The sequence below is a fragment of the Kitasatospora sp. NPDC051164 genome, assembly GCF_044455625.1.
In the GTDB taxonomy this organism is placed as follows: Bacteria; Actinomycetota; Actinomycetes; order Streptomycetales; family Streptomycetaceae; genus Kitasatospora.
The window spans coordinates 224,373-270,267 of record NZ_JBITFB010000013.1; the positions used below are offsets into that span (position 1 = coordinate 224,373).

Genomic DNA, 45,895 nt, shown 5'->3' on the forward strand with positions numbered 1-45,895 from the left:
TTCTCGCTCTCGCCCCGGTCCAGGGCGCTGTCCTTGATGTGCTCGTACTGGCGTACACGCTTATTGCTCGAACCGGCGGGCATGATTCCTCCTCGACTCGTAGGGGGCGCGCCACAGCGCGTATCCCGAACGTAGGGCTCGACGCGGCGCGCCGCCCGCGCACGTACATCCGGCGTCTCCTCACCGTCGCCGATCGGGTGAGGACCGGCTCTCGCGCTCACACGTCCCCGTCGCGGTGGGGATCACTGCCAGCCGGACCGGGAGGGGCCCGGGACGCACAGGACGAGAGGCGGTGCCCGATGGGGCATGGCGGCAATGTGATCCAGGAGCTGATGGCCGACCACCGCGAGGTGGAGAAGATGTTCGCCCGGATCCAGGCGATGACCGGCGGCGGGCAGCAGCTGCGGGACTTGGTGGACGAGGTCACCATCGAGCTGGTGCGGCACTCGGTCGCCGAGGAGCAGTACCTCTACCCGGCGGTACGCGAATACATCCAGGGCGGGAACAAGCTGGCGGACAAGGAGGTCGCCGACCACGCCCGGGTCGAGAAACTCCTCAAGCAGCTGGAGAAGATGGCGACCGACGATCCGCAGATGAACCCGATGCTCCAGCAGCTCATGAACGAGGTCGCCCTCCACGTCCAGGACGAGGAGAACAACCTGTTCCCCATGCTGCGCACGGCCTGCACGCCCGAGCAACTGGACGACTTGGGTGACAAGATCCGCCGGGCCAAGTCCATGGCACCCACCCGCCCGCACCCCTCGGCGCCGAGCACCCCGCTGGCCAGCAAGCTGCTCGCCCCGGGCGCCGGGCTGGTCGACCGGGCCCGCGACTTCGTCACCGGCCGCGGCAAATCCTGAGCGGAGGTCAGGGTGCCCGGGGCCGGAGCGTTGGCTGCTCCCGCCCCGGGCACCCGCCCGGTCTTGCCAGGCGTGATGCGCGTCATGCCGCCGATCCGAGCGGGCCGCCTACACTGGACGGCCACGAGCGGGGCATCGCGGCCCCGCCCACCAGCAGCTCGCGCACACTGATCTCCCGGATGCAGGCGAGCCCGCCGCAAGGGACCGATCGCCCGTGCCCACCGACCTGACATCCGTCATAGCCGCCTGCTCCCGCTGGCTCCTGACCGCCTACCCCGCGCCCGCCGGCGCACTCAGCCGGGCGCTGGCCGAGGCACAGGCCCGCCAGGCCGCCACCCTCGCCGCCGCGCTGCGCTACCCCACCGACATGGACGTGCAACTGCTCCACCTGCTCGCTCCAGGCGGCTCGGCCCGCCTCGACTGGCTCACCGGCATCGACCCGCACCCCGACGACGCCGACGCCGCTTGGCGGACCTGGGTAGATGAGACCGTCGTCAGCTGGGCCGCATGCCTCCTCGCCGACCCCGCCCTCGCCACCCGCGCCCACCAGGCGCTGACCAAGTCCCGACACCACACCGCCGCCGACGGCCTGCAACGCCTCACCCACCCGGGCGCCCACGACACCGAAGCCGCTGCCCTGCTGCGCCACCCCGACCTGCTCGAGGGCGTCGCCGCGCTCCACCGGTCCCAGCTGCTCGAACTGCTGCAAACCGACGGCGTCCCACAGCCGTAGACCGGGCGGCCCCGGCCGCAGCCTCGGCGCCGGCTGGACGAACACGTCGGCGTTGCGGCTATTGCGGGCCGCGTTCAGAGGAAACCTACGAACCGCGCGCCGTGGGCGCCCGGGCACGGCGGCGCCGGTTTGGCGGACGCCCGGGAGCCCTGGTTGCCGGCGACGCGGGACTGTGCCTTCTTCCCTCCCGAGCGGTGCCGGAGCCGAAGCTGCCAAGGATTCTTCCGGCGAGCTTCCCAGGATTCCGGATGTCCAGAACACGTTCCGTACGGCAAAGCATTCGGCTGGGGTCATTCGCTCGGCCGATCGCGGGATCCGCGCCCCGACGCGGGCATGGCTGCCCGCCTGGTCGGGGAGATCCCGAAATCATGACGTGGCCGGTGCGGACCGTGGCGGGAGGACGAGGGTGAGCGACGAGGACGGCGAGGCGCAGGAGTCGGAGGAGAAGGCGGACCGCAAGTGGACCGAGATGCTCCAAGAAGTGCGCGTCGCCCAGACTGGCGCGCAGATCCTCTTCGGATTCCTGATCAGCGTGGTCTTCACCCCCAGATTCACCCAGATCAGCCCGGCTGACCGCGTCCTGTACCAGGTCACCGTGGTCCTCGGCGCCGTCGCCACCGGCACGCTGATCGCCCCGGTCGCCTTCCACCGCTTCCTGGCCGGCCACCAGATGATGCCCGAACTGGTACGCGCCGGGGCCAAGATGATCACCCTCGGGCTGGTCCTCCTCGGCATCACCGTCGGCGCCGCCCTGCTGCTGCTCCTGCACGTCGCCACCGGATCGCCGGGCGCCGTCGCCATCACGGGCCTGGTCCTGGCCTGGTTCGCGGTCAGCTGGCTCGTGCTGCCCTGGGTTGTCCTGCACCGCTCGCGGAACAAGGCCAGAACCGGGTCGTAGCCGCTCGGGTGCCGTGCGCGGCACGGCACGCGGCGTTCGCCCGTCGAAGTGGGGTCACCCCGGGCGCTTCCTTCGCCGTCACGACCGCGGCCGCGGCGGCCGCCCTCGTCCTCACCCTTTGCACCGCGACCGACCGCCGCTACCGCCGCCGGGACGATCCGCCCCAGGCACCCGATGCCGGGAAGGCCGCGCCGCCGACCGGGCCCGCTCGCGATTGACCCGACCTGTCAGGACTCGTTCAGTGCTCGTTCAGTTGCCCATTCAGTACTCGTTCTTGATGACGAAGTACGAGCCGCGGATCGTGCCGGCGAGCTTCGACTTCTGCCGCGCGAACTTGAACCGCGAGGCCAGTTCCTCCGGGACCTCCATCCCGTCGAACAGCTGCGCGCCCGCGCCGCCCGGCGCAGCGTGCCGACCGCCCGAAACCTCAGCGCGGCACGCCGGCGACCGGGCACCGGGCACGGTGGATCGCCGGCCGGTGACCGGGTCCACGCGGGGACGGCCCGGACCGGGACACCCCACACGGTGGCGGCTCAGCAGGCGGCGACGAGGCTCTCCGGTGAACCGTCACTGCGGCGGATACGGCCGTGGTCGGCTCCCCGTCAGGCCAGGGCGGTGAGCCGGAGCTCGACGTCGACCACGCCGGGTACGGAGCGCACCAGGCGTTCCAGAACGTCGGCCGAGACGGTGTCCGGAAGGCCGCCGGTCAGGGTGATCCTGCCGTTCTCGGAACGGACGGCGGCGTCCACCGCCGCGCTCGGGCCGAGGGTGGCGGTCAGCTCGAATCGGACCCGGTCGGCGAGTTCGCGGTCGTCGCCGAGGTAGACCTTCAGCAGGTCGCCCCTGCTGACGATGCCGACCAGGTAGTCCTCCTCGTCCACGACCGGGAGCCGCTTGAGGTGACCGCGGGCCATCGCCCGGCCTGCCTCGTTGAGCGGGCTGCCGGGGTGCACGGTGACCGCGGGGACGGACATCATCCGCCCGGCCGTCAGGGCCTCGGCGCGCTCGCCGTCCCGGTCCCGGACGGTGAGCAGGTCGGCTTCGGAAACCACCCCGACCACCCGGCCGTCGCCGGTCAGCACGGGGACGGCGCTGACCTGCCAGCGCTGCAGGGTCTCGGCGATCTCGCGGAAGTCCGCGTCACGGCCGACGGCCACCACCGCGTGGGTCATGACGTCGGCGACGGTGCTCGGTGTGCTGGTCATGGCGGCCTCCTACGACGCCGCGCGGTAGGCGCGGGGGTGTTCCAGGTCCCGGTCGGTGTCGTCCTCGGTCCAGACCAGGGTGTGGTGGACGGCGACCACGCCGTCCACAGCGCGGCAGAGCTGCTCGGTGATAGCGATCAGGCTGCGGCGGGGCAGCCGTCCGTTCAGGGTGACCACGCCGTCCTTCACCGCCACCTGGATGTCGCCAGGCGCCAGCCCGAGGGTCTGGCCGAGCACGTCGTGGTTGATCTCGTCCCGGATGGCCGCGTCGTGCCGCAGGAACACCTGCAGCAGGTCGCGACGGCTGACGATGCCGACCAGACGGCCGATCTCGTCGACCACGGGCAGGCGCTTGACCTTGTGCTTGTCCATGGCGCGGGCGGCTTCGGGCACCGACCAGCCGGGGCGGGCGGTGACGGCGGGGGTGGTCATCAGGCCGCCGGCGGTCTCGGCCTCGGCGCGGGCACGGTCCTTGGCATCCAGCCAGCGGCCAGGGAATCGGCCCTCCGGGTCCGGCAGGACGGCCGCCTTGCGGATCAGGTCGGCCTCCGAGACCATGCCGAGCGGTCGGCCCTGGTCGTCGACCACCGGGATCGCGGTGATGTCGTTGCGGTGGAACAGCCCCGCGACTTCCTTGAACGGCGTGTCGGGCCGGGCGGTGACGACCTCGTGGGTCATCACGTCGTTGACGCTGCGGTGCTGCATCGTCCTCACTCCTCCTCGGGTGGTCCCGTCTTCACTGTCCGCTCGCACCACGTGCCCCGCACAGGGCCGGACGGTCCTGCCACAAGGGCCGATCCGGCCCAGGACAGCGCGGCCGGTCGGCAGGACGATGGAGGAACCCTCGCGTCCTGCTGGAGGCGGCCATGACCACGGAGACCCCCACGCCCCGACCGGGCCTGTTGACGTTCCTCGGCGGCGTGGGCACCGTCACCGGCAGCAAGTTCCTGGTCGAGACCGACCACGCCCGGCTGATGATCGACTGCGGCCTGTTCCAGGGCCTGGCCGAGCTCCGCCGCCGCAACCGGCGCCCGCTGCCGCTCGATCCGGCCGACGTACGGGCCGTCGTCCTCACCCACGCCCACCTCGACCACTGCGGCTACCTGCCGCGCCTCGTCCGGGACGGCTTCAGTGGGCCGATCCTGACCACCCCCGACACCGCCCGGATCGCCGAGCTGATCCTGCGTGACAGCGCCCACCTGCAGCAGGAGGAAGCGGACCACGCCAACCAGCACGGCTGGTCCAAGCACCGGCCCGCCCAGCCGCTCTACGACGACAAGGACGTCGGGAACACCCTGCGGATGTTCGACCCCGTCCCGCTGGACACCGACGTCGAAATCACCGCCGGCACCGTGCTCCGGCTGCACCGCGCCGGACACATCCTCGGCTCCGCCTGGGCCCACCTGGTGCTGGAGGACGGCCACACCATCGCCGCCAGCGGCGACCTCGGGCGCCCCGTCCACCCTCTGCTGCGCCCACCCGAACCCTTCACCGGCGCCGACGTCCTGCTGATGGAGTCCACGTACGGCCACCGTCACCACGAGGAGACGGCCGCCCGCGAGTGGTTCGCCGCAGCCCTGGAGCGCACCTTGGCGCGCGGCGGCACCGTCGTCATCCCGTCCTTCGCCGTGGACCGCACCGAGGTCGTGCTGCACCAGCTCACCGAACTGCGCAAGGCCGGCCGCCTTCCCGCCCACGTCCCGGTGTACGTGGACAGCCCGATGGCGCTCGCCACCCTGCAGATCTACCGGGAGGCCTTCGCCGCCGGCTCCGACCAGCTGCGCCCCGACATCCTCGCCGAGGGCCCGACCGCGCTGGACCCCGAACCGTTCACCCTGGTCCACTCGCTCCAGGAGTCGATCGCCCTGGACCACGCGCACGGCCCGGCCGTCATCGTCTCCGCCTCCGGCATGGCCACCGGCGGCCGCGTCGTCCACCACCTCGCCCGCCTGCTGCCCGACGCCCGCAACACCGTCGTCGTGGTCGGCTACGCCGCCGAGGGCACCCGAGCCCGGGACCTGGTCGACGGCGCCCGCACGCTCAAGATGTACGGCACCTACGTCCCGGTACGCGCCGAGGTCGTCAACGTCCCCGCCTTCTCCGCACACGCCGACGCCGCCGAGATCATCGACTGGCTCCGCAACGCACCACCGCCCGGTGCCGTCTACCTCGTCCACGGCGAACCGGAGGGCTCGGAAGCGCTACGCGACCGGATCGACCGCGAACTCGGCTGGACCGCCGTGGTCCCGCGCTCGGGCGAACGGGTGCTGATCCGGTGAGCGGCACCGGCTCGTCACCGGCCCGTTCACTGGCTGATCACCGCGTGCTGCGTCATCGTGGCGGGAGTCGCCCTCGGCCAGGTCATCGCCACCTCTGGTCCGTCCCCGCTGGCTGGGCACGGCGGAGGACGCGGCGGCCACTCGGCATCCGGTGTGCGGTGCGGTCAGCGGTCGGTGTTGTCAAGGTCCCAGGTGAGGTGGCCGGCCAGGGTGGCGAGGCCGTCGATGCGGGCGAGTCGGAGACAGAGGGCGGCGTCGTCGCGGTGGGTGCGGGTGCGGCCGACCAGGGTGACGCGGCGGCGTTCGCAGCGGATGCGAAGTGACGTGGGACGATGCCGCTACCGGGGGTGAGAGCGAGGGGGAGTGCCTCGGAGCGGATGGCCTCGTCCTCGCGGCGCAGGGCGTCGAGCAGGTCATGCGAGGAGAGCAGGCCGGTGAGGCGGCCGTCGGCGTCCAGGACGGGTAGGTGGTGCAGGCCGTGCTCGGCCAGGAGGGCGACGGCGGCGGGTGACGCTGGCCCCCGCTGTGACGGTGACCGCCGGAGTCGGGCGCGCGGGTTCGGCGGCCGGGAAGGTGTCGGCCGGCGCGCCGTCGAGGATGCTGTGCTTCACGGTGTCCACTTCCCCTCGGCGGCCGCCGGGCGCCGCAGCCGGCGCAGGTAGGGGTCGAAGGACGGCCGGCGTTCGAGGCGGACCCGGGCGTCCACGCAGACCGCGCCGTCGGGGCGGAGGATGACGGGGTTGAGGTCGGCCTCGACGACCTCCGGGAAGTCGTCGGCGAGCCGGGAGAGCCGGGCGAGCATGGATCGGATCGCCGTGAGGTCGACGGCGGGCCCGCCACTCCGGCCCAACAGCAGTGGTGCGCTGCGCAGTTCGGTGACCATGGTGGTCAGGTCACGCTCGCTCAGCGGGGCGAGCCTGGCAACCCGGTCGGCCAGGACTTCGGTGGCGGTGCCGCCCAGGCCGAGGAGGACGAGCGGCCCGAAGACTTGGTCCTGCACGACGCCCGCGAGCAGTTCCACCCCGGGCGCGGCCATTGGCTGGACCACCGCTCCGGCCAGCTCCGCGCCGAACCGGTCCGCGAACTCGCGGTAGGCGGCACGTACGTCGGCCTCGGTCGCAAGGCCGGTGCGGACGGCGCCCAGCGCGCTCTTGTGCACCTGGCCGGGCCAGTACGCCTTCAGCGCCACCTTCCCCTCGTACCCGAGGCGCAACAGGTCGGCGGCGGTGACAGCTGCTGTGTGCTCATCGCGGGCCCACACCGTGGTGGTCAGCGGCAGCCCGTAGGCTGCCAGCAGGTCGGCGGTGGACAGCGGGTCCAGCCAGCCGCCCTCGGGGTGGGCGGTGAGGTAGCCGTCCACCAGGCTGCGGGCGGTGCGCCGGTCGCAACCCGGGGCATCCACCGGCACCGGCTGCGGCTCGGCCAACCACCGGGCGCGGTCCCGGGCATGGCCGAGGGCACGGGCCGCGGCGACGGAGTCCGAGTAGACCGGGAGCACGCCGCCGTCGGCGCAGGCCCGGTAGTGGACGGGCACCTGCTGGTCGAGCAGGACGGCGGCGATCGGGACGCGGCGCCGGGCCGGTCCCTCCAGCAGCGCGTGCACCGGGTCGCGGTCAGGGGTGACGCCGAGCGCCGTCGGCACCAGGCACACCAGGATGGCGTCGATGGCCGGCTCGCGCTCCAGCGCCCGGAGGAAATGGGTGAGATCCACCGGGTGCACCGCCGCCGTGGTGTCCACCGGATTACGGACGGAAGCGCCCGGCGGGAGCAACTTCCCGAGGTCCGTCGGGAGTTCCGGCAGTTCCAGTCCGGCCTCCGCGCAGGCATCGGCGGCCAGGATGCCGATACCGCCCGCGTTGGACACGACCGCGACCGCGCCGCGCGGGGCGGGCAGCGGCTGGGCGTGCAACAGGGCGGCGGCCTGGACGAGTTCGTCGATGCTGTGGGTGGCCGTGATGCCGGCCTGCCGGAACAGCGCTTCCCGGGTGACGGTGGGAGTGGCGGCGGCCGCGGTGTGCGAGGCGGCGCCACGACGGCCGGCGATCGAGCGTCCGGCGTCGACGGTGAGCACCGGGATGGTGCGGGTGACGCGGCGGGCGGTGCGGGCGAAGGCGCGCGGGCTGCCGAAGGACTCCAGGTGGAGCAGCGCGAGGTCGGTGCGGCCGTCCGCCTCCCACCACTGGAGCAGGTCGTTGCCGCTGACGTCGTATTTGTCGCCGAGGGACACGAAGCTCGACACCCCGATGCCCAGCCAGGCCAGCCGCTGCAGCAGGGCGATCCCCACGCCGCCGCTCTGCACGGCCACCCCGGCGGTGCCCGGCCGGGGGAAGGCGCCACCGAACTCGGCGTCCAGCCGGACGGCAGGGTCGGTCTGGGCCATGCCGAGGCTGTTCGGGCCGACCATGCGCATGCTGTGCCGGCGGCAGGCGCGCATCAGTCCGCGGGCCTGCTCCGCGTCGAGGCCGGAGGTGAGCACCACCAGTGCCCGCACTCCGGCGGTGCCGCACTCCGCGGCCACCCCGGGGACGGCGCCGGCGGGCACGGCGAGCACCGCGAGGTCGGGCACGGCGGGCAGCGCGCGGACGGACGGGTACACGACCTCGCCGTCGATCTCCCCGGCGTGCGGGTTGACCGCCCAGACCGCGCCCGCGAAGCCACCCCGCCGGATCTTCCCGAGGACGGTCCGCCCGACCGAGCCCACTCGCCGGGACGTCCCGACCACCGCGACCGAGGCCGGGCGCAGCAGCGCCGAGAGGCTCGCGACGTCGGCACGGCGGCCTCGTTCGTCGACGGCCGAGCGATAGCGCTCGTCGCTCTCGTCGAGCAGTACCCGGATCCTGACCTCGCCCTGCTCGTACCGGCGCTCCACGGGCAGGCCGAGGTCGGCGAAGACCCCGTGGACGGCCCGGTTGCCGGACAGCGTGTCGGCTTCGAAGAAGCGGATGCCGGCGGTGCGGGCGGCGTGCAGGAGGTGCTCAAGGAGCAGGGTGGCCACACCCCGGTGGTGCCAGCGGTCGGCCACCGCGAGCGCCAGCTCCGCGGTGGCCGGTGGTTCGTCCAGCAGCTCGCAGTCCGCCTCGCCGACCAGTTCCTCCCCCACCCAGGCGCCGCACGCCAGCAGGCCGGTGCGCGGTGGCCCGGACAGGCGGTCGGCGGCCTGTCCAGGCGCGTTGCGGCTGACGCCGAAGAACCGCATCCGGCGGCTCTCCTCGGACATCCCGGTGGTGTGCAGGTCGAGCACCGCCTGGTGGTCGACCGGCCCGAGTGGCCGGAGTTCGACGGTGGTGCCGTCGGCCAGCAGGGCTTCCGCGGTGACGCCCGTCGGACGGACGGTGGACATGGCGCGCCTCCTGCCTCCTGTCTCCGTTTCCCAGGCTCCGCGCCCGCCCCGATCCGTAGAAGGGCCGACCGACCCCATTCCCGGCCACCAGCGGGTTGTCACCGGTGCGGATCTCGACGGTGCCGAGACCGGCGAGACGACGCAGGGAGTCGGCAGCCCCGCGTCAGCGGCCGTTCGGGCCCGGCTGCGGGGCCACTCCCCCGCCCGGCCCCACGCCTTCCCCGAACTCGTCGACCGGGAGCGGGAGATCCTCCGGCGCCACGGCCGAACAGGACCGGACCAGCGCCGCAGGCCGGGTGGCCGGTGCGTTCGCGGGACGCCCGCAGCTGCGTCAAGGTGTCGTGCGTGGACATCGACCCGCCCGGACGGGGCGGTGATCGAGGTGCCGACGGCCCTGGAAGCTGCCGGACAACCGGTGCCGACCACGGCCTCCTCGCCGAAGGCCTTCCCGGACATGCCGGACCCGTGGACCCTCCGGTTCCAGGGCTTCGACCCGGCGGCAGAAGGGCTGCGAGAGGCTTTGTGCGCGGTCGGCAACACCGACCTGCGCCGGCTCGACCGGATCCTGGAGGCCGAGGGCGACACCGTCAACCGCTACAAGGCCTCCAAGCAGGCCGACGCGCTCATGCTCTGGTACCTGTTCTCCGCCCGCGAGGTCCGTGACCTGCTACGGCACCTCGGCCACCCCGCCGGCCACGAACTGCTGCGCCGTACCACCGACTACTACCTGCGGCGCACCGTCCACGGATCGACGCTCAGCTCGGTGGTGCACGCCTGGATGCTTCACCCGGTCCGACCGCCGAGCCTCCTGGCGGTTCTTCCGCGACGCCCTGGTGGCCGACCTGCGGGACAGCCAGCGCGGCACCACGGCGGAGGGGGTCCACCTGGGCGCCATGGCGGGCGCGGTTGACCTGCTGCAGCGCTGCTACACCGGCCTGGAGGTCCGCGGGGACGCCCTCTGGCTGGACCCGCACCTGCCGTCCGCCCTCGGCCGCTTGGAGCTGGACCTGCGTTATCGGGGCCATTGGGGCCTCGTGATCGCCGTCGACCGCCGTACGGTCACGGTGAGCCTGAGCGAGGACCGCCAGGAGCCGATCCGGATCCGTCTGCGCGGCACCGAGGCGACGATCCGGCCGGGCGAGACCCGTCACTTCCACCTGTAGGCGCCGGCTCACCGGCGCCCGGTCCAGCGCGGCTCCACCTGCTCCCAGGCGGATTCCCAGCTCCGCTCGGCCCGCCGGTCCAGCTGGTGCCGGCGCAGCGCGAACCAGCCCTCCGTACCGGCCCCGAACACGGCGATCGCGCCGAGACCCACCAGGACGGCATCCGTGGCGATGAGTTCGGGCGACCGGGGGGCGCCGATCGGCTGTCCGGAGTCGTTCAGGCCGACCGGGACGGCCGTCCCGAGGGTCGTGCCGTCCGGCACGGGGATGCTGCCGGCCCCGGGCCCGACCGGGTAGATCCACCGGGCCGGGGCGTGCTCCCGCACGCTGCCCGCCCGGGGGTCGTCCGACTGCGCCGGGCCCGTGGTGACGGCGGTGACGACGTGCCGGTGGCGGGCGACCTGAGCCGCGTCGTGCGTTTCCGCGCGGTACACGAGCAGGGCGGCGACGGCCGCCAGGACGAAGGTGGCGAGCACCATCAGCGCCGCCCCGGCCACCATGCGGCTGTACGCCCGGTCGAGTGGACGGCAGAGCGGGTTGTGGTCCCGGCAGGCGGCCCGGCGGACGTGCCCGCGTAGGGACGTGCGCGAGGCGGGTTGCCTGTGCGTGGTGGCTGCGGCAGACATGACGCGCCTCCTCGGTGCCGGGGATGCCTTCGGCTCTCACGGATCAGTCTTCCGAGCCGGCTGACGTTCCCCGAGGGCCTGACGGCCCTGGTCCCGGGTCCTGTGGGGCCATCGGTCGCAGGTCACTCGTCCCCGGCCGGGCTGTCCGCGCAGTCGTCCCAGCTGGCCACGCCCACCACGACCGCACCGGCCAGCCGGGCCTCCCCACGCCCCGGCGCAGGGCCGCCCCGGAGGAGCGCGAGCCCTCCACCCCGACCAGGATCCGATGCCCGTTCGCGTTCCGATTCGCGGCACCGTCCATCATGCCCACCTCCCTGAAGTGCGGTCCTGTACCTCATCCGTATCCCAGCACGCCGTCTCCCGGGCAGCCGCCGCATGGGCCGGGGGGCCCGCCGCCAAGGACCGACCGGCCCCAGCCCTCGACCCGTGTCTGGTGGTGTCATGGAGGTGTACGGACGGCCGGGCCGCGCCCCGGCCCCGCACCGAGCCAGGGAGGGCGGCATGAAAGCCGCCGCGGGAGACCGCATCATCGTCCAGGGCACCCGGCCGGGCTCAGCCCGCAGGGACGGCGAGATCGTCGGCCTGCACCACTCGGACGGCAGCCCGCCCTACGACGTGCGCTGGTCCGACAACGACCAGGTGACCGAGTACTTCCCAGGGCCGGACGCCCGGATCCATCACTACCGGCACGAGGAGGCGCGAGGACCGCTCAACCCGCACCTCTTCGCCGACTGACGGGCCGCGGCCGTGACCGCCACCGTCCACACCGCCGCACGGGGGTTGACCACCGCCGAGGCCGCGCGGCTGCTCGCCGAGCACGGCCGCAACGAGGTCGCGGCCGACCGCCGGGTGCCGCTGTGGGCCCGGTCGGCGTGGCCATGGGCCGACGTGGCACCGAGGTCGCCCGCCAAGCTGCCGACCTGGTCCTCGCCGACGACGAACTCGCCACCGTAGTCGGCGCGGTGGAGGAGGGCCGCCGGGTCTACGACAAACGTCCGCCGTTTCCTCGTGTACGGGCTGTACGGCGGCGCGGCCGAGATCCTGGTGATGCCGGCCGGCCCGCTGTTCGGCCTCGCACTGCCGTTGCGGGCGGGCCAGATCCTCTGGATCAACCTGCTCGCCCACGGCCTCACCGGTGTCGCCATGGCGCGGAGCCGGTTTCCCCCGGCGCGATGACCCGGCCCCCCGCCACACCAGCACATCCTGGGTTCCGGTATGTGGCAGCGGGTGCTACTGCTGGGCTTCGTCGTCGCGGCGGCCGCTCTCGGCGCCGGGCTCTGGGCCCCTGGCGGTGACCGCCCGTGGCAGTCCGTCCTGTTTCCCGCCTTGCTGGCCGCCCAACTCGGCGTCGTCCTGGGCCTGCGCGAACGGCTGCTGACCCGCGCGAACCTCTTCCTCCCGCCGGCCGTCCTCACCTCCGGCGCGCTCGTGGCCGCCGCCCTCTACCTGCCGTTCCTCCGCGACGTGCTCGACACCGTGCCGCTGTCCTGGAGCGACTTCATCGCACCCGCGGCCGCCGGGGTCGTCGGGTTCGCGGCAGCCCGGCTGTGCAGGCAAGGGGCCTGACGCCATGTCGAACGCCCTGGGTCACCGACCTGTACGAGCTGCCGATGGCCCTGTCCTGCCAGCAGGGCAGCTGCGGCGACGTGGCGGCCCCGAGGTCGGCATCGCGGCCCGTCCCACAGTGGAGTCCCGCGATAGGACCGCGACCACCATCAGACCCGTGAACGTGCGCGCCGCGACACAACCGGTTGTCTGGGACGCACTGACCAGTCCCGACGGCGAGGCATCGGCAATCGCTGGTGCAAACGGGGCCGGGTGCCCCTTCGGAGGACAGGGGTGAGCGGGTAGGTTGGCGGGCCGGGCAGGGTGCCCTGAAGGCCGGAAGCGGGTGGGGCATGATTGCCGGGGCGGTTGTGGACTGCGGGCTGTACGAGTTCGGGCGCAGGCTGCCCGAGACGGTGGAGCTGTCGAAGGTCCTGGAGCGGATCGGCGAGGGGCTCGGCCGGTTCGTGTGGATCGGCCTGTACGAGCCGACCGCGGAGCAGTTCGCGGAGATCTCGGCGGCGTTCGACCTGCATCCGCTGGCGGTGGAGGACGCGGTGCGCGCGCACCAGCGGCCGAAGCTGGAGCGGTACGGCGACACGCTGTTCCTGGTGCTGAAGACGATCACCTACGTCGAGCACGACAAGGTGACGGCGACCAGTGAGATCGTCGACACCGGCGAGATCATGGTCTTCGCCGGGCCTGGCTTCGCGATCGTCGTGCGCCACGGCAGCGCCAAGTCCCTGACCGGGGTACGCAAGGGCCTGGAGGCCGCCCCCGATCTGCTGGCCCTCGGCCCGGCCGCCGTTCTGCACGCGGTCGCCGACCACGTGGTCGACCAGTACCTCGACGTCGCTGACAAGTTCGAGCGCGACGTCGAGGAGCTGGAGTCCGCGGTGTTCTCCCACGAGCGGACCGACGACGCGGGCCGGATCTACCAGCTCAAGCGCGAACTGCTGGAGTTCAAGCGCGCGGTCGTGCCGCTCGGCGCACCGCTGCAGCGCCTTGCGGACGGAACGATCGCCCTCGTGCCGGCGGCGATAGCCGCCTATCTGCGGAACGCCGCCGACCACCACACGCAGGCCAAGGAGCGGATCCTGGCGTTCGACGAGCTGATCTCCAGCATCCTGGACGCGAGCATGGCCCGGCTGTCGATGCAGCAGAACACCGACATGCGCAGGATCAGCGCCTGGGCGGCCCTGGCCGCCGTGCCGACGCTGGTGGCCGGCGTGTACGGGATGAACTTCGACAACATGCCGGAACTGCGCTGGACCTACGGATACCCGGCGATGCTGCTGTTCACCAGTGTGGTGTGCGGGCTGATCTTCCGGGCGTTCCGCCGCAACGACTGGCTGTGACGGCGGTGTCGGCCCTGGGCGGGGCCGGCACCGGGTGCTCATCCGTCGAGGTGGATCCGGGTGGCGATGAACGCGACCCAGGCGAACAGGGCGGTGAAGGCCAACAGCGGAGCGAAGCGGGGCACGGTCGTTCCTTCCGTGGGGGCGGGTGATGGCGGCGAGGATCAGGCGAGGCCGAGCCAGCCGAGGACGGTCTGGACGAGCAGGATCGTGGACATCCCGGCGACGCCGACGACCACCGCCGTGGCCGCGACCCGGTAGCGGGGGCTGTTGGCCGCCTCCCCGAGGACGGATCGGCGGTTGGTGAGGACCAGCAGGTAGACCAGCACGATCGGGCTGATCAGGCCCTGAAGGACCTGGGTGCCGATCAGCAACTGGATGACGTCCACCGGGGTGAGGGCGACGATCGCCCCGAGAGCGATCTGTGCGGTGAACACGCCGAGGAACAGGGGCGCGTCGCGGAAGCTGCGGGAAACCGAGCGTTCGACACCCGCTGCCTCGCCGACTGCGTAGCTGGCCGAAAGGGGGACGACGGCGCCGGCGAGGGCGGAGGCGCCGATCAGGCCGAAGGCGAAGAGCAGCTCGGCGCCGTGCCCGGCCACGGGCTTGAGGGCCTCGGCAGCCTGCGCGGCGGACTCCAGCGGCCCGGTGCCGCCGATGGCGGAGGCGGTGGCGATGATGATGGTCAGACTGATCAGGCAGGCGAAGACCGCGCCGAGGACGGCGTCGGCCCGGATCAGCTTGTAGTCCTCCGGCTTGGCCCCGCGGTCGACCACGCCGGCGGCGGCGTAGAACTGCATGTACGGGCTGACGGTGGTACCGATCAGGGCGACAGCCAACAGGATGAAGTCCTTACTCGGCTCGATGTGCGGGACGGCCAGGTGCTCGCCGACCCGGCCCCAGTCGGGGTGGCCGAGGACCATCGCGATGGGGTAGGCGAAGAAGGCCAGCGACATCACCAGGAAGATCCGCTCGGCCCACTTGTAGGAGCCGAACAGCACCAGCGACCACAGCAGGAATGCAGCCGGCGGGATGACCGCCCACTTGGGGACGCCGAGGAGTTCGAAGGCGGCGCCGATGCCGGCGAACTCGCTGACGACCAGTCCGGTGTTGGCCAGCCCGAGGCAGAACACCGCCAACGCGGTGAGCCGGAGGCTGAACTGTTCGCGGATCAGCGCGCCGAGGCCCTTGCCGGTGTGGGCGCCGAGCCGGACCGCCATCTCCTGCACCATCACCAGCGCGACGGTGACCAGCACCATGAAGAACAGCGTGCCGTACGTGAACTGGGAACCGGCCGAGGCATAGGTGGCGATGCCCGCGGCGTCGTTGCCGGCGTTCGCGGCGACCAGGCCGGGTCCGGCAATCATCGCGATGGCCGCGATGCGGCGCCGGCCCTTGCGCCGGGCGGGCGAGGCCGCGGCGACGGCCGGCGCGGCGGTGACGGGGGCGGTGTCGAGGTCGCGGGTCACTTGAGGAGCCTCCGGAAGTGCAGGCGCCCGCGCTCGGGCAGCAGGGTGTCGAGGATGTCGTCGGCGAGGATCCGGCCCAGCGGGCGCTCGGTCTCGTCGACCACCAGCAGGGAGGTGGCCCGGGCGGCGACCAGCTGATCGGCGGCCTCGGCGAGGCGGGTATCGGGGCGGACCGTGACCGGCGGACCGAACTGGGCCAGCCACTCCACCAGATCCCCAACCGGCGCGGCGTCCTCCGCGACCGCCACGTCGAACAGCGGGATGTCGCCGACCAGTCGACCATCGTCATCCAGCACCACCACGGAGTCGATCTCGGTCCGGTGCTCCGCCTGCGCGGCCAGCTCCGCCCTCACCTGGGCGACCGTCTGCCCGGCGCGGGCGGTGACCAGCACGGTGGTCATCGCGCCGCCCGCCGTACCCTCGCGGTGGGTCAGCAGGGTGCGCAGCTCCGACGCCTCGCCGACCGGCATCCGGGCGAGCAGGTTCTCGCGCTCGCCCGGCTGGAGGTCGCGCAGCGCGTCGGCGGCCTCGTCCGGCTCCATCTCGTCGAGCAACCGGGCGGCGTGCTCGGGCGGCGCCTCGCGGAGCAGGTTCTCCAGCTCGGCCGGTTCCATCTCCTCCAGGGCGTCCGCGGCGTGCTCCGGCTCCAGCCAGCCAAGCAGCTGCTGGCGCTCGTGCCGGCCGAGGTCCTCCAGGATGTCCGCGAGGTCGGCTGGGCGCAGCTGGTGCAGGGCGGAGCGGGAGGCGCGCAGCCGTACCTCGGCGGGGCCGTGGGTGGCCTGCTCGCCGAAGGGGGCGACGGACTGCCAGTCCAGGACGCGGTCCGGGGTGGGGCGCACCTGCCAGCGGCGAGGGCCGAGCCGGCGCAGCAGGGTCGCCAGTGACACGTCCACCCCGATGAGCACGGTGCGGTCGACCTGTGGCGCCAGGTACAGGTCGGCGGCGCGGGTGACCTGAACGCCGTCCACGTCCACCAGCTGGTGGTCCATCACCTCGCGGGCGAGCAGCACCTCGCCGGGCCGGCGGACGTACTCGCGCAGGTCGACGCGGGAGGTCCGCAGTCCGACCCGCCCGGCGTGGATCTTGCCGATGGCCGTGGCGGGAAGGAAGGTGCGGCGGCGCCCGATCCGGATGATCAGTCCGGTGACCGGCGGGTACGGCTCGGGCCCGTAGAGGCGGGCGACGATGTCGACGACGCGGCCGACGTCCTCGCCGGGCTGGTTGGTGACCGGGCCGCCGACCAGCCCGGCGACAGAGACCAGGTAGGCCCGGACCGTGCGGGTGGTGGCGGCACGGCGCTCGAGATCGACCTTGCGGTCGCGCAGGCGGGCCGTGGTGGACATGAGCAGAGTGGTGGAAGCCATGGGTGAGCACCCCCTTGCCTCGGCTGGGACGAGGCATCAGGCGGCACCGGGGCACACCTCCCCATTCCCTGGCTCGTGCGGCAGGCCGTGCGCGGGGTGATACCGCCGCACGGCAACGCGTCTCGCCGTGGTGCCGAGCGAGAAGGCCGCTACGGGTTGAGCGATTCAGGGAAGGAGGGGCTGCCCCGGGCCGGTGAAGGACGGCGAGGACAACACGATGAAGGGCCGACTATGGCCCGGACTACTGTCCATCTCGCCTCCTCCCGGTCACGGCCACGATCCGACGTCGCGGCGGCACGGCAAGGGGAACCGGGCCCACAGCCTGGTACACCCCCAACTCGTCAGAGCTTTGGCACTCCACGGCGTGTCCCGCGTTCTGCGGGAAGCCACTTGGGGTCACCCCTTAGGTCGGGGAGACCTGTCCTGATCCGGAGCGTCTCTCGACGGGTGGGATCAGTGGCCTGTGTCCGTGAAGACGCCTCACCGAACGAGGTGTCTGTTCAAACCTGCGTAAGGATAGGCCTACCCAGCTCTCGAAGCCCAATCCTTGACCGGACCTTGACTCGCTCGGGCAGGGGGTCCCGATCACAACGGCCGTCCCAGGAGGCACCGCTGGAATCTCGGAACCCGTCGACTTGCGGACGGTACGACCGGCCATGTCGGCAGGCGAGCAGTGCGGGCGGCACTCGGGACCGCAGACATCCGCCGGCGCATCGAGGAGTGGCGTCGTGCCGCTCAGTAGGGCACTCGGCGGCCGGACGGCGTTCGCAGGTCCGGTGGCGGGGGCTCGTGGGGGCGAGTCGGCCGGGTGACGACCTTGATCCGGACCATCGTGGCCACCTCCTCGTTCGGGCTTCGTGCTCCGCTCTAACGTCGCCGGACGGGGACGTCACGGGTGGGGCCGCCGGGCTCCGGCGTCTGGGCCGGTCGGCCCTCGTGGCGAACGCCGTGCCCACCTAGCGTGGGAGCAGGATCCAGGTCACCGGGCCGAGGAGGACCGCCATGACATCCGCGAGTTCCGACAGCACGACGCGTTCCGTCGTCCTCGGCGTCGATGCGAACGACACCGGCCGGATGAGCGCCGCCTGGGCCGCCGACGAGGCCGACCGCCGGGGGCTGCCGCTGCGGCTGGTGCACGCCGTCCCGTCACTGTTCCGCGAGTTCCGGCCCTTCGACGAGGGCCGCTACCACAAGGCGCTGCGCGAACGGGCCGACCAGGCGCTCGACCGGGCCGCTGCCGTGGCCCGCGAGCGGCACCCCGGACTGACCGTGACCACCTTCGTGGCCGAGGACGTCCCGGCTCCCGCACTGTGCCGGGAGTCCCGCCACGCCGCACTCGTCGTCGTCGGCTCGCGCCGACTGAGCCGGGCGGCAGAAGAACTGAGCGTCTACTCGGTGGCCGTCCCGGTGAGCGCTCAGGGCCACTGCCCGGTCGTCGTCGTCCGCGATCCCGAGCACATCACCCAGGACCCGCCGTACGTCGTGGTGGGCGTGGACGGCAGCCCGTCCTCGGACGCCGCCCTGGACTTCGCCATCGACCTCTCCGCCGAACGGCACGCCGCCCTGCGGGTCGTGTGGGCCTGGCAGCGCCTGCCGATCGCCCATCTCGACGAGTCAGCCGCCGAGCAGGCGCTCCGGCGGATGCTCTTCGAGACCACCGCCGGGCACCGCGAGCTCCACCCCGACGTGGCCATGACCCACGAACTGGTGCGCGGCCACCCGGTCGAGGAACTCGCCCGCGCCTCCGAGCACGCCTTGGCCGTGGTGGTCGGCCGTCGCGGCAACGGCGGCTTCACCGGTATGCGCCTCGGCTCCGTCCCCCACGGCCTGCTGCACCGGGCGCACTGCCCGGTCGTGACCGTACCAGCTCACCCGTAGCGGAACGGACGTGGTCGGCAGCGACGAGACGCACCAGCACGTCCTGGCACGCTCGCCGACCGGGAGAGCGAGTTGCGCGCCCTGGCACCCCAGGTACCGGTCTCCCGCTCTGCCTCTGCCGTGACCGCCGAGGCCCTGAAGGCTGCGGCGACGGCCCGGCTGCTCGTCCTGGGTCGCCGGGTCCGGCGGATGCCGCGCGGAGCCCAGCTCGGTCCGGTGGCGCACGCCGCGATCCATCACGTCGGTTGTCCGGTCGTGATCGTCCCGCACCGCTGTCGTGCCCGTCCGGCGACCCGATCCGGCCCGAACGGCCCACCTCCGCGCGGAAGTGCCGGAGCGAGAATGGAGTCGACGAAAGGTGGAGACCATGCACACCGTGATCGTGTACGAGAGCATGTACGGCAACACTCGGGAGATCGCCGAGGCGATCGCCGAGGGTGTCCATCAGGCCGACCCCGGAGCGGCCGTGGACTGCCTCCCGGTTGCCGAGGCCGACGTCGGGCTCATGCGGTCGGCGGACCTGCTGGTGGTCGGCGGCCCGACCCACATGCACGGCATGTCCTCCGGACTCAGCCGCCGGATGGCCGCCACGGCCGAGGCGCACAAGGAGGGCCACGAGGAGGCCGCCGCCGAAGCGCGGGAGACCGTCGAGGGTCCGGGCCTACGCGCCTGGTTCCACGACCTTCCGAAGACCGAACCCGGCACCCACGCCGCCGCGTTCGACACCCGGGTAGACATGCCCCGGGCCGGCGGCGCGGCCAACGGCATCGCCCACCGGCTCTCCCACCACCACTACGACGTGGTCGCCGAACCCGAGGGCTTCATCGTCGAGGACAACGACGGCCCGCTGCGCGCCGGCGAACTCGACCGCGCCCGCACCTGGGGCGCGAACCTCGTCTGACGTCCGATCGGGCTCCGGTCGGCTCCGCTCCAGCCCGGGGCTGGTCAGCAGGGCCCGGCATGACGGTCCTCCGCCAGTCCTCGCTGTCCCGGATGGCGAGCACGTTCGGGTATCCCGTCTGCCCGGCCTGCCGTACGGCGTCGACTCGCGGTCGTCCGGGGCATCCGGGCCGGAGGAGTGCGGCGGCCACAGCAGGGAGTCGGCCGCACGGGCCCTCCGGGACCGCTGCGCGTGCCGCAGGTGCGGCCTCGTGGATCACCGTGGCCCGGGCGGCGTACCGGCGATCGCGCGAGACTGGTCGAGGGGCGGAGGACTGGGAGTGGACGAGGACTGGGAGTGGACGGATGTCTGACGGCGGAGGCGGCGGTTGCCCCGCATTGGTCGGCGAGCTGGCCGGTCTGGTCCGGCTGGCGCACACCGCCCTGCACGGTGCGACGTCCGTCCTCACGGACCCGGCCGACGGCGGGGACGGGATCCCGAGTGCCGAGAAGGCCCTGGCGGAGTTGCTGGACCGGATCGAGGAGGACGCCGCCGCGACGCCGGCCGGTCGGGCCGGGGTCGTCCTGGGCGTCCATGTGGGGTGCGAGGTGGAGGTCCTCGGACGGCTGGCCGAGCGCCTGCTGGAGGCTGCCTGGGCGCGCCAGGAGCGGGAGCCGTTCGGCGAGCGGCTGCTGGCGCCGCTGCACGGGCTCGCCGAAGCCGCACTGGACGTGGTCGCGCAGTCCGCGGACATCCTGGAGTCCGGGGCCCCCGAGGGCGTCGCCGACGTGCTGACCTCGGTGCACGAGGTCGGACAGCGGCAGCGGCTGCTGTACGAGCTGTTGCTGCGCGAGCACGGGACGGGGCCGGTCGACGTCACCGATGTCGTGCTGCTGGCCTGCTGCTTCCAGCAGTGCGCCGACCGGGCCGGGGCGATCGCCCGCCACGCCGTGCTGTTCTCGTCCGTCTTGAGGACTTAGGGCAGGCCTGCGGCTGCGGTCGCCTCCATCAGCAGCAGGCTTGTGGGTTCATGCCGTACGGCGCCCCGGTCGGTCACCAGCATCGGGCCGAGGACCGGATCTCCGGTGAGCGAACCGGCCTGCGAAAAGGCGTGCGCCAAGCGGTCGAGCAGCGCGAGCGCGTTGTGGGCGTACGCCCGCGAGGCGGTCCCGGGCACCTGCGCCGCGAGGTCGCCGGCGCCGAACACCGTGACCCCGTCACCGACCGGCGTGGTGGTGTCCGGCAGGACGCCCTCGACGTTGCCGCCTTCCGGACCGGCGGCCAGGTCCACCACCACCGAGCCCGACCGCAGCCGCGCAACCGTCTCCCTGTGGAGCAGGACCGGTGGCATCCGGCCCGGCGGGGCGAGGGCCGTCACCACGACGTCGCATCGAACGGCGGCCTCGGCAAGCCCCGCGACCCATGCCGAGCGCTGCTGGTCGAGGGCCTCCCACAGCTCCCGCTCGTCCGCCACCGGGTGCAATCCGGGCAGGTACAGCAGGTCCGCCCCCAGGGCGGTGGCCCCCGCGCGCTCCCGGTGCCGCAGCTCGACCGCGTCGACCGCCGCACCCAGGCGGCGGGCCGTGTCGACCGCCTGCAGACCCCCGTGCCCGGCGCCGACCACCAACACCCGGACCGGGTCGAACAACGCGTCCGGCGTACCCCAGGGCGGCAGGCAGCGGTCCAGCCGGGCGGCGGCGAGCAGGACCGCGCGGTACCCGGCCACCCTGGCCTGGGAGGCCTCTGCGTCCAGCGGGTACGCGGCGGGCAGGTCGGGCGCCAGGTCAAGGCCGATCGCCGTCACCCCGCGGCCCGCCCACTTCCGAACGAGGTACGGGATCCGATGCGGTCGCAGCAGCGCGGCCAGCACCTGCCCGGGGCGCAGGTCGCGCACCGGGTCGACATGCGGCGGGTGGATGCCCAGCAGCACATCCGAGCGGCGCAACAGCTCGGCGCGCCCGGTCACCTCGGCCCCTGCGGCGCGGTAGGCGGCGTCGCGGTGGCCGGCCAAGGCGCCGGCGCCGGGCTCGACCAGGACCGCGGCACCGAGGCGGCCCGCGGCCGCCACCAGACCGGGTACGAGGGCCACTCGGCGCTCGCCGGACGCGGTCTCCCGCAGCACTCCCACCGTCGTGGCCGTCATCGCCGCCTCCAGGGTCGACCTCCACGGCCAGTATGTTCCGTTTGCCCCGGCAGTTCGCCCGGTCGGATACTCGTACGCAGGGCCCGGGTCAGGGCTGCTCGCGCCCGGAACGCCTCTCGGCAGGGCGGAGGGAGCCGGACATGGCCTCCACGGGCTGGCAGTTCTGGGTGGACCGGGGCGGGACCTTCACCGACGTGGTCGCGCTGGCACCCGACGGCCGGCTGCTCACCCACAAGCTGCTCTCGCACGACCCGGCCCGCTACCGCGATCCCGCCGTGGCCGGGATCCGGGCCCTGCTCCCCCCGGATGCGCGCATCGAATCCGTCCGGATGGGCACCACGGTGGCCACCAACGCCCTGCTGGAGCGCACCGGCGAGCCCACCGTCCTGTGCATCACCCGCGGCTTCGCTGACGCGCTGCGGATCGGCTACCAGAACCGGCCGCAGATCTTCGCCCGGGAGATCACGTTGCCCGAGCCGCTGTACGCCCGGGTGGTCGAGGTGGACGAGCGGATCGCCGCCGACGGCGAGGTGCTGCGCCCGCCCGACCTCGACCGGCTCGCCGAGGACCTGCGCGGCTCTCTGCACGACGGCATCCGCTCCGTCGCCGTGGTCTGCCTGCACAGCTACCTGTATCCCGCGCACGAGCGCGAGATCGGGCGCCTTGCCGAGCGACTGGGCTTCGACCAGGTGTCGTTGTCCAGCGAGGTGAGCCCGCTGATGAAGGCGGTGCCACGCGGGGACACCGCCGTGGTGGACGCCTACCTCGATCCCGGTCTGCGCCGCTACGTGCGGCAGGTGTCGGACGAACTGGCCGGTGTCCGGCTGATGTTCATGCAGTCCAACGGCGGCCTAGCGGAGGCCGGACACTTCCGGGGTAAGGACGCGATCCTGTCCGGACCGGCCGGCGGCATCGTCGGCATGGTGCGGATGTCGGAGCTCGCCGGCCACCGACGGGTGATCGGCTTCGACATGGGCGGCACCTCCACGGACGTGTCGCACTTCGCAGGCGATTACGAGCGGGTGGTGACCACCCAGGTCGCCGGGGTACGGCTGCGGGCGCCGATGCTGGCCATCCACACCGTCGCGGCGGGCGGCGGCTCGGTGCTGCGCTTCGACGGCGAACGCCTGCGGGTCGGTCCGGACTCGGCCGGTGCCGACCCCGGACCGGCCTGCTACCGCAACGGCGGGCCGCTGACCGTCACCGACGCGAACCTGTTGCTCGGCCGCATCCAGGCCGGACACTTCCCGCACGTCTTCGGGCCGGACGGCGACCAGCCGCTCGACCTGGAGCCTACGAGACGTCAATTCGGCGAACTGTCCGAGGAGGTCGGCGACCTCACAGCCGAGGAGGCCGCAGAGGGCTTCCTGCGGATCGCGGTGGGCAACATCGCCAACGCGATCAAGCACATCTCCGTCCAGCAGGGCCACGACGTCACCCGCTACGCGCTGACCACCTTCGGCGGCGCGGGCGGCCAGGTCGCCTGTCCGGTGGCCGAGGCACTCGGCATCCGCACTGTTCTGGTGCCTCCGATGGCCGGGGTGCTGTCCGCCCTCGGCATCGGACTGGCCGACACCACCGTCCTGCGGGAGCGGGCCGTAGAACGGCCGCTGGCGCAGGAGGAGATGGGGGCCGTACGGGCTCTCGCCGACGAACTGGCGGAGGCCACGAGGGGCGAGCTGCTCGACCAAGGCACCCCGCGGGAACGGATCCGGCTGACGCACCGGGCCCGGCTGCGCTACCAGGGCACCGACACCGCGATCGGCGTCCCGCTCGGCGAACCGGCCGACATGCAGACCCGGTTCGAGGAGCGGCACCGGGCCACCTACTCCTTCCTGATGGACCGCCCGCTGGTGATCGAGGCCCTCGCCGTCGAGGGCACCGGCCTCACCGAGCAGCCGGAGCTCGACGCGCTCTCCCCCGCACCCGAGGAGCCTGCGGCACCTGTCACCGTGTCCCTGTACACCGGCGGAGGGTGGCGCCACGTCCCTTTGCTGGAACGTGAGTCGATGCGACCGGACGAGACCTTGGACGGCCCGGCCGTGATCGCCGAGGCCAACGCCACCACCGTCGTGGACGACGGCTGGAAGGCCACGGCCACCTCCACCGGACACCTCCGGATCGAACACACCGAGGCGCGCGCGGAGGAAACCGTCACCACCACCGCCGACCCCGTCCTGCTGGAGATCTTCAACAACCTCTTCATGGCGATCGCGCAACAGATGGGCGCCCGGCTGGAGTCCACCGCCCAGTCGGTCAACATCAAGGAGCGGCTGGACTTCTCCTGCGCGCTATTCGACCCCGACGGCAACCTCGTCGCCAACGCCCCGCACATCCCCGTCCACCTCGGCTCGATGGGCACCACCGTCAAGGAGGTGCTCCGCCGACACGGCCCGCAGCTGCGGCCCGGGGACACCTACGCCGTCAACGACCCCTACCACGGCGGCACCCACCTGCCCGACATCACCGTGGTCACCCCGGTCTTCGACCCGGACGGCAGCGAGGTCCTGTTCTTCGTCGCCTCCCGCGGCCACCACGCCGAGATCGGCGGCACCTCACCCGGCTCGATGCCCGCCGACAGCCACGAGATCCACGAGGAGGGCGTGCTCTTCGACAACTGGCCGCTGGTGGTGGACGGGCGGCTGCGTGAGGAGGAGACCGTCCGGCTGCTCACCGAAGCGCGGTACCCGTCCCGCGACCCGGACACCAACCTGGCCGACCTGCGCGCCCAAATCGCCGCCAACCGCAAGGGCGTCGACGAGGTCAACGGGATGATCGACCACTTCGGCCTCGACGTCGTCCAGGCCTACATGCGGCACGTCCAGGACAACGCCGAGCAGGCCGTGCGGCGGGCCATCGACGGCCTGGCCGACGGCTCCTACCGCTACGAGACCGACTCCGGCGCCGTGATCGCCGTCTCGGTACGCGTGGACCGCCAGGACCGCAGCGCCACCATCGACTTCACCGGCACCTCAGCCCAGCTCGACAGCAATCTCAATGCGCCCTCCGCCGTCGTCACCGCCGCCGTCCTGTACGTCTTCCGCACCCTCGTCGCCGACGACATCCCGCTGAACGACGGCTGCCTGCGCCCGCTGCGGATCATCGTCCCTCCCTGCTCGATGCTCGCCCCGGAGTACCCCGCCGCCGTAGCCGCCGGCAACGTCGAGACCTCGCAGGCCATCGTCGGCGCGCTCTACGCGGCGCTCGGCGTGCAGGCCGAAGGATCCGGCACGATGAACAACCTGACCTTCGGCAACGCGGAGCACCAGTACTACGAGACCATCGCCTCTGGCTCGGGCGCCGGCCCGGGCTTCGACGGAGCGGACGCCGTCCAGACCCACATGACCAACTCCCGTCTCACCGACCCCGAGGTCCTGGAGTGGCGCCTCCCCGTCCTCGTCGAGGAGTTCGCCGTCCGCCCCGGCAGCGGGGGCGCCGGCCGCCGACACGGAGGCAACGGCGCGCTGCGCCGACTGCGCTTCCGTGAGCCCATGACCGTCAGCCTGCTCTCCGGCCACCGCCGCGTCCCGCCGTACGGCCTCGCCGGCGGCGCCCCCGGCGCCCTCGGCGCCAACCGCGTCCTTCGCGTCGACGGCACCGTCGACGACCTCCCCGGCTGCGGCAGCACCGAGGTCGCGCCCGGCGACGCCCTGGAGGTCCACACGCCGGGCGGCGGCGGCTACGGAGAGCCGCGGAGGGCGGAAGGACCTCCTGTCTGACCCGGTCGGACCAGGGGCCGGTCGGCCCTGCCGTTCGACCGGCTGTCCTTCCTACGGCGGTGGGGAGGCAGACCGCACCACCCGGTGGAGGACGTGACGGCACCTGGCAGCGAGCCCCCGGCCGTGGTCCCGTCCGTCGACACCTCCGGGGTCGGCCCGACGGGCAACCGGAGCTCACCATGACCGGCGAGCGGCAGACCGTCCGTCAACCGGCACCATCCGGTGACGACGAGGAGGCCCCCGACCCGCGCGAGCCCATCGGCCTCCTCTTCCGCGACCTGCGGACCTCACCCACCGGCCTGGCCGCCGTTGACCCCGGGAGCCGGCCCGCCAGTTCACCCGCCCCCTCGCGCTGCTGCCGGCCTTCGCCGCCGCGCTGGCGGCCGTCGGCGGCACACTGAACCTGGCGGGCGCGATCGTGACGATGATCGCGCTGAACGCCCTGCTCACCTTCGTCCAGGAACGGCAGGCGGAGCGAGCCGTGGAGGCCTCGCCGGCTTCCGTCCCGGCGTTCCGCTCCGCCGAGTTCACGGACGACTCCGGTCCGCTGTTGGGGGCCGCCGCGAGCGGGGCGTGCCGGCCCATGGCTCTGGTCCACCCCGGCGCCGAGCCCGGTCTACTGAGCGGGTGCCCAGGAATCGATGGCGCCCGCCAGCCGACTGCTCGTGTTCCTCACCGATGCCAGGAGCCACCGTCCCCGACCCAGGCGTGAGGACCCGAGGCGCAGTCAGGCAGCCGCGCCGTGCAGCAGGATCGCGGAGATGAAGTCCGGGGCTTGGCGAGAACCCATGTCGCCCTCCAACGTCAGCTCCCATGCGGTCTCGGCCAGGCCGCAGAACGTCGAGGCCAGCCAGGTGGCCGGCATGTCCTTGCGCAGCAGCCCGGCGTCCTGACCGCGTTTGAAGAGCTTGACGGTCCGGTCGAAGATCGCGTCAGCCCGCTTGCTGGCCTCGGGCACGCCGAGGACGTCGGGTTCGACGTAGACCAGGTTCCAGAGCTGGGCGAACGGCGGATACTCCGCGACCAGTGCGGCGAACACCTGCCCCATCGGGGCAGCGTCCTCCTCCGCCCGAGACAGGGCCCGGTCGCAGTCGTCCAGGATCTTCCCGGCCATCGCCTGCACCAGGTCCTGGCGGGTGGGAAACAGGCGAACCAAGGTGGCCCGGCTTATGCCCGCACGCTTCGCGATGACCTGCATGGACGCCGCTCGGTCCTTGGCCAGGACCGGGATCGCCGAGTCCAGCACCTCTGTCGCGTCGGTACGCATCGCCGCACCAAACCCCCAATGCCTCTATTGACACACCAGTGCCTCAATATATGCTGTGCAGTGTCAGCCTCATTGTACTGAAGAGGGGGGTTATCGCCGTTCCCGAGGTCTGACCTGCTCCCCGGCGATGCGCCGTCCGCTCGCCATCGCGCCGTTACCGCCACGGAGTCCCGGCGCCCGACGGGAGCACCACCCGTCCGGTCCCGCCGCCGCGGTTCACTCGCAATGCCCCGCGGGCCGGCAAGCGGATCAGTACCGCCGCACTCGAGGCGGCCCCCGTGATCGGGGCCATCGCCGTCGGCTGCGCGGCTCCCTCCCCCACGGGCAGGTCGTCGAGCACATCTGAGCGTTCACCGCCAGCCATGCAGTCGCCCGTGCCAGATCGCAGATCGGTAGAACAGCCATGACGATGCACCGCCGACGTTTCCTGACGAACATGGGCCTGGGCCTGACCGGAATGGCCACCCTCGGCGCCCTGGCCGCATGCGAGGGCAACGCGGACGAGGACGGCCCGACCGGCGAGGGCACCCCGTCGGCCCCGTCCGACTCGGCCCCGTCCGGCCGCAGCGCGGTGATCGTCGTCGGCGCCGGGATCAGCGGACTGGCCGCCGCCCGCCACCTGGCCGACAAGGGCAAGGACGTGCTGGTACTCGAAGCCCGCAACCGGATCGGCGGCCGGATCTGGACCAGTGAGCAGTGGGCCGGCACGCCGGTCGACCTCGGCGCGTCGTGGATCCACGGCGTCGACAAGAACCCGATCACCGATCTGGCCGCCAAAGCCGGAGCACGGACGGTCACGACCAACGCCGACAGCGCGACCGAGTACGTCGCGAGTGGCCGTCAAGCCGACAACGCCGCCGAGCAGTCGATCCAGCGCTGGCGGAAGGCCACCACCCAGGCGCTGGCCTCGAACCAGGACCAGAACGACGACCAGAAGGACACCTCGGTGCGCAGCGTGGTCGAGCTCGCGCTGAACTGGCCGTCACTGTCGAACGACGACAGATCGCTGGTCTCCTTCGCACTGAACGACTACGAGCACGAGTACGCGGGCGGCGTGAACGACATGTCGGGGCTGTTCTTCGACAACGGCGCCAACATCAAGGGCAGGGATGTCCTGTTCCCCGGCGGCTACCACCAGATCACCGACCTTCTCGCCAAGGGTCTGTCGGTGCGAACCGAGCACGTCGTCCGGCAGATCGACTGGAATTCCGGCGGCGTGACGGTCACTACCGACAAGGGGGCGTTCCAGGGCGACCACGTGGTGGTGACGCTACCGCTTGGCGTGCTGCAGAGCGGCGCGGTGAAGTTCGGCCCCGGTCTGCCCGCGGACAAGCGCACCGCCATCGACAAGCTCGGCATGGGGCTGCTCAACAAGTGCTACCTGCGCTTCCCCAAGGTCTTCTGGGCGGACACGGACTGGCTGATGTACGCACCGAGCCTGGACAAGTACGGGCAGTGGGAGCAGTGGATCAACGTCAACCGCGCCGTAGGCCAGCCGGTACTGCTCGGCTTCAATGCCGCCGACTTCGGCCGCACCATCGAGGGCTGGAGCGACGCCCAGATCGTCGCCAGCGCGATGGACACCCTGAAAACCATCTATGGCGGCGGGATCCCCCAGCCGACCGATTTCCAGATCACCCGCTGGGCGTCCGATCCGTACGCGCGGGGTTCCTATTCGTTCTACAAGGTCGGCTCCACACCGGCGATGCGTGACCAGCTCGCGGCCCGGATCGGCGACCGGGTGCACTTCGCGGGCGAGGCGACGCACCGCGATTCTTCCGCAACGGTTCACGGCGCCTACCTGTCGGGAATCCGCGCGGCCAAGGAGATCGCCGGCTGACACCCGTTCACGTGACGAGGTCTCGGGCTCCGTCCCCGCCGCACCAGCAGCGGGGACGGAGCCCGTGCCACGGAGTAGAGTCCCGGCACTTGCCCGGCCGAAGGCCCGGTCACGTCCGGACCGGGGTTGAGCGCTGCGGCGACACCTCGATCGCGTCCAGGCCGTGAACCAGCGGAGTATGGCGGCCCACCAACTGCGCTCGCTCGGTGTCCCGGTGGTCGACGGCGACGACCAGGCCTAGCGCGCCCAGCCGCCCGGCTTCGAGGACCACCGCCGTGTCGGCGAGCAGCGCCGCCCGGTCGGGCCGCGCGTGCAGCAGCCGCAACGCAAGCTGGAGCAGGCCGGGATGGGGCGGTCCGGCCAGCCTGTAGTGCTTGGCGTCCTGCCCATCGATACTGACGTCGATCAGATCGCCGAGACCGGCATGGCGCAGCATTTCGCCAGCGCGCCTGCTGGTGGAGATCGCCGCTGTGGCGATCCCTGCGGCTCGCAGGCGCAGCAGCAGCGCCCGGGCGCCCGGGCGTGCCGAAGGGCCCCGGGAGTGCAGGAGTTCGGCGAGGCGCTGGTCCACCTGGCAGGCCAGCAACTGGCGTAGGTCTGCCTCGGCGGGGCCGAGGTGGTCGGCCGCGAGGTCGACCGGGTGGCCTGCCGGGCGGAGAAGCGAGGCCGCGATGTCTTCGTCCAGTAGTCCGAGCAGGTGGGTGATCAGCCCGGACGACGTGGTCGGCACGGGCCACGGGTGGCCGGTGGCCCGGGCGTACTGGGCGGTGAAGGCGTGCAGGGCATCGCCCCAGGCTGCGATCCGCAGTTGCTGGGAGTCCGTGAGTACGCCGTCGGTGTCGAGGGCTACGGCGTCGATATGACGAGGGTCGATGCCGGGCGACGGCTCAGCCAGGCAGGGGAACCGTTCCACGTGCGGGATGCTGATCATGTGCCCGTCCGCCCCTCGGCGTCGTCGATGTCCCAGTGGAGACGGTCGGTGAGATCCGTGAGCCCCGCGATTCGGGCGATGTGCAGGCACAGCGCGGCGGCATCGCTCCGAGTGCGGGTACGGCCGGCCAGAATGACATGGCCGCGCTCGCATCTGACGTGCAGCGAGCTCGGTACGACTCCCGTGCCCGGGGTGAGGGCCACGGTCAGTGCCTCGGTGCGGATCGCCTCGTCGTCGCGCCGCAGGGCGTCCAGGAGATCGTACGGCGAGACCATGCCCACCAGGTGGCCGTCGCCGTCGAGTACCGGCAGGTGGTGCAGCGACTCCCGGCTGACGGTGGCCGCCGTCTCGGTGACGCTCTGAGCGTCCGTCACGGTGACCGCCGGAGCGGTCATCAGGTCCCGGGCGAGGATCTCCTCGGAGCCACGGTGCTCGGCGTAGGCGGTGAGCAGGTCGGAGGCAGCGACGACGCCCGCCACATCACCGCTCGTCGAGACAACGGGCAATACGCCGCGTCGGGAGGCGGTGATGGCCGCGACCATGGTGGCGAAGTCCGTCTCGGGGGTCACGGCGACCGCGGACCGGCTCATGCAGTCGCGGACCCGTGCGCGGCCGGGGACGCGATGGGGTCCGGGATCGGGGAAGGTCTCGGCCGGTGTGCCGTCGAGGATGCTGTGGTTCATGGTTCTCGGACCTCCTCTGCTGCCGCGGGCGTGCGCAGGCGTCGCAGGTAGGGGTCGAAGGACGGCCGCGGCTCCAGACGGATCCGGGCGTCCACGCCGAGCACGCCGTCGGGCCGGGCGATCAGCGGGTTGAGGTCAGCCTCGGCGAGCTGCGGCAGGTCGGCGGCCATCCGGGAGAGCCCCGCGAGGACGCCCTCGACACCCGTCAGGTCGACCGCCGCCGCGCCGTGCCGGCCGAACAGCAGCGGGGTGCTGCGCAGTTCGGTGACCATCGCCTTGAGGTCCGGCTCGGTCAGCGGGGCCAGGCGGGCCGTGCGGTCGTCGAGGACGTCGGTGGCGGTGCCGCCGAGCCCGAAGGCGATCAGTGGGCCGAAGACCTGGTCCTGGACAATTCCGGCGAACAGTTCGAGGCCGGGCGCGGCCATCGGCTGGACCACCACGCCGGTCAGCCGCCCACCGAAGCGCTCGGTGAACTCACGGTAGGCGTCGCGAACTTCACTGTCCCGGGCGAGGCCGGTGCGGACGGCTCCGAGCTCGCTCTTGTGTACCAGTCCTGGCCAGTACGCCTTCAGCGCGACCTTGCCGTCGTGTCCGAGCTGCCGCAGCGCCTCGGCGGCGATGACGGTTCCGTGCTCGTCCGGCGCCCAGATCGAGGTGGTGAGCGGCAGGCCGTAGCAGTCGAGGAGTTCGGCCGTCAGCGCCGGGTCGAGCCAGCCTCCCTCGGGGTGGGTCGCGAGGAATCCGTCCACGATCAGTCGGGCGGAGTCCGGGTCGCAGTCGGGAACGGTCACCTCCGCGCCGGGCGGCTCGGCCAGCCGGCGGGCCCGGTCGCGGGCGTGCGCGAGAGCGCGCGCGGCGGCCTGGGGCTCGGCGTACGCGGGGATACGTCCGCCGTCGGCGCAGTCCAGGTAGCGCACCGGGACTTCCTGGCTGAGCACGACGGCCGCGATCGGGAGGCGGCGACGGCCCCGGCCGTCGAGCAGGACACGGACCAGGTCCTGCTCGGGCTCGGTGGTCAGGGCGGTCGGGGCCAGGCAGACCAGCAACGCGTCCGCGCTCCTGCTGCGCTCCAACACGTCCAGACAGCCCGCCAGCTCGGCGGGCCCCACGCCGGCTGTGGTGTCCAGCGGATTCGCGGCCGAGGCGCCGTCCGGAAGCAGGTCGCGCAGCTCCGCCGCGACGTCGGCGGGAAGCTCGGGCTGGGGAAGCCCGGCATCGGCGCACGCGTCGGCCGCCAGGATGCCGATGCCGCCCGCGTTGGACACCACCACGACCGCGCCGCGCGGCGCCGGCAGCGGCTGGGCGCGCAACAGCGCTGCCGTCTCGACGAGTTCGCCGATACTGCGGGTCGCGGTGATGCCCGCCTGGCGGAACAGGGCTTCGCGGGTGACCGTCGGGGTGGCGGCGGCAGCGGTGTGCGAGGCGGCGCCCCGGCGCCCGGCGGCGGAGCGGCCGGCGTCGACTGTGAGGATCGGAATCCTGCGGGTGACCCGGCGGGCGGTGCGGGAGAAGGCGCGCGGGTTGCCGAAGGACTCCAGGTGCAGCAGCGCCAGGTCGGTGCGGCCGTCGCTCTCCCACCACTGCAGCAGGTCGTTGCCGCTGACGTCGTACTTGTCTCCGAGCGAGACGAAGCTGGAGACGCCGATGCCCAGCCAGGTCAGGCGTTCCAGCAGCGCGATCCCGACGCCGCCCGACTGCACTGCCACCCCGGCGGTGCCCGGCAGCGGCCATACCGCGCCGAACTCCGCGTCCAGCCGGACCGTCGGGTCGGTCAGCGCGATGCCCAGGCTGTTCGGGCCCACCAGCCGCATCGAGTACCGGCGGCACACGTGCATCAACTGTCTTGCGGTACCGGCACCCAGACCTGCCGTGAGGACCACCAGCGCCCGAACCCCGGCCCGGCCGCACTCCTCGGCGGCGCCCGCCACGGCGACCTCCGGCACGGCCAGCACCGCGAGTTCCGGGGTGCCGGGCAGCGCGCTCAGTGCCGGGTAGGCGGTCTCGCCGGCGACCTCCTCGGCGTACGGGTTGACCACCCACAATTCGCCCGTGAAGCCCGCCCGGCGGATCTTCAGCAGCACGCTCTGCCCGACCGATCCCGGTCGGCGCGAGGCGCCCACCACCGCGACCGAGGCCGGCCGCAACAGGGCGCCGAGGCTGGCGACGTCGGCGGCGCGACCCCGTTCCTCCACGGCCTCGCGGTAGTGCTCGTCGCTCTCGTCCAGCGGGACGCGGACCCGGACTTCACCTTGTTCGAGGTGGCGGTGGACCGGCAGGCCCAGGTCGGAGAAGACCCGGTGCACGGCCAGGTTGCCCGCCAGCGTGTCGGCCTCGAAGGTACGGATGCCGTGCTCGTGGGCCTCATGGATCAAGTGCTCCAGCAGCAGCGTGGCGACACCCCGGTGCTGCCAAGCGTCCGCGACCGTGATGGCCAGTTCCCCCGTGTCCGGTCGCTCCTCGACCCTCTCGTAGTCGGCCTCCCCGACCAGGTCGCCGCCGACCCACACGCCCAATGCGCGAACCCCCGCCTCCGACGGGCCGCACAGCCGGTCGGCCGCCAGCTGCGGGGCGCGACGGCTGGCACCGAAGAAACGCAGCCTGCGACTCTCCTCCGACATCCGCGTGGCATGCAGGTCGAGAACCGCCTGGTGGTCCGGCGGCCCGATCGGCCTGATCGCGACAGTGGTGCCGTCGGAGAGCAGCGCCTCGACGGTGGACGGTCGGTGCTGAGCGGTGGACATGGCCACTCCTCGGTGCCGGGGCATGGCGAGCCGTACACCTCCACCATCCAAGCGCATGAGCAGCTCGAACAGGGCCGGTCGGCCCCGACCACCGGGCTTCCGGGCCACACCTGGCGACGATGGGCGTGCGGCCCCGTCCGGGAGGCCCGACCGGCCCTCCCGCCAGTGGCTTCGTGTGCGGACACTGGAAGGTGCATCGGTGGCCGCCACCCACGGGGGTCGGTGGCCTTCGGAGGCAGCTACCCGAGGGAGCAGACCATGTCCGCGAAGCCCACAGGCGCAACGCCTGTCACCGCCCAACCAGGCCATCCCGGCGACGTGGGACGACGGATCGCCCAGCGCAGGTCCCAGCTCGGGCTCAGCCGCGAGGAGACGGCCCGGCGGGCCGGTATGGCGGTGGAGTACCTGGAGCATCTGGAATCGTCGCCTGCCACCGTCGAAGCCGGTTCGCTCACCAGGCTGGCCGGCGCCCTGGGCACCTCCGCCCGGCAGCTGCTCGGTGGCGACCTCGACCGGCCGCCCGGCCGTGCGGCCGCAGCCGCGCATCCGGTGCTGAAGGAGCTGGCCGCCTCCGAATGCTGGGCCAAACTGGCGCCCGGCGGGGTCGGCAGGGTCGCCCTGACCGCACCCGAAGGACCCGTCGTCCTGCCGGTCAACTACCGGGTGCTGGACGGCACCTTGATCTTCCGCACCGCCGTCGGAGGAACGCCGGCCTCCACCGTCGGCAGCCGCGTCGCCTTCGAGGTCGACCAGGTCGACGAGGCGCTGCGCACCGGCTGGAGTGTCCTCGTGGTCGGCGCAGCGACCCCCTTCGACGAGCCGGAGGCGATCGAGCACCTCATCCGTCGCGGCGCCCCGGACCCCTGGGCCGGCGGAGTGCGCGACGTGTGGGTGCGGATCAAGCCGTCCACTGTCACCGGGCGCACCATCTCGACCTCGGACACGGCGCCGCAGGCGGACCGAGAGCCCTGAAAGGGCAGCGACGCCAAGCAGTCCGCACACTGTGAACAAGCCGAGCGCCAAGGAGGCCAGGTGGACGCGGACGACACGGTGGAATCCATCGCCGCTGCGGCGCGTGCCACGACACTTCCCGGGGTCGGCTCCGCGATGCCCGATCCCTGGACGCTGCGGTACGGGGGTTTCGTTGCTGCTCAGGAGGGCGTCCGCGAGGCCCTGTGTGCCGTGGGGAACGGCTACCTGGCCACCCGCGGCGCCGCCCCCGAGTCCCGCGCGGACGGCGTCCACTACCCCGGCACCTACTTGGCGGGCTGCTACGACCGCGCCTCCTCGACGATCGCGGGCCGCACGGTCGACAACGAGGACCTCCTGAACTGTCCCAACTGGCTCCCGCTGACCTTTCGGCCCGCCGGCGGCAACTGGTTCACCGGCCCGCCCGCCGAGCAGCGCCTGGAGCTGGACCTGCGGCGCGGCGTGCTCACCCGGCACGCGCTCGTGGTGGACGCCCGGGGTCGCCGTACCCGGCTGGTGCAGCGCCGGATCGCCAGCCAGGCCCAGCCTCACCTGGCGGCGCTGGAGACCACGCTGGTGCCGGAGAACTGGTCCGGACGCCTGGAGGTCCGCTCGGCACTGGACGGTACGGTGGCCAACACCGGCGTTGCTCGTTACGCGGGATTGACCAGTCGGCACCTCGCTGCAGTCGCTCAGGGTTCGGAGGGCGACGGCCTGCTCTGGCTCGAGGTCACGGCCATCGGATCGCCGCTGCACATCGCGCTCGCCGCCCGCACCCGGGTGCACCAGGCGGGCCAACCGGTCGAGGTCGCCCGAACCGAGGAGATCCGGGAGTGCCACCCGTCCCAGCTCCTCACCCTGCATGCCACCGCCGGCCTGTCGGTCACCGTCGAGAAGACCGTTGCCGTGTACACCTCCCGCGACCACGCGATCGGCGCACCGCTGCGGGCCGCGAGGCTGCTCGCCGCCGACGCCGCCGACTTCGACCACCTCCTGGACGAACACGCATTGCGCTGGGCCGAGTTGTGGCGCCGCTGCCGGATCGATGCGGACTTCGACGGCATCGGCCAGGTGCGCCTGAACCTCTTCCACCTGCTCCAGACGTACTCCGAGCACGCCACCGACCTCGATGTCGGCATCCCCGCCCGGGGCCTGCACGGCGAGGCCTACCGCGGCCACGTCTTCTGGGACGAGCTGTTCGTCCTGCGGCTGCTCAACCTGCGCTTGCCCGAGCTCGCACGGGCCGTCCTGCTGTACCGCTACCGCCGTCTCGACGCCGCCCGACAGGGCGCCCGCGAGTCGGGCCGCCACGGAGCGATGTACCCGTGGCAGAGCGCCGACGACGGCCACGAGGAGTCCCCGCAGCTGCACCTCAACCCGCTCTCCGGACGCTGGCTGCCCGACCACAGCCACCTGCAGCGCCACGTCGGCTCGGCCGTCGCCTACAACGTCTGGCAGTACTACCAGGCCACCGGCGACCTTGACTTCCTGGCATCCACCGGCGCCGAGATGCTGCTGGAGATCGCCCGCTACTGGGCCTGCGCCTCGAGCTGGAATCCGGCGCGAGCGCGGTACTCGATCCGCGGCGTCCTGGGACCCGACGAGTACCACGACGCCTACCCGTGCGCAGCTGAGCCCGGACTGGACGACAACGCCTACACCAACGTGCTGGCCTCCTGGGTGCTCACCCGCGCCCTCGACACGGTGGACCTACTCCCGGACTACCGCCGCGAGGAACTGCTGGAGCGCCTCGCCCTGGGCCGCGAGGAACTGGAGCACTGGCGCGACGTCAGCCGTCGCCTCTTCGTCCCCTTCCACGACGGCGTGCTCAGCCAGTTCGACGGCTACGAACGCCTGGCCGAACTCGACTGGGAGGCCTACCGGCGCCGCTACCCGGACCTGCGCAGACTCGACCGGATCCTCGAGGCGGAAGGTGACAGCGTCAACCGGTACAAGGCGTCCAAGCAGGCCGACGTCCTGATGCTCTGGTACCTCTTCTCCGCCCACGAGGTGCGCGACCTGCTGCGCCGCCTCGGCTACCCCGCCGGACACGAGCTGCTGCGCCGCACGGTCGGCTACTACCTGCGGCGCACCGTGCACGGCTCGACCCTCAGCTCGGTGGTGCACGCCTGGGTGCTCACCCGCTCCGACCGCAGGGCCTCCTGGCGCTACTTCCGCGACGCGCTGGGCGCCGACCTGCACGACATCCAGGGCGGCACCACCGCCGAGGGCATCCACCTCGGCGCCATGGCCGGCGCCGTCGACCTGCTCCAGCGCTGCTACACCGGCCTGGAGATCCGCGAGGACGCCCTGTGGCTCGACCCCCACCTCCCCTCGGCGATCGGCCGCCTCGAACTGGAGCTGCGCTACCGGGGCCACTGGGGAGTCGTGGTCACCACCGACCACCGGACGGTCACCGTGAGCCTGCGGGAGGGCCATCAGAACCCGGTCCAGGTCCGCTTCAGGGGATCAGCGACCACCATCCGGCCCGGCGAAAGCCACCTCTTCACCCTGTGAGGCCACAGCCGCGCGGGCCGGCCCCAGGTCCTGGGGCGGTCGGCCCTACTCGTTCCGGCTCCTTCTCCTTACCGTGGGAGCAGGGGCCTGACAGGACCAGGGCTACCGCACCCGGTAGAGGAAACATGACAATCGCCGACCGGGATCAGCCGATCGTCTTTGGCGTCGGTGCCCGCGGCCCGGTGATCACCGTGTCGTCCCCGCGCCGGGACGGGCTCTGACATGCCCGGCAACGGCCCCGAGCCGCGGCGGCAGTCCACGGTCGCCAGGACGGCCGAGGAACCCGGCTCTCCCGATTCGCGCAGCCTCGCCGCCGCGAGAGTGAAGACGAAAATCCCACGCCCTTAACGACACCTCGGACGACCACCCTACGGCGCTGCCCGACTGGCGCTTCCTGCTTCACCGTCAAGGCCGGTCCTCCACGGGGCTGTACGGCGGGGACATACGGCTGGCTTCATTACAGGGCGTTGTGACGAGCCCGTCCCACGGCCACGCCGTGGCCCTGCCCGGGACTGCCCCATTCGCCGCAACGCGCGACGTCAGCGGGCGAGTCCGGTCCGGTCGACAGTGAGGTCGAGGAAGTGGGCCGAGCAGGAGATGCACGGGTCGTGGTTGCGGATCGCCCGTTCGCACAGGGCGGTCAGTTCGGCGTCGGTGGGCTCACCAACCGCCATGCGCTCCCGGACCAGGCGGCGCAGGTCCTCCTCGATCGCCCCCTGGTTCTGCGCGGTGGGCGGAACCAGCGAGGCGTCGGTGACGGTCCCTTGCGCGTCGAGCGTGTAGCGGTGGTAGAGCAGGCCGCGCGGTGCCTCGGTCGCACCGTGGCCGGTGCCGGCGCGCGGCGGCACGTCCACGCAGGGGCGCGGCGGCGGCTCGTAGGCGTCGATGAGGCGCAGGGCCTCGTCGACGGCGTAGAGCACCTCGACGGCGCGGACGATGATGCTGCGGAACGGGTTTCGGCAGACCGTGCCCTGTCGGGGGTCGCCGAGTCCGGCGTCCTGGGCGGCCTGGAGGGCGAGCGGGGAGAGCCAGTGTCCGCTGATCGCGTAGCGGGCGAGCGAGCCGGTCAGGTGACGGCGGCCGTCCAGCCGGGAGTGCAGGGCGGTGGAGTGCGGCACCTGGTGTTCGATGACGTGGTCGCCGAATTCGTGGACGGCGAACGTGCGGGCGGGCAGCGCGCGGTCGCTGTCGGCGCTCAGTGCGGCGGCCTGCGGGGCCGGCATGACTGTGGGCGTGCCGGACTCGATGGCGTAGGTGCCGGGCTCCGCCAGCGCGAGCAGGTCGTGGTCGCACCCGGCGTCGGGGAACTCGAAGCCGGCCACCCAGCGCACGGTCTGCTCGGCGTCGTCCCGAGCCCAGCGCAATCGCTCGGCCAGCGGCCGCAGTTCGGCCGAGGTGGGGACGCGGTGGAAGCCGCCGAGGCGGACGTTGACGGGGTGGATCGCCCGGCCGCCGAGCAGTTCGAGGATCGCATTGCCGGCTTGCTTGAGCCGCAGTCCGCGCTCGACGTCGGCGCGGTGGGTGCGGGCGAGGTCGATGGCGCTGTCGCGGCCGAGGAAGTCGGGGGCGTGGAGGAGGTGGATGTGCAGGGTCTGGCTCTCGATCCACTCGCCGCAGTAGAGCAATCGGCGCAGTGCGGCGAGCTGCCCGTCCACGACAACGCCACAGGCGTCCTCGACCGCGCGGCAGGCGCTCAGCTGGTAGGCGACCGGGCAGATCCCGCAGACCCGGGAAGTGATGTCGGGCGGCTCGGTGTGGGAGCGTCCGCGTAGGAACGCCTCGAAGAAGCGCGGCGGTTCGTAGATCGCCAGCCGGGCCTCGGTGACCTGACCACCGTCCAGGTTCAGGTGCAGCGCGGTCTCGCCCTCCACGCGGGCGAGCGAGCCGACGTGCAGCACCCTGGATCCGCGGTGGGTCACCGGAGTTCCTCCTTGCGGGAGGCCGCGTCGAACTCCTCGGCGGCAGTGTTGAAGGTGCGCAACACGCGCACCACGTCGAGGGTGTCCATGCCGTCACGGCGCAGTAGCGGGATGAAGGCGGGGAAGTTGGTGGAGTTGGAGGGGCCGAAGCAGCCGTAGCAGCCGCGCCCGAACGTCGGGCAGAGCGCGCCGCACCCGGCGTGGGTGACCGGACCCAGGCAGGGGGTGCCATGGGCCACCGTCACACAGGTGGTGCCGCGTTGCTTGCACTCGAAGCACACGCTGTGGTCGGGTACGCCGGGCTTGCGGCCGGCCAGGTAGGCGGTGATGACCTCCAGCAGCTGGCCCCGGTCGATGGGGCAGCCGCGCAGCTCGAAGTCGACGGGGACGTGGGCGCTGATTGGCGTGGAGGTGGCGAGCGTGGCGACGTAGTCGGGCCTGGCGTAGACAACGGCCTGGAACCCGGCGACGTCGGCGTAGTTGCGCAGCGCCTGGACGCCTCCGGCGGTCGCGCAGGCGCCGATGGTCACCAGTCGGCGGGAGACGGCTCGGACGTGCTGGATCCGCTCGACGTCCTGCGGCGTGGTGACCGAGCCCTCGACCAGCGACAGGTCGTACGGGCCCGGCGCGATCACGCTGGACGCTTCGAGGAAGTGCGCGATGTCGATCTTCTCGGCGATGCCGAGGAGTTCGTCCTCGCAGTCCAGCAGGGTGAGCTGGCAGCCGTCGCAGGAGGCGAACTTCCACACGGCGAGTTTCGGGCGTCGATCGGTGTCGGCCGGCACATCCTCGATGGGCACGCTACAGCTCCCGGACCATGAGCAGGGGTTCGGCACGGGTCCAGCTGACGACGGGGCCGTCGCGGCAGAGCAGCAGGGGGCCGAGCTGGCAGTGGCCGCAGTGCCCGGTGCCGCAGTGCATGGTGCGTTCCAGCGAGACCCGGATCCGGTCCGGGTCGACGCCTCGGTGCACCAGGTCGTCGGCGGTGGCGCGGATCATCGGCTCGGGGCCGCAGATGAACGCCGTTGTCCGCGGCGGGTCGAAGGCGGCCCGGTCGATCAGGGTCGTGACCACGCCGACCTCGCCCGTCCATGCGGGGTCGGGGCGGTCCACGGTGGCCAGGACGCGGGCCGCCGCCTGCCAGGGCTCGTCGGGGTAGAGCAGTTCGCCGGGTGCCCGTGCTCCGATCAGGACGTTCAGCCGACCGTAACGCTCGGGTTCGGCGAGCGCGGCCAGGACGAGCGGGCGCAGCGGTGCCAGACCGATGCCTCCGGCCACCACCAGCAGGTCGCGCCCGGCCGCCTCGGGCAGCTCCCAGCCGGTGCCGAAGGGGCCGCGCACTCCGACGGTCAGGCCGGGCCGCACACCGTGCAGCGCGCCGGAGACCGCCCCGACGGCGCGGACGGTGTGGGTCAGGCGGTGGCCGTCGATTCCGGAGACCGACAGCGGGATGTCGCCGACACCGAAGGCGTACACCATCGCGAACTGCCCTGGTGTGAAAGGCGGCAGGGCTGTGCGGACGGGCTGCAGGACGATCGTGGCGGTGTCGGGTGTGTCGGCCGGGTGTGCCACCACCCGGTACGGGACGGGCGCCGTCATGGCGTCCCGCCGCCGCTACCCGGAGGCCCGTACAGGTCCAGCAGGCGGGTGCGGGTCGCCTTCAAACGGCGGGCGATCACCTGAGCGACGCAGTGCGTGAGCGCCAGGCCGAAGGCGGGGTCCTCGTCGTACACGACGCGAACCAGCTCCGCGTCGAACTCGTACGCCGTGACGTCATCGCGGCACTGCGCGCCAAGGTGCCACCGGTAGGGCTCGAACAGCCAGGACCAGCCGAGCAGTTCACCTTGCCCGAGGGTCTCCACGACGGCCGCGCGGCGGCCGGGGACGTGGACGTCGAGCGCGACCAGCCCGGAGCGGACGATCCAGAACCGGTCGGCCGTGCCGCCCTCCTCGAAGATGCGGGTGCCGCCGGGGAAGGACGCCTCGTGGGCGAAGGCGAGCAGCCGGTCGCGGTGGGCGGGCGTGAGGGCGCCGAGGAAGCCGTGGCGGACGACGGTCATCCCGTTGCCTCCCCTGACGAGCCCCGCTCGCGTTCCCGGTTCAGCGCGTGGGCCTCCTCGGTGATGTCGATGCCGACCGGGCACCACACGATGCAGCGCCCGCAGCCGACGCAGCCGGAACTGCCGAACTGGTCGTACCAGGTGCCGAGTTTGTGGGTGGCCCACTGCCGGTAGCGACTGCGTGGGGAGTCCCGGACCGGGCCGGTCGGCAGGTGGGTGAAGTCCCGGTCGAAGCAGGACTCCCAGTGCCGCCACCGCTCGGCGTGATCGCCGGTCAGGTCGGTGACGTCCTCGGCGGTGGTACAGAAGCAGGTCGGGCAGACCATCGTGCAGTTGCCGCAAGTCAGGCAACGGGCCGTCACGTCGTCCCACCGCTCGGCGTCCAAGGTCTCGCGCATCAGCACCTGGAGGTCCACCAGCGGCATCGACCGGCCCATCCGATCGGCCGCCTCGGCGACCCGGTCCCGGGCCGCCGTCCGGGTGGCGGTGTCGGCGACGCGGCTGGGCAGTTCCGCGAGCACCGCCTCGCCTTCCCCACTCCCGGCTCGCACCAGGAAGCGGTGGCCGTCGGCGTCGAGCACCTCGGTCAGCGCCAGGTCGAAGCCCGGCCCCACAGCCGGCCCGGTCCCCATCGACACGCAGAAGCAGGTGGCGCCGGGTTCAGTGCACTCCACCGCCACCAGGAACGCCCCTGTCCTGCGTCCCCGGTACCCCGGGTCGGCGTGCCGCCCGCCGGTCAACACCCGGTCCTGCACCGCGATGGCCCGCAGATCGCAAGGGCGTACCCCCAGGAAGGCGTACGACGGCGACGGGGTCGCTTCCGGCGTGATCACCAGCTCGCCGTCGGCGGTGCGGTCGGCCCGCCACTCCCGCACCCGTGGCGGGTGCAGGAAGGTCTTCCAGGACTGCGGACCCGCACTGTGCGCGAACGCCGCACCGTCCTCGCGGGCAACCAGCCGATAGGTTCCGGCCTCCAGCTCGACCCCCCAGCCGTACGGGAGCTCCGCGCCGCCTGAGATCTCGGCGAGCACGATGGCACCGTCGCGGACGGTAGGCCCGATGACCGTGCGGCCACGCGCGGCGAGAACGGCGACGAGTGCATCCAGGCCGTCCTTGTCGATCACCGCCACAACGCCGTCGTCGTCCGCCATCCGCCAACCTCCGTGCGCCGATGCTGGTGCCCTCCGGCCCAGTATGGACAGGACCGGGAACCGTGCATGCGGCGACGATCAGCGGTGTGGTCCAGATGGCGCAGTCCTTCCCCCGTGCGAACCCCACGCAGGCTCAGCCAGGCTGGCCGGCGGATTGGACGGGGAAGGGAGAGGCACCATGGACGTCGCTTCGCGGATCATCGTCATCGGTGTGGGCAACGAGTACCGCCGCGACGACGGCGTGGGCTGGGCAGTCTTGGCCCGGCTCGCCGAACAAGCCGAGCAACGGCCGTTGCCCGGCAGCCCAGTGCTACGGGTGTGCGACGGCGACCCCGCCCGGCTCATCGGCCGGTGGGAGGACGCCGACCTCGCCATCGTGGTCGACGCGGCACACGCCCACCCCGGCTGCCCCGGCCGCGTCCACCGCCTGGAGCTCGATGCGGAGCGGCTGCCCCGGTCCGGCGGCACGACGAGCTCCCACGGCCTCGGGCTCGGCGAGGCCGTCGAACTCGCCCGCGTCCTGGACCGCCTGCCTCGGCGGCTGGTCGTCTACGCCGTCGAAGGAGCCGACACCACGCTGGGCCCTGGGCTGTCGACCCCGGTCGCGGCCGCCGTGGAACCACTCGTCCGACGGATCGTGAAAGACCTCGCGCCGCACCGCGATCCTGCAGCCGGCCGAAGGGGCTAAACCCTGGCACCCGCCGAACAAGCCTGATCGCTTGCGAGGTGCGCCGTTCGGCTCATCGCCGGCGTGCCGGTTGCGTCACCGGGGGTGAGACTGACGTCGAATCAGTCCTGGAAGGAGCCGGAGCCGGCAATGACTGTGACACGCGCGCACGGCGCGCTGGCGGCGCCCATCGACCTCAATCACACCGGGCACTACGTTCACTGGGGCGTGGTGCAGATCTCGGTGGCGAACCTGGTGGTCATCGGCCTGATGGTGCTGGTCTTCGTGGCGGCGGTGCTGCTGCCGTTCCCCAAGGGGCGCGGACGCCGATGAGCAGCTCAGGAGCGTCGTCCGCACAGCCGGACGAGGGCCTCGATCATTCCGGCGGGTGGACCGGGGCGGTGCGCCGCTACGCCCTACGCACCCTGCCCCCAGAGAAGCTGCTGCCCGACAGCCAGCCCGCGTACATGGCCTCGTGGATCTACGTCTTCGGCGTGCTCACCGTGTCGTCCCTGGTCGTGGTGGTGGCCACCGGGTGCGTGCTCGCGCTGGAGGGGCCCGGTTGGTGGCACGCGTCGAGCGTCGGCAAGTACGTCAACAGCCTCCACCTGTGGAGCGTGGAGCTGTTCATGTTCGTCATGGTGATCCACCTGTGGGGCAAGTTCTTCATGGCCGCCTGGCGCGGCCGGCGGGCGATGACGTGGATGACCGGAGCGGTCTGCTTCCTCGCCTCGATCGGCACGGCGTTCACGGGCTATCTGGTGCAGCAGAACTTCGACTCGCAGTGGATCTCCGGGCAGGCCAAGGACGGCCTCAACTCGGTCGGTATCGGCGCCTGGTTCAATGTCCTGGACTTCGGCCAGATGCTGATGTGGCACATCGTGCTGCTCCCACTCGTTCTGGGGCTGCTGACGGCCTGGCACGTCCTGCTGGTCCGGCGCCGGGGAATCGTCCCCCCGATCGACGCCGTCACGCCGCACCCGGGTGAGCAGTCTGCTGCGTCCGAGGCCCGGCCGTGAGCCCGCACAAGCACCGGGCTGCGGAACCCGAGTCCGCCACATTCCCCACCCGCCCGTACGACCTGCTCAAAGAGTTCACCGTCGCGCTGGTCGTGGTCGCGGTGCTGACCGCGGGCCTGGCGGCCCTGTTCTCCTCCCCGGACGAGAAACCGATCACGCTCGCCTCCTGGTCCGCCGCTGCCCCGAACGACTTCACCGCCACCGCGGTCGCCGAACTCGGCGGTACCAGCACGACGGCGCAATACGGCCCGCCGTACAACAACACTCCGGGCGCCGGCCAGAAGATCGGGCCGGTCGGCCTGCAGCGGGCCGGCGGGGTCCGCATCCCGGTCGACACCGCCGAGGACTTCGTACTGCAACCGCTGCGGCAGGCCCCGGAACCGCCGGACGTCACCGCCGCGCTCGCCGCCTGGACCTCGGCGCCGGCCGACAGGCAGCAGGCGTGGACCTCCGCGTACTCCGACGCGCTCGGCAAGGCTCCGGACGGAGACCCGGCGCAGGTCGCACCCGGCGACTACGGCCCTGTGCCGGTGCTGACCGGCCGTCTGCTCACGCTCGCCCAAGCCGGGGGCCTCGACGGCCAACTGCTGGCCGAAGGAGGGCTCTTCTACCAGACCGACTACACCCGCCCGATGCTCTTCCTCGCCGACGGCTCCTACCTGGCCGACCAGGCCACCGCGCAGCACCTGGCCGGCGACCAGTGGGGCATGATGAACGAGACCGGGAACTTCCCCGGACAGGCATGGCTGTGGCTGTACACCTTCTGGTACCAGATCGACCCGTTCAAGAGCTCGACGAACGCGGATGCCCTCATCTGGGCGCTGATGGCGGTGCTCAGCCTCGCCCTCGTCCTGGTGCCGTTCATCCCCGGAGTCCGGTCGATTCCCCGCTGGACGAGGGTGTACCGCCTGATCTGGCGCGACCACTACCGCGCGCAGCCATAGCCGCGACGGCCATCGGCCCGGTCAGCCCGCTCAGTTGCGGAACACGACGACCGGGCAGTGCGCGTGCTGCACGCAGTGCTGACCCACCGAACCCAGCAGAGCGCCGGAGAACCCGCCGTGACCCCGGCTGCCCACCACGAGCAGTTGCGCCTTGTCTGCCCTCTCCAGGAGCACCTCAGCGGCATTGCCGAGGACGACGCTCTCCCGGATCTCCACCGGCGGGCTGTCCCCGACCACCTCGGCCACCGCCTGGGCGAGCATCTGGCCGGTGGCATCGGCGAGCTCGGGGTCCAGCCCGGTCATCCCCCACCCGTACATCGACGGATACGCCCAGCAGGCGACCGCGTCCACGACGGCGCCGGTCAGCCGGGCCTGGTCCACCGCCCAGCGCAGCGCCTGCTTCGACGACGGCGAGCCGTCGACTCCGACCACTATCCGGCGTCCTGCCGGAATTTCAGTACCCATCTCGCACCTCGCACCTCGGTTGCCAGCCCCACACTGCTCCTACCAGGTCGGAGTCGCCCAGGGGCGTCGGCCGGCTCACCTCCAGCGTCGCTGGATGGGCCAGCCGCCGGGAGGGCCGGTCGGCCCCGTCGGGCAGGCCCCGTGGGCCTGGAGCCGACTGGGGCGGATCGGCCCTGTTCGAGATTCACGGCGCACGCTGAGGCAGGTGTCCCGCCCGGACGCCGGAGTCACCGTCACCTGCGGTCTCCCGCTCGCCGACGGGGTTGATCGTGTCCGGGCTGCCTCGCGAATCAGGGCGGGACCTACGAGCCGGGCGGACTCAGCCGGTCAGCGAGAAGTAGTTCTCCTCTTCCTGGGCGAACTGCAGGCGCAGCACGGCGTGCAGGCCGTAGAGCGTGCCGAGCAGGTCGTCGACCTGGTCGGGCCGCAGGCTGCCGTCGGCCTCGGCCTGTTCCAGGTGGGTGGCGATCCGCCGGGCGAGGAGGGCGATCTCGGCGTGGGTGCGGCTCATGGTGGCGGTGGCCTCGGAGGAGGCGGTGGAGCCGCGCACGCCCATGGCCACGCCAATATCGGCGGCGGCGAGCGCAGGGGCGTCGTTGACGCCGTCGCCGACCATCGCGGTAACGGCGCGGGCCCGCTCCGCGCGCACGGCGGCGACCTTGTCAGAGGGGCTCTGGCGGGCGGCGACGCCGTCCAGACCGAGTACGGCGGCGACCTCCCGGGCGGCGCGCTCATGGTCGCCGGTGAGCATGACCAGCCGCCGCAGCCCTGCCTCGCGAAGCCGCCGAAGGGTTCGCGGTGTGTCCTGGCGCACGGGGTCGCGCAGCAGTAGCGCACCGGCCGGCTTACCGTCCACGGCCAGCCACACGACTGCCGCGCCGTCCAGGGCAGCCCGGTTACGGACAGTACGCGCCCATGCGGGCGGTTCGGCGGGCAGGTCCACCCGGCCGACCCGGAGGTGCCGGCCTGGACCCGGCCCGCCACAAGGCCCTGCTCGCCGTCGCCTCCCACTGCACTGTCCACAACACACTCCGCCAGCCACCAGCCGTGGAGATCGCACTGAACCCTTTGGCCCGCCGGAATGACCGCGTCAATGCTCTCTGAATTGCAGGACGCAGCGACAAGCGCGTTCACCGTCCGGTCAAGCGCCCGGACAAGACCACGGCGTGAGCTGCCCCGAGTTTCGTAGAGTCCGCGATTGTGTGATCAAGCGGCCTGCGGGGCTTCCTCCAGGCTCGCCCAGTACGCCTGCTCGTATTCGT

General features: G+C 72.4%; 42 protein-coding genes, 2 pseudogenes and 1 riboswitch (1 of these 45 running past the window's edge). Of the genes and pseudogenes, 23 read left to right on the forward strand and 21 right to left on the reverse strand.

The genetic code is table 11. The annotated features are described in order from the left end of the window. Positions 1–83: the 5' end (the start) of a plasmid stabilization protein gene (locus ACIBEC_RS21150; RefSeq protein WP_360501242.1), read on the reverse strand. 241 nt of this gene lie to the left of the window's left edge; the window shows 83 of its 324 coding nt (coding positions 1–83); its start codon is at positions 81–83; its stop codon lies off the left edge, out of view. 216 nt (positions 84–299) lie between these two features. Between ACIBEC_RS21150 and ACIBEC_RS21155 the strand changes: the two genes are divergently transcribed. The 3 genes from ACIBEC_RS21155 to ACIBEC_RS21165 all read left to right on the forward strand — a co-directional run bounded on the left by ACIBEC_RS21155 (position 300) and on the right by ACIBEC_RS21165 (position 2,491). Further along, complete coding sequence (locus ACIBEC_RS21155) at positions 300–860, forward strand: hemerythrin domain-containing protein (RefSeq protein WP_360501240.1); 561 nt, start codon at positions 300–302, stop codon at positions 858–860. Between the two features lie 214 nt (positions 861–1,074). Beyond that, positions 1,075–1,593 (forward strand): hypothetical protein, encoded by a 519-nt coding sequence (locus ACIBEC_RS21160; RefSeq protein ID WP_360501237.1) that lies wholly within the window; start codon positions 1,075–1,077, stop codon positions 1,591–1,593. Positions 1,594–1,999: 406 nt separating this feature from the next. Then, entirely contained in the window at positions 2,000–2,491 is a 492-nt protein-coding gene (locus tag ACIBEC_RS21165) for a DUF6328 family protein (RefSeq protein ID WP_360501234.1), read from the forward strand. Positions 2,492–2,752: 261 nt separating this feature from the next. Here the strand turns inward: ACIBEC_RS21165 and ACIBEC_RS21170 are convergent, their stop codons facing one another. From ACIBEC_RS21170 to ACIBEC_RS21180, 3 genes are all read right to left on the reverse strand, one after another. Then, a complete protein-coding gene (locus ACIBEC_RS21170) occupies positions 2,753–2,983 on the reverse strand; it encodes a hypothetical protein (RefSeq protein WP_360501232.1) in 231 nt (76 codons plus the stop codon). 110 nt (positions 2,984–3,093) lie between these two features. Beyond that, positions 3,094–3,696 carry a CBS domain-containing protein gene (locus ACIBEC_RS21175; RefSeq protein ID WP_360501229.1) on the reverse strand — a complete coding sequence of 201 codons (603 nt, stop codon included), beginning with the start codon at positions 3,694–3,696 and terminating at the stop codon, positions 3,094–3,096. Positions 3,697–3,705: 9 nt separating this feature from the next. Beyond that, positions 3,706–4,401 carry a CBS domain-containing protein gene (locus tag ACIBEC_RS21180; RefSeq protein ID WP_360501226.1) on the reverse strand — a complete coding sequence of 232 codons (696 nt, stop codon included), beginning with the start codon at positions 4,399–4,401 and terminating at the stop codon, positions 3,706–3,708. A 161-nt stretch (positions 4,402–4,562) separates the two neighbouring features. Between ACIBEC_RS21180 and ACIBEC_RS21185 the strand changes: the two genes are divergently transcribed. Further along, positions 4,563–5,975 (forward strand): MBL fold metallo-hydrolase, encoded by a 1,413-nt coding sequence (locus ACIBEC_RS21185; protein WP_360501224.1) that lies wholly within the window; start codon positions 4,563–4,565, stop codon positions 5,973–5,975. Positions 5,976–6,057: 82 nt separating this feature from the next. Here the strand turns inward: ACIBEC_RS21185 and ACIBEC_RS21190 are convergent, their stop codons facing one another. After that, the gene (locus tag ACIBEC_RS21190; protein WP_396288299.1) at positions 6,058–6,465 is read right to left on the reverse strand and encodes a CBS domain-containing protein; all 408 of its coding nucleotides are present in this window, start codon (positions 6,463–6,465) and stop codon (positions 6,058–6,060) included. Between the two features lie 117 nt (positions 6,466–6,582). Further along, positions 6,583–9,315 (reverse strand): GNAT family N-acetyltransferase, encoded by a 2,733-nt coding sequence (locus tag ACIBEC_RS21195; RefSeq protein ID WP_360501221.1) that lies wholly within the window; start codon positions 9,313–9,315, stop codon positions 6,583–6,585. Between the two features lie 373 nt (positions 9,316–9,688). On the opposite strand from ACIBEC_RS21195, the gene ACIBEC_RS21200 reads away from it, so the two are divergent. Together ACIBEC_RS21200 and ACIBEC_RS21205 are read left to right on the forward strand one after the other, a co-directional pair. Continuing rightward, on the forward strand, positions 9,689–10,225 hold the full coding sequence (locus ACIBEC_RS21200) for a hypothetical protein (RefSeq protein WP_360501219.1): 537 nt from the start codon (positions 9,689–9,691) through the stop codon (positions 10,223–10,225). After that, on the forward strand, positions 10,209–10,478 hold the full coding sequence (locus ACIBEC_RS21205) for a glycosyl hydrolase family 65 protein (RefSeq protein ID WP_360501216.1): 270 nt from the start codon (positions 10,209–10,211) through the stop codon (positions 10,476–10,478). Before ACIBEC_RS21200 ends, ACIBEC_RS21205 begins: the two co-directional genes overlap by 17 nt. A gap of 8 nt (positions 10,479–10,486) precedes the next feature. On the opposite strand, the gene ACIBEC_RS21210 is transcribed toward ACIBEC_RS21205, so the two are convergent. After that, positions 10,487–11,104 carry a hypothetical protein gene (locus ACIBEC_RS21210; protein ID WP_360501214.1) on the reverse strand — a complete coding sequence of 206 codons (618 nt, stop codon included), beginning with the start codon at positions 11,102–11,104 and terminating at the stop codon, positions 10,487–10,489. Between the two features lie 501 nt (positions 11,105–11,605). Here ACIBEC_RS21210 and ACIBEC_RS21215 point away from each other — a divergent pair. From ACIBEC_RS21215 to ACIBEC_RS21235, 5 genes are all read left to right on the forward strand, one after another. Further along, positions 11,606–11,839: a DUF1918 domain-containing protein gene (locus ACIBEC_RS21215; RefSeq protein ID WP_360501211.1), complete on the forward strand. Its 234-nt coding sequence runs from the start codon at positions 11,606–11,608 to the stop codon at positions 11,837–11,839. A gap of 12 nt (positions 11,840–11,851) precedes the next feature. Continuing rightward, positions 11,852–12,058, forward strand: a complete 207-nt coding sequence (locus tag ACIBEC_RS21220) for a cation-transporting P-type ATPase (protein WP_360501208.1) — start codon at positions 11,852–11,854, stop codon at positions 12,056–12,058. Between the two features lie 54 nt (positions 12,059–12,112). Further along, positions 12,113–12,280 carry a hypothetical protein gene (locus ACIBEC_RS21225; protein WP_360501206.1) on the forward strand — a complete coding sequence of 56 codons (168 nt, stop codon included), beginning with the start codon at positions 12,113–12,115 and terminating at the stop codon, positions 12,278–12,280. Positions 12,281–12,319: 39 nt separating this feature from the next. Beyond that, positions 12,320–12,670 (forward strand): cation transporting ATPase C-terminal domain-containing protein, encoded by a 351-nt coding sequence (locus ACIBEC_RS21230; RefSeq protein WP_360501204.1) that lies wholly within the window; start codon positions 12,320–12,322, stop codon positions 12,668–12,670. Positions 12,671–13,020: 350 nt separating this feature from the next. Further along, on the forward strand, positions 13,021–14,007 hold the full coding sequence (locus ACIBEC_RS21235; protein WP_360501201.1) for a magnesium and cobalt transport protein CorA: 987 nt from the start codon (positions 13,021–13,023) through the stop codon (positions 14,005–14,007). Positions 14,008–14,171: 164 nt separating this feature from the next. Here ACIBEC_RS21235 and ACIBEC_RS21240 read toward each other — a convergent pair whose 3' ends face one another. Together ACIBEC_RS21240 and ACIBEC_RS21245 are read right to left on the reverse strand one after the other, a co-directional pair. Beyond that, positions 14,172–15,476, reverse strand: a complete 1,305-nt coding sequence (locus ACIBEC_RS21240) for a divalent metal cation transporter (protein WP_360501198.1) — start codon at positions 15,474–15,476, stop codon at positions 14,172–14,174. Further along, positions 15,473–16,840 carry a magnesium transporter MgtE N-terminal domain-containing protein gene (locus tag ACIBEC_RS21245; RefSeq protein ID WP_360501196.1) on the reverse strand — a complete coding sequence of 456 codons (1,368 nt, stop codon included), beginning with the start codon at positions 16,838–16,840 and terminating at the stop codon, positions 15,473–15,475. Before ACIBEC_RS21245 ends, ACIBEC_RS21240 begins: the two co-directional genes overlap by 4 nt. Positions 16,841–17,164: 324 nt before the next feature. Then, positions 17,165–17,339, reverse strand: a riboswitch (M-box (ykoK) riboswitch). A gap of 503 nt (positions 17,340–17,842) precedes the next feature. Between ACIBEC_RS21245 and ACIBEC_RS21250 the strand changes: the two genes are divergently transcribed. The 4 genes and pseudogenes from ACIBEC_RS21250 to ACIBEC_RS21265 all read left to right on the forward strand — a co-directional run bounded on the left by ACIBEC_RS21250 (position 17,843) and on the right by ACIBEC_RS21265 (position 20,578). After that, positions 17,843–18,718 carry a universal stress protein gene (locus tag ACIBEC_RS21250; RefSeq protein ID WP_360501193.1) on the forward strand — a complete coding sequence of 292 codons (876 nt, stop codon included), beginning with the start codon at positions 17,843–17,845 and terminating at the stop codon, positions 18,716–18,718. A 120-nt stretch (positions 18,719–18,838) separates the two neighbouring features. Continuing rightward, positions 18,839–18,973, forward strand: a pseudogene (locus ACIBEC_RS21255) (universal stress protein); the annotation flags it as partial. A gap of 112 nt (positions 18,974–19,085) precedes the next feature. Next, positions 19,086–19,619 carry a flavodoxin domain-containing protein gene (locus tag ACIBEC_RS21260; RefSeq protein ID WP_360501190.1) on the forward strand — a complete coding sequence of 178 codons (534 nt, stop codon included), beginning with the start codon at positions 19,086–19,088 and terminating at the stop codon, positions 19,617–19,619. Between the two features lie 344 nt (positions 19,620–19,963). Next, the gene (locus ACIBEC_RS21265; protein WP_360501458.1) at positions 19,964–20,578 is read left to right on the forward strand and encodes a hypothetical protein; all 615 of its coding nucleotides are present in this window, start codon (positions 19,964–19,966) and stop codon (positions 20,576–20,578) included. Here ACIBEC_RS21265 and ACIBEC_RS21270 read toward each other — a convergent pair. Then, a complete protein-coding gene (locus ACIBEC_RS21270; RefSeq protein WP_360501187.1) occupies positions 20,575–21,741 on the reverse strand; it encodes an NAD(P) transhydrogenase subunit alpha in 1,167 nt (388 codons plus the stop codon). The genes ACIBEC_RS21265 and ACIBEC_RS21270 overlap by 4 nt on opposite strands. A gap of 140 nt (positions 21,742–21,881) precedes the next feature. Between ACIBEC_RS21270 and ACIBEC_RS21275 the strand changes: the two genes are divergently transcribed. After that, a complete protein-coding gene (locus tag ACIBEC_RS21275; RefSeq protein WP_360501184.1) occupies positions 21,882–25,460 on the forward strand; it encodes a hydantoinase B/oxoprolinase family protein in 3,579 nt (1,192 codons plus the stop codon). Positions 25,461–26,187: 727 nt separating this feature from the next. Here ACIBEC_RS21275 and ACIBEC_RS21280 read toward each other — a convergent pair. Continuing rightward, the gene (locus tag ACIBEC_RS21280) at positions 26,188–26,727 is read right to left on the reverse strand and encodes a TetR/AcrR family transcriptional regulator (protein WP_360501182.1); all 540 of its coding nucleotides are present in this window, start codon (positions 26,725–26,727) and stop codon (positions 26,188–26,190) included. Positions 26,728–27,136: 409 nt separating this feature from the next. Here ACIBEC_RS21280 and ACIBEC_RS21285 point away from each other — a divergent pair, with 409 nt between their 5' ends. Next, a complete protein-coding gene (locus ACIBEC_RS21285; RefSeq protein ID WP_396288285.1) occupies positions 27,137–28,567 on the forward strand; it encodes an FAD-dependent oxidoreductase in 1,431 nt (476 codons plus the stop codon). A gap of 109 nt (positions 28,568–28,676) precedes the next feature. Here ACIBEC_RS21285 and ACIBEC_RS21290 read toward each other — a convergent pair whose 3' ends face one another. The 3 genes from ACIBEC_RS21290 to ACIBEC_RS21300 are packed head-to-tail and all read right to left on the reverse strand — an operon-like array spanning position 28,677 to position 32,922. Then, a complete protein-coding gene (locus ACIBEC_RS21290; protein ID WP_360501176.1) occupies positions 28,677–29,498 on the reverse strand; it encodes an HAD family hydrolase in 822 nt (273 codons plus the stop codon). Then, entirely contained in the window at positions 29,495–30,181 is a 687-nt protein-coding gene (locus tag ACIBEC_RS21295; RefSeq protein ID WP_360501173.1) for a CBS domain-containing protein, read from the reverse strand. Before ACIBEC_RS21295 ends, ACIBEC_RS21290 begins: the two co-directional genes overlap by 4 nt. Then, positions 30,178–32,922: a GNAT family N-acetyltransferase gene (locus tag ACIBEC_RS21300; protein ID WP_360501170.1), complete on the reverse strand. Its 2,745-nt coding sequence runs from the start codon at positions 32,920–32,922 to the stop codon at positions 30,178–30,180. The genes ACIBEC_RS21295 and ACIBEC_RS21300 overlap by 4 nt, the downstream gene beginning before the upstream one ends. 258 nt (positions 32,923–33,180) lie before the next feature. Between ACIBEC_RS21300 and ACIBEC_RS21305 the strand changes: the two genes are divergently transcribed. Both ACIBEC_RS21305 and ACIBEC_RS21310 read left to right on the forward strand, forming a co-directional pair. After that, positions 33,181–33,894 carry a pyridoxamine 5'-phosphate oxidase family protein gene (locus ACIBEC_RS21305; RefSeq protein ID WP_360501167.1) on the forward strand — a complete coding sequence of 238 codons (714 nt, stop codon included), beginning with the start codon at positions 33,181–33,183 and terminating at the stop codon, positions 33,892–33,894. A 60-nt stretch (positions 33,895–33,954) separates the two neighbouring features. Continuing rightward, positions 33,955–36,408 carry a glycosyl hydrolase family 65 protein gene (locus ACIBEC_RS21310; RefSeq protein WP_360501165.1) on the forward strand — a complete coding sequence of 818 codons (2,454 nt, stop codon included), beginning with the start codon at positions 33,955–33,957 and terminating at the stop codon, positions 36,406–36,408. Between the two features lie 539 nt (positions 36,409–36,947). On the opposite strand, the gene ACIBEC_RS21315 is transcribed toward ACIBEC_RS21310, so the two are convergent. The 5 genes from ACIBEC_RS21315 to ACIBEC_RS21335 are packed head-to-tail and all read right to left on the reverse strand — an operon-like array spanning position 36,948 to position 41,538. Next, entirely contained in the window at positions 36,948–38,327 is a 1,380-nt protein-coding gene (locus tag ACIBEC_RS21315; protein WP_360501162.1) for a nickel-dependent hydrogenase large subunit, read from the reverse strand. After that, entirely contained in the window at positions 38,324–39,127 is an 804-nt protein-coding gene (locus tag ACIBEC_RS21320; RefSeq protein WP_360501160.1) for an oxidoreductase, read from the reverse strand. The genes ACIBEC_RS21315 and ACIBEC_RS21320 overlap by 4 nt, the downstream gene beginning before the upstream one ends. A gap of 1 nt (position 39,128) precedes the next feature. After that, the gene (locus tag ACIBEC_RS21325) at positions 39,129–39,926 is read right to left on the reverse strand and encodes an FAD/NAD(P)-binding protein (RefSeq protein WP_360501157.1); all 798 of its coding nucleotides are present in this window, start codon (positions 39,924–39,926) and stop codon (positions 39,129–39,131) included. Then, a complete protein-coding gene (locus tag ACIBEC_RS21330; RefSeq protein WP_360501154.1) occupies positions 39,923–40,387 on the reverse strand; it encodes a cyclic nucleotide-binding domain-containing protein in 465 nt (154 codons plus the stop codon). Before ACIBEC_RS21330 ends, ACIBEC_RS21325 begins: the two co-directional genes overlap by 4 nt. Further along, positions 40,384–41,538: a 4Fe-4S dicluster domain-containing protein gene (locus ACIBEC_RS21335; protein ID WP_360501151.1), complete on the reverse strand. Its 1,155-nt coding sequence runs from the start codon at positions 41,536–41,538 to the stop codon at positions 40,384–40,386. The genes ACIBEC_RS21330 and ACIBEC_RS21335 overlap by 4 nt, the downstream gene beginning before the upstream one ends. A gap of 178 nt (positions 41,539–41,716) precedes the next feature. Here ACIBEC_RS21335 and ACIBEC_RS21340 point away from each other — a divergent pair, with 178 nt between their 5' ends. From ACIBEC_RS21340 to ACIBEC_RS21355, 4 genes are all read left to right on the forward strand, one after another. After that, the gene (locus ACIBEC_RS21340; protein WP_360501148.1) at positions 41,717–42,226 is read left to right on the forward strand and encodes a hydrogenase maturation protease; all 510 of its coding nucleotides are present in this window, start codon (positions 41,717–41,719) and stop codon (positions 42,224–42,226) included. A gap of 129 nt (positions 42,227–42,355) precedes the next feature. Beyond that, a complete protein-coding gene (locus ACIBEC_RS21345; protein WP_360501145.1) occupies positions 42,356–42,538 on the forward strand; it encodes a hypothetical protein in 183 nt (60 codons plus the stop codon). Further along, entirely contained in the window at positions 42,535–43,224 is a 690-nt protein-coding gene (locus tag ACIBEC_RS21350; RefSeq protein WP_360501143.1) for a cytochrome b N-terminal domain-containing protein, read from the forward strand. The genes ACIBEC_RS21345 and ACIBEC_RS21350 overlap by 4 nt, the downstream gene beginning before the upstream one ends. Next, positions 43,221–44,168, forward strand: a complete 948-nt coding sequence (locus ACIBEC_RS21355) for a hypothetical protein (protein ID WP_360501140.1) — start codon at positions 43,221–43,223, stop codon at positions 44,166–44,168. The genes ACIBEC_RS21350 and ACIBEC_RS21355 overlap by 4 nt, the downstream gene beginning before the upstream one ends. Positions 44,169–44,198: 30 nt before the next feature. Here the strand turns inward: ACIBEC_RS21355 and ACIBEC_RS21360 are convergent, their stop codons facing one another. Together ACIBEC_RS21360 and ACIBEC_RS21365 are read right to left on the reverse strand one after the other, a co-directional pair. Then, the gene (locus tag ACIBEC_RS21360) at positions 44,199–44,633 is read right to left on the reverse strand and encodes a universal stress protein (protein ID WP_360501137.1); all 435 of its coding nucleotides are present in this window, start codon (positions 44,631–44,633) and stop codon (positions 44,199–44,201) included. Between the two features lie 319 nt (positions 44,634–44,952). Then, positions 44,953–45,612 (reverse strand): annotated as a pseudogene (locus ACIBEC_RS21365) (HAD-IC family P-type ATPase); the annotation flags it as partial. Between the last annotated feature and the right edge of the window lie 283 nt (positions 45,613–45,895).

What these genes read in the sequence shown, in the direction of transcription:
- ACIBEC_RS21155 (WP_360501240.1), top strand. Translation starts at nt 300, where the DNA reads ATGGGGCATGGCGGCAATGTGATCCAGGAGCTGATGGCCGACCACCGC.
- ACIBEC_RS21175 (WP_360501229.1), bottom strand. Translation starts at nt 3,696, where the DNA reads ATGACCAGCACACCGAGCACCGTCGCCGACGTCATGACCCACGCGGTG.
- ACIBEC_RS21180 (WP_360501226.1), bottom strand. Translation starts at nt 4,401, where the DNA reads ATGCAGCACCGCAGCGTCAACGACGTGATGACCCACGAGGTCGTCACC.
- ACIBEC_RS21185 (WP_360501224.1), top strand. Translation starts at nt 4,563, where the DNA reads ATGACCACGGAGACCCCCACGCCCCGACCGGGCCTGTTGACGTTCCTC.
- ACIBEC_RS21195 (WP_360501221.1), bottom strand. Translation starts at nt 9,315, where the DNA reads ATGTCCACCGTCCGTCCGACGGGCGTCACCGCGGAAGCCCTGCTGGCC.
- ACIBEC_RS21205 (WP_360501216.1), top strand. Translation starts at nt 10,209, where the DNA reads ATGGCGGGCGCGGTTGACCTGCTGCAGCGCTGCTACACCGGCCTGGAG.
- ACIBEC_RS21210 (WP_360501214.1), bottom strand. Translation starts at nt 11,104, where the DNA reads ATGTCTGCCGCAGCCACCACGCACAGGCAACCCGCCTCGCGCACGTCC.
- ACIBEC_RS21215 (WP_360501211.1), top strand. Translation starts at nt 11,606, where the DNA reads ATGAAAGCCGCCGCGGGAGACCGCATCATCGTCCAGGGCACCCGGCCG.
- ACIBEC_RS21230 (WP_360501204.1), top strand. Translation starts at nt 12,320, where the DNA reads ATGTGGCAGCGGGTGCTACTGCTGGGCTTCGTCGTCGCGGCGGCCGCT.
- ACIBEC_RS21245 (WP_360501196.1), bottom strand. Translation starts at nt 16,840, where the DNA reads ATGGCTTCCACCACTCTGCTCATGTCCACCACGGCCCGCCTGCGCGAC.
- ACIBEC_RS21250 (WP_360501193.1), top strand. Translation starts at nt 17,843, where the DNA reads ATGACATCCGCGAGTTCCGACAGCACGACGCGTTCCGTCGTCCTCGGC.
- ACIBEC_RS21260 (WP_360501190.1), top strand. Translation starts at nt 19,086, where the DNA reads ATGCACACCGTGATCGTGTACGAGAGCATGTACGGCAACACTCGGGAG.
- ACIBEC_RS21265 (WP_360501458.1), top strand. Translation starts at nt 19,964, where the DNA reads ATGTCTGACGGCGGAGGCGGCGGTTGCCCCGCATTGGTCGGCGAGCTG.
- ACIBEC_RS21270 (WP_360501187.1), bottom strand. Translation starts at nt 21,741, where the DNA reads ATGACGGCCACGACGGTGGGAGTGCTGCGGGAGACCGCGTCCGGCGAG.
- ACIBEC_RS21275 (WP_360501184.1), top strand. Translation starts at nt 21,882, where the DNA reads ATGGCCTCCACGGGCTGGCAGTTCTGGGTGGACCGGGGCGGGACCTTC.
- ACIBEC_RS21280 (WP_360501182.1), bottom strand. Translation starts at nt 26,727, where the DNA reads ATGCGTACCGACGCGACAGAGGTGCTGGACTCGGCGATCCCGGTCCTG.
- ACIBEC_RS21285 (WP_396288285.1), top strand. Translation starts at nt 27,137, where the DNA reads ATGCACCGCCGACGTTTCCTGACGAACATGGGCCTGGGCCTGACCGGA.
- ACIBEC_RS21290 (WP_360501176.1), bottom strand. Translation starts at nt 29,498, where the DNA reads ATGATCAGCATCCCGCACGTGGAACGGTTCCCCTGCCTGGCTGAGCCG.
- ACIBEC_RS21295 (WP_360501173.1), bottom strand. Translation starts at nt 30,181, where the DNA reads ATGAACCACAGCATCCTCGACGGCACACCGGCCGAGACCTTCCCCGAT.
- ACIBEC_RS21300 (WP_360501170.1), bottom strand. Translation starts at nt 32,922, where the DNA reads ATGTCCACCGCTCAGCACCGACCGTCCACCGTCGAGGCGCTGCTCTCC.
- ACIBEC_RS21305 (WP_360501167.1), top strand. Translation starts at nt 33,181, where the DNA reads ATGTCCGCGAAGCCCACAGGCGCAACGCCTGTCACCGCCCAACCAGGC.
- ACIBEC_RS21325 (WP_360501157.1), bottom strand. Translation starts at nt 39,926, where the DNA reads ATGACGGCGCCCGTCCCGTACCGGGTGGTGGCACACCCGGCCGACACA.
- ACIBEC_RS21330 (WP_360501154.1), bottom strand. Translation starts at nt 40,387, where the DNA reads ATGACCGTCGTCCGCCACGGCTTCCTCGGCGCCCTCACGCCCGCCCAC.
- ACIBEC_RS21335 (WP_360501151.1), bottom strand. Translation starts at nt 41,538, where the DNA reads ATGGCGGACGACGACGGCGTTGTGGCGGTGATCGACAAGGACGGCCTG.
- ACIBEC_RS21340 (WP_360501148.1), top strand. Translation starts at nt 41,717, where the DNA reads ATGGACGTCGCTTCGCGGATCATCGTCATCGGTGTGGGCAACGAGTAC.
- ACIBEC_RS21345 (WP_360501145.1), top strand. Translation starts at nt 42,356, where the DNA reads ATGACTGTGACACGCGCGCACGGCGCGCTGGCGGCGCCCATCGACCTC.
- ACIBEC_RS21350 (WP_360501143.1), top strand. Translation starts at nt 42,535, where the DNA reads ATGAGCAGCTCAGGAGCGTCGTCCGCACAGCCGGACGAGGGCCTCGAT.
- ACIBEC_RS21360 (WP_360501137.1), bottom strand. Translation starts at nt 44,633, where the DNA reads ATGGGTACTGAAATTCCGGCAGGACGCCGGATAGTGGTCGGAGTCGAC.